50 protein-coding genes, 1 tRNA gene, 1 pseudogene and 2 riboswitches (1 of these 54 running past the window's edge) are annotated in these 57671 nt (G+C 56.0%); of the genes and pseudogenes, 27 read left to right on the top strand and 25 right to left on the bottom strand.

Translation table 11 applies throughout. From position 1 onward, the window contains the following. The 3 genes from KIH86_RS21340 to KIH86_RS21330 form a co-directional block, all read right to left on the bottom strand. Positions 1-3712, bottom strand: partial view of an S-layer homology domain-containing protein gene (locus tag KIH86_RS21340; RefSeq protein ID WP_223084398.1) — the 5' portion only. It extends 275 nt beyond the left edge of the window; the window shows 3712 of its 3987 coding nt (coding positions 1-3712); its start codon is at positions 3710-3712; its stop codon lies beyond the left edge, outside the window. 497 nt (positions 3713-4209) lie between these two features. Then, a complete protein-coding gene (locus KIH86_RS21335; RefSeq protein WP_223084397.1) occupies positions 4210-4716 on the bottom strand; it encodes a CcdC family protein in 507 nt (168 codons plus the stop codon). 197 nt (positions 4717-4913) lie between these two features. Beyond that, positions 4914-5171, bottom strand: coding sequence for a GlsB/YeaQ/YmgE family stress response membrane protein (locus KIH86_RS21330; RefSeq protein ID WP_038693228.1), 258 nt, complete (start codon positions 5169-5171; stop codon positions 4914-4916). Positions 5172-5420: 249 nt separating this feature from the next. Between KIH86_RS21330 and KIH86_RS21325 the strand changes: the two genes are divergently transcribed. From KIH86_RS21325 to comX, 3 genes are all read left to right on the top strand, one after another. Further along, positions 5421-6473 carry a lactonase family protein gene (locus KIH86_RS21325; protein ID WP_223084396.1) on the top strand — a complete coding sequence of 351 codons (1053 nt, stop codon included), beginning with the start codon at positions 5421-5423 and terminating at the stop codon, positions 6471-6473. A gap of 93 nt (positions 6474-6566) precedes the next feature. After that, the gene (locus KIH86_RS21320; protein ID WP_223110658.1) at positions 6567-7526 is read left to right on the top strand and encodes a polyprenyl synthetase family protein; all 960 of its coding nucleotides are present in this window, start codon (positions 6567-6569) and stop codon (positions 7524-7526) included. A 36-nt stretch (positions 7527-7562) separates the two neighbouring features. Further along, positions 7563-7769 (top strand): competence pheromone ComX, encoded by a 207-nt coding sequence (comX, locus tag KIH86_RS21315; protein ID WP_223084394.1) that lies wholly within the window; start codon positions 7563-7565, stop codon positions 7767-7769. Positions 7770-7848: 79 nt separating this feature from the next. On the opposite strand, the gene KIH86_RS21310 is transcribed toward comX, so the two are convergent. Both KIH86_RS21310 and KIH86_RS21305 read right to left on the bottom strand, forming a co-directional pair. Beyond that, positions 7849-10155: an alpha/beta hydrolase family protein gene (locus tag KIH86_RS21310; RefSeq protein WP_223084393.1), complete on the bottom strand. Its 2307-nt coding sequence runs from the start codon at positions 10153-10155 to the stop codon at positions 7849-7851. A gap of 131 nt (positions 10156-10286) precedes the next feature. Beyond that, positions 10287-10688, bottom strand: a complete 402-nt coding sequence (locus tag KIH86_RS21305; RefSeq protein ID WP_223084392.1) for a MerR family transcriptional regulator — start codon at positions 10686-10688, stop codon at positions 10287-10289. A gap of 295 nt (positions 10689-10983) precedes the next feature. Here KIH86_RS21305 and KIH86_RS21300 point away from each other — a divergent pair, with 295 nt between their 5' ends. The 5 genes from KIH86_RS21300 to KIH86_RS21280 all read left to right on the top strand — a co-directional run bounded on the left by KIH86_RS21300 (position 10984) and on the right by KIH86_RS21280 (position 15515). Then, entirely contained in the window at positions 10984-11841 is an 858-nt protein-coding gene (locus KIH86_RS21300; RefSeq protein WP_223084391.1) for a patatin-like phospholipase family protein, read from the top strand. A gap of 268 nt (positions 11842-12109) precedes the next feature. Then, positions 12110-13228 (top strand): sulfate ABC transporter substrate-binding protein, encoded by a 1119-nt coding sequence (locus tag KIH86_RS21295; protein WP_223084390.1) that lies wholly within the window; start codon positions 12110-12112, stop codon positions 13226-13228. Between the two features lie 97 nt (positions 13229-13325). Continuing rightward, positions 13326-14162, top strand: coding sequence for a sulfate ABC transporter permease subunit CysT (cysT, locus tag KIH86_RS21290; RefSeq protein WP_223084389.1), 837 nt, complete (start codon positions 13326-13328; stop codon positions 14160-14162). A 20-nt stretch (positions 14163-14182) separates the two neighbouring features. Then, entirely contained in the window at positions 14183-15046 is an 864-nt protein-coding gene (gene cysW, locus KIH86_RS21285; RefSeq protein WP_223084388.1) for a sulfate ABC transporter permease subunit CysW, read from the top strand. Positions 15047-15299: 253 nt separating this feature from the next. Beyond that, on the top strand, positions 15300-15515 hold the full coding sequence (locus tag KIH86_RS21280) for a YezD family protein (protein ID WP_038693240.1): 216 nt from the start codon (positions 15300-15302) through the stop codon (positions 15513-15515). 179 nt (positions 15516-15694) lie between these two features. Here the strand turns inward: KIH86_RS21280 and KIH86_RS21275 are convergent, their stop codons facing one another. Next, positions 15695-16003, bottom strand: coding sequence for a hypothetical protein (locus KIH86_RS21275; protein WP_223084387.1), 309 nt, complete (start codon positions 16001-16003; stop codon positions 15695-15697). Between the two features lie 179 nt (positions 16004-16182). On the opposite strand from KIH86_RS21275, the gene KIH86_RS21270 reads away from it, so the two are divergent. The 3 genes from KIH86_RS21270 (at position 16183) to KIH86_RS21260 (ending at position 19663) form a co-directional block, all read left to right on the top strand. Then, on the top strand, positions 16183-16905 hold the full coding sequence (locus tag KIH86_RS21270; protein ID WP_223084386.1) for a DUF421 domain-containing protein: 723 nt from the start codon (positions 16183-16185) through the stop codon (positions 16903-16905). Positions 16906-17084: 179 nt separating this feature from the next. After that, positions 17085-17717, top strand: coding sequence for an NAD(P)-dependent oxidoreductase (locus tag KIH86_RS21265; protein WP_223084385.1), 633 nt, complete (start codon positions 17085-17087; stop codon positions 17715-17717). Positions 17718-17848: 131 nt separating this feature from the next. Next, the gene (locus KIH86_RS21260; RefSeq protein ID WP_223084384.1) at positions 17849-19663 is read left to right on the top strand and encodes an NAD(P)H-hydrate dehydratase; all 1815 of its coding nucleotides are present in this window, start codon (positions 17849-17851) and stop codon (positions 19661-19663) included. Positions 19664-20024: 361 nt separating this feature from the next. Here the strand turns inward: KIH86_RS21260 and KIH86_RS21255 are convergent, their stop codons facing one another. Further along, positions 20025-20726, bottom strand: a complete 702-nt coding sequence (locus KIH86_RS21255; protein ID WP_223084383.1) for a metal-dependent hydrolase — start codon at positions 20724-20726, stop codon at positions 20025-20027. Between the two features lie 346 nt (positions 20727-21072). Between KIH86_RS21255 and KIH86_RS21250 the strand changes: the two genes are divergently transcribed. After that, complete coding sequence (locus KIH86_RS21250; RefSeq protein WP_223084382.1) at positions 21073-21723, top strand: L-threonylcarbamoyladenylate synthase; 651 nt, start codon at positions 21073-21075, stop codon at positions 21721-21723. A gap of 159 nt (positions 21724-21882) precedes the next feature. Here the strand turns inward: KIH86_RS21250 and KIH86_RS21245 are convergent, their stop codons facing one another. Next, complete coding sequence (locus KIH86_RS21245) at positions 21883-22347, bottom strand: hypothetical protein (RefSeq protein ID WP_223084381.1); 465 nt, start codon at positions 22345-22347, stop codon at positions 21883-21885. Positions 22348-22782: 435 nt separating this feature from the next. Here KIH86_RS21245 and KIH86_RS21240 point away from each other — a divergent pair, with 435 nt between their 5' ends. The 4 genes from KIH86_RS21240 (at position 22783) to sdaAA (ending at position 25825) form a co-directional block, all read left to right on the top strand. After that, positions 22783-23301: a GNAT family N-acetyltransferase gene (locus KIH86_RS21240; protein ID WP_223084380.1), complete on the top strand. Its 519-nt coding sequence runs from the start codon at positions 22783-22785 to the stop codon at positions 23299-23301. Then, a complete protein-coding gene (locus KIH86_RS21235) occupies positions 23298-23717 on the top strand; it encodes a GNAT family N-acetyltransferase (protein WP_223084379.1) in 420 nt (139 codons plus the stop codon). The genes KIH86_RS21240 and KIH86_RS21235 overlap by 4 nt, the downstream gene beginning before the upstream one ends. 471 nt (positions 23718-24188) lie before the next feature. After that, positions 24189-24929, top strand: coding sequence for an L-serine ammonia-lyase, iron-sulfur-dependent subunit beta (gene sdaAB / locus KIH86_RS21230; RefSeq protein ID WP_223084378.1), 741 nt, complete (start codon positions 24189-24191; stop codon positions 24927-24929). Then, positions 24926-25825 (top strand): L-serine ammonia-lyase, iron-sulfur-dependent, subunit alpha, encoded by a 900-nt coding sequence (gene sdaAA / locus KIH86_RS21225; RefSeq protein WP_223084377.1) that lies wholly within the window; start codon positions 24926-24928, stop codon positions 25823-25825. The genes sdaAB and sdaAA overlap by 4 nt, the downstream gene beginning before the upstream one ends. 153 nt (positions 25826-25978) lie before the next feature. Here the strand turns inward: sdaAA and KIH86_RS21220 are convergent, their stop codons facing one another. After that, entirely contained in the window at positions 25979-26281 is a 303-nt protein-coding gene (locus KIH86_RS21220; RefSeq protein ID WP_223084376.1) for a hypothetical protein, read from the bottom strand. Positions 26282-26334: 53 nt separating this feature from the next. Between KIH86_RS21220 and KIH86_RS21215 the strand changes: the two genes are divergently transcribed. Further along, positions 26335-26535: a YwbE family protein gene (locus KIH86_RS21215; protein WP_223084375.1), complete on the top strand. Its 201-nt coding sequence runs from the start codon at positions 26335-26337 to the stop codon at positions 26533-26535. 102 nt (positions 26536-26637) lie between these two features. Here the strand turns inward: KIH86_RS21215 and KIH86_RS30195 are convergent, their stop codons facing one another. Further along, positions 26638-27705, bottom strand: a complete 1068-nt coding sequence (locus tag KIH86_RS30195) for an HNH endonuclease (protein ID WP_407672330.1) — start codon at positions 27703-27705, stop codon at positions 26638-26640. A 284-nt stretch (positions 27706-27989) separates the two neighbouring features. Here KIH86_RS30195 and KIH86_RS21205 point away from each other — a divergent pair, with 284 nt between their 5' ends. Then, on the top strand, positions 27990-28625 hold the full coding sequence (locus tag KIH86_RS21205; RefSeq protein ID WP_223110657.1) for a hypothetical protein: 636 nt from the start codon (positions 27990-27992) through the stop codon (positions 28623-28625). A gap of 167 nt (positions 28626-28792) precedes the next feature. Then, positions 28793-29596: an aminoglycoside N(3)-acetyltransferase gene (locus tag KIH86_RS21200; RefSeq protein WP_223084373.1), complete on the top strand. Its 804-nt coding sequence runs from the start codon at positions 28793-28795 to the stop codon at positions 29594-29596. A 287-nt stretch (positions 29597-29883) separates the two neighbouring features. Here KIH86_RS21200 and serS read toward each other — a convergent pair whose 3' ends face one another. After that, positions 29884-31182, bottom strand: a complete 1299-nt coding sequence (gene serS, locus KIH86_RS21195; protein WP_223084372.1) for a serine--tRNA ligase — start codon at positions 31180-31182, stop codon at positions 29884-29886. Positions 31183-31564: 382 nt separating this feature from the next. Here serS and ssuE point away from each other — a divergent pair, with 382 nt between their 5' ends. After that, positions 31565-32113, top strand: coding sequence for an NADPH-dependent FMN reductase (gene ssuE / locus KIH86_RS21190; protein ID WP_223084371.1), 549 nt, complete (start codon positions 31565-31567; stop codon positions 32111-32113). Between the two features lie 144 nt (positions 32114-32257). Here ssuE and KIH86_RS21185 read toward each other — a convergent pair whose 3' ends face one another. From KIH86_RS21185 to KIH86_RS21170, 4 genes are all read right to left on the bottom strand, one after another. After that, positions 32258-33289, bottom strand: a complete 1032-nt coding sequence (locus tag KIH86_RS21185; protein WP_223084370.1) for a ribonucleotide-diphosphate reductase subunit beta — start codon at positions 33287-33289, stop codon at positions 32258-32260. A 71-nt stretch (positions 33290-33360) separates the two neighbouring features. After that, the gene (locus tag KIH86_RS21180; RefSeq protein ID WP_223084369.1) at positions 33361-35694 is read right to left on the bottom strand and encodes a ribonucleoside-diphosphate reductase subunit alpha; all 2334 of its coding nucleotides are present in this window, start codon (positions 35692-35694) and stop codon (positions 33361-33363) included. A 259-nt stretch (positions 35695-35953) separates the two neighbouring features. Beyond that, positions 35954-36472: an anaerobic ribonucleoside-triphosphate reductase activating protein gene (gene nrdG / locus KIH86_RS21175; protein WP_223084368.1), complete on the bottom strand. Its 519-nt coding sequence runs from the start codon at positions 36470-36472 to the stop codon at positions 35954-35956. Then, entirely contained in the window at positions 36469-38454 is a 1986-nt protein-coding gene (locus KIH86_RS21170; protein WP_223084367.1) for an anaerobic ribonucleoside triphosphate reductase, read from the bottom strand. The genes nrdG and KIH86_RS21170 overlap by 4 nt, the downstream gene beginning before the upstream one ends. Positions 38455-38640: 186 nt before the next feature. Continuing rightward, positions 38641-38880, bottom strand: a riboswitch (cobalamin riboswitch). 369 nt (positions 38881-39249) lie between these two features. Between KIH86_RS21170 and KIH86_RS21165 the strand changes: the two genes are divergently transcribed. The 5 genes and pseudogenes from KIH86_RS21165 (at position 39250) to KIH86_RS21145 (ending at position 42288) form a co-directional block, all read left to right on the top strand. Next, positions 39250-39558: an MTH1187 family thiamine-binding protein gene (locus tag KIH86_RS21165; protein WP_223084366.1), complete on the top strand. Its 309-nt coding sequence runs from the start codon at positions 39250-39252 to the stop codon at positions 39556-39558. Positions 39559-39731: 173 nt separating this feature from the next. Continuing rightward, positions 39732-39803, top strand: a tRNA-Thr gene (locus KIH86_RS21160). A gap of 240 nt (positions 39804-40043) precedes the next feature. After that, a pseudogene (locus KIH86_RS21155) lies at positions 40044-40163 on the top strand (23S rRNA (pseudouridine(1915)-N(3))-methyltransferase RlmH); the annotation flags it as partial. A 351-nt stretch (positions 40164-40514) separates the two neighbouring features. After that, a complete protein-coding gene (locus tag KIH86_RS21150) occupies positions 40515-41252 on the top strand; it encodes an EAL domain-containing protein (RefSeq protein ID WP_223084557.1) in 738 nt (245 codons plus the stop codon). A gap of 67 nt (positions 41253-41319) precedes the next feature. Continuing rightward, on the top strand, positions 41320-42288 hold the full coding sequence (locus tag KIH86_RS21145; protein WP_223084365.1) for a GGDEF domain-containing protein: 969 nt from the start codon (positions 41320-41322) through the stop codon (positions 42286-42288). A gap of 33 nt (positions 42289-42321) precedes the next feature. Here KIH86_RS21145 and KIH86_RS21140 read toward each other — a convergent pair whose 3' ends face one another. Continuing rightward, positions 42322-43599, bottom strand: a complete 1278-nt coding sequence (locus tag KIH86_RS21140; protein WP_223084364.1) for an MFS transporter — start codon at positions 43597-43599, stop codon at positions 42322-42324. Between the two features lie 154 nt (positions 43600-43753). Between KIH86_RS21140 and KIH86_RS21135 the strand changes: the two genes are divergently transcribed. Then, on the top strand, positions 43754-44650 hold the full coding sequence (locus tag KIH86_RS21135) for an Rgg family transcriptional regulator (protein ID WP_223084363.1): 897 nt from the start codon (positions 43754-43756) through the stop codon (positions 44648-44650). Positions 44651-44901: 251 nt separating this feature from the next. On the opposite strand, the gene KIH86_RS21130 is transcribed toward KIH86_RS21135, so the two are convergent. The 9 genes from KIH86_RS21130 to KIH86_RS21090 all read right to left on the bottom strand — a co-directional run bounded on the left by KIH86_RS21130 (position 44902) and on the right by KIH86_RS21090 (position 55879). Further along, positions 44902-46263, bottom strand: coding sequence for an MATE family efflux transporter (locus KIH86_RS21130; protein ID WP_223084362.1), 1362 nt, complete (start codon positions 46261-46263; stop codon positions 44902-44904). Positions 46264-46278: 15 nt separating this feature from the next. Next, positions 46279-46941 (bottom strand): RibD family protein, encoded by a 663-nt coding sequence (locus KIH86_RS21125; RefSeq protein WP_223084361.1) that lies wholly within the window; start codon positions 46939-46941, stop codon positions 46279-46281. A gap of 25 nt (positions 46942-46966) precedes the next feature. Next, the gene (locus tag KIH86_RS21120) at positions 46967-48133 is read right to left on the bottom strand and encodes a sugar ABC transporter substrate-binding protein (protein ID WP_223084360.1); all 1167 of its coding nucleotides are present in this window, start codon (positions 48131-48133) and stop codon (positions 46967-46969) included. Beyond that, entirely contained in the window at positions 48087-50087 is a 2001-nt protein-coding gene (locus KIH86_RS21115; protein ID WP_223084359.1) for an alpha-amylase family protein, read from the bottom strand. The genes KIH86_RS21120 and KIH86_RS21115 overlap by 47 nt, the downstream gene beginning before the upstream one ends. Before the next feature lie 58 nt (positions 50088-50145). Then, positions 50146-51225 (bottom strand): zinc-dependent alcohol dehydrogenase, encoded by a 1080-nt coding sequence (locus KIH86_RS21110; protein ID WP_235775525.1) that lies wholly within the window; start codon positions 51223-51225, stop codon positions 50146-50148. A gap of 780 nt (positions 51226-52005) precedes the next feature. Then, the gene (locus KIH86_RS21105; RefSeq protein ID WP_223084358.1) at positions 52006-53820 is read right to left on the bottom strand and encodes a prolyl oligopeptidase family serine peptidase; all 1815 of its coding nucleotides are present in this window, start codon (positions 53818-53820) and stop codon (positions 52006-52008) included. Between the two features lie 382 nt (positions 53821-54202). Then, positions 54203-54787, bottom strand: coding sequence for a hypothetical protein (locus KIH86_RS21100; RefSeq protein ID WP_223084357.1), 585 nt, complete (start codon positions 54785-54787; stop codon positions 54203-54205). Next, complete coding sequence (locus KIH86_RS21095; protein WP_223084356.1) at positions 54784-55032, bottom strand: hypothetical protein; 249 nt, start codon at positions 55030-55032, stop codon at positions 54784-54786. The genes KIH86_RS21100 and KIH86_RS21095 overlap by 4 nt, the downstream gene beginning before the upstream one ends. A gap of 439 nt (positions 55033-55471) precedes the next feature. Continuing rightward, positions 55472-55879 (bottom strand): hypothetical protein, encoded by a 408-nt coding sequence (locus KIH86_RS21090; RefSeq protein WP_223084355.1) that lies wholly within the window; start codon positions 55877-55879, stop codon positions 55472-55474. Between the two features lie 503 nt (positions 55880-56382). Further along, positions 56383-56472, top strand: a riboswitch (cyclic di-GMP riboswitch). 96 nt (positions 56473-56568) lie between these two features. On the opposite strand from KIH86_RS21090, the gene KIH86_RS21085 reads away from it, so the two are divergent. After that, on the top strand, positions 56569-57671 hold a 1103-nt coding region (locus KIH86_RS21085; protein WP_223110655.1), incomplete at its 3' end, for a choice-of-anchor A family protein.

The following is a 57671-nucleotide window of genomic DNA, read 5'->3' as shown; positions in this document are numbered from 1 at the left end:
TTCCGTCCGGCTTGCCTTGAACAAGGCCAAGCTTCTGGGCGGATGCGACGGAAGAATAATACCAGGCGCCGGATTTCACATCCGTGAAGCTGCTGACAGCGCCCGCTGTATTCAGATCAAGAGCCTGGGTCAGCATTTGAAGGAATTCAGCTCTTGTGACGCTTCCGTTCGGCTTGAAGCTGCCGTCTCCGTAGCCGGATACGATTCCGCGCGCGGCCATGAAGTCAATGGAGTCCTGCGCCCAGCCGTATGAGCCGGTATCGGTGAACGAGACAGAGGAGGAAGCCGCTGCGTATTTGCTGAAATGCTTCGGCGCAAAGGTCACGGCGCCGTTGTTGTACCGGGAATTCTTGACGGCTTCAAGACCGCCGTTATCATTCAGGTAGTATGCGACCACCTGATTGGCCTTCTCTCCCGCACTCAGGGTGTAGGGCAGACTGATTCTGACCAAGCGGCCTTGCCAGGACACAGGTGCGCCATCTACGGTCAGCGACAGATCATACACCGGGGACGAGCCGATTCTTTCTTTGGCCGCTTGAGACAGACCGGTAGTTCCCGGCAAGCTGTAGGCTAGCTGTAGCACGCTGCCGGAGCTTAGCGTGGAGCCTTTCAGAAGGCCGGTGTCAAGCGTAAAGGTTACGCCGTTCAGATTGAAATGAACGGTAGAGATGGACTTCGCCTGCAGACTGCCAAGGAGACTGGCTGGCAGACTAATTGTTACACCACCCGTAGCGCCGGGGGCTTTGATGTCGACGGTGATCGCCTTGTCGCTGCTGCCTGCGGCCGCCTGGTTCAACAGATCTTCAGACAGGGCTGCAAGAGCTTTGCCGTCCGTGCCGACCGGCGCGGTAATCGTTACCTTGCCGCCCGCCACCTGTGCGGAAGGAGCCGGAGAAGCTGCAGGAGTTGGTGTCGCCGCAGTTCCTGTACCGCTTCCATCAGCCGAAGGGGTCGCCGTGGCTGACGGGGTTGGTGTTGCTGATGGTGCGTCCGATGGCTGAACGGCAGGCTCATTGCTGACGACGGCCAGGGTCTGGCCGAAATATTGGACTCCGCCGCTGGCGTTAATCTCCGCTACGCCGATATGATCGCCGTTAGCTGCCGGAATCAGGCCATCCTCCGGAAGATCGGCATAGCCGCTAAGCGTATCGTTCACACGAGGAACTGTGACGGTGCTGCTGCCGAAATTATGATAGACCAGTTGGTATCCGTCATAAACATCCGGCGTTACGGTAATGCGCGTCTTGCCGTCATTCGCTGCGCCTTCCGGGTCGGCGGAGGTCACGGTCAGACCGCCGGCTTCCGGTTCGACAATGCTGCCTGCAGTATCGCCCATAATGATGCCGAAACCGTTCGCTCCGATGTACACCCGGCCGAAGACGTTGGGGTCTCCGGTAATCGCCTGGGTAGCGTTGGCATATTGATGCTGGTCGTCATTGATGCGAATCCAGCTTGCACCGCCATCGTCAGACCGGTAGAAGCCGAAGATGCCGTTGACGCGGCCGTTGATATAAATCGCATCGTAATCCGATCCTTCGGCAGCCTTGCCGAAGCCGATCATGACAGCTTCCTCCACGCTGTCCAGCTTCGTGAAGCTCTCGCCGGAATCGGTGGAGTGGAACACTCCGTAACCGTATTCAGGATGCTCGTTATTCTTCGTCGCCACGAGCCAAATATCGCCCTCACGGTTCGATACCGCTTTGAATTTGCTGGTGAGGCTGTTCGGCAGGCCGGTTGCGCCTGTCTCGCTGAAGGTCGCGCCGCCATCGGTGCTGACATAGAATTTGCCTTCCGAGAAGCCGTAGAACTTATGCGTGTTCACACGGTCCGAGTAGACGAAGGCTCCCTGCGGAATGCCGGCGGAAGCGGTCCAGGTCTGACCGTTGTCTCTCGAATAGCTGACCGGACGGTCGAGACTCGCGTCAGCGGAAGGCGACCAGACAATGGAATCGCCGTCGGCGGATACCGCGACATGTCCGCCGCCCGTATTGTCGCTGGAATCCGAGGTCCAGGCATTGGCCGCCGGCGTCCAGGTGGCGCCGTTGTCGGTCGACACGCCCATTCGGGCTGCCGTTCCATCCCCGTTGCCGACCCGAACGATGAGATTGGAATCGTCCTGGGCGAAGTCGAGATCCGTACTGGAACCGATGGTCGGGTTGGTGATCATCTCCGGCGCCTTGGTCAGATCCGTATGACGGAAGCCGCCGATGTCGCTGAGCGCACTGATCAGCTTGGCGTCGCCGGAAGGAGGAACGATCAGGCCGTTGACCGCCGTCTCCTCAATGCCCTGGGCATAGACGGAAATACTTACCGTCTCATTCTTGTCCAGGTTGGTCAGATCGTTCGAGCCAAACAGCGTCGCGCCGGTTCCATAGAAGAAGTGATCCGGATTGAACGGGTCGATGTCGAGATCGCCGATCATCCAGCCGAGCTTCGGATTCTGCTCGACATCGGTCGGACCCGACGCTTTTCCCCAATCCAGCCAAGGGGAGAGCGAATAGTCAATCGTGTATTGATTGACCCGGGAGTAGCCTTCTCCCATACGCCAGAAAGACTGCCAGGTTGCGCCGCCGTCGGTGCTGCGGAAGATCTGCTCGTCGGGCCACCATACATTCATCGTAGCGACCATGATCGTATTCGGGTTGGAAGGATCTACCGCCAGCCCGCCGAACGGATACGATGGAACGCTTGAGCCTGCGGTCGGAGCGAGCACAGGAGGCGTAATATCGGTCCATTCTCCGGTTTTGGTATTGTACTTCCAGACGGCTCCTACAGAGGTGCCATCCCACGGAATGCCGTCATATGGGCCGCTGCCTTTGTTATACGTCACGTACAGCATGCCGTCGGAAGAAAGCTCGCCGTGCATCGGCAGAAAGCCCTGCTTCGGCTGGCCCGGAATCGGCTCCCAAGTTGCTCCGCCGTCCAGCGTCTGATAGAGGCTGGTGTCCGTGTCGGCCACGCCTACATAGACGGACTGTGTCACGGAGGCCGCTTCCCCTGTCGAAGAGTTGGCCCGTTTGCCGGTCGAAGGGTCGAACGTTACCCACACCGCCCCAAACTCTCCGCCGTAGTAATCCTTGGCGTCCTGCGGAACATTGAAGGACTCCACCTTATTCCAGGTCACGCCGTAATCCGTGCTTCGCCACAGACCTTCGCCGTTGCGGGCGCCGAAATAAATGACCCGGTTATCGTTAGGGTCGATCACCAGGCGCTCGCCCATATTGCGTCCGGGCATATTGCCGCCGAACTTGATCGGCAGCCGGGTACCCTCCCACGTTTCGCCTTTGTCGGTTGAGCGGAGTATGACGCCGGTTTGATCCGTAAAATAATTGGAGTACGTTCCGGCCGCGATATATACGCGGTTCGGATCAACCGGGTCGGTGGCCAGACTCTCCACTCCGGCCATATTCCAGTTGTCGAATCCGACCCAGTCAAGCAGCTGCTTCCAGGATGACGTGGACTCGTCCCAGCGATAGGCGCCGCCCATGTCGGTGCGGGCGTACACTAGCCCCGGTTCCGTCTGATTGAAGATCACTCCGGGCACATAACCGCCGCCCACGATGGCCGCTCTTCCCCAGCTGTAGGGCTGGGTCTTGACCGCATCCGAATAAGGCGAAGCGGGAGCGGTTGTGTCCGCAGCTGCGTAACCGCTTCCAACAATAGGAAGAGCAAGCGTCGCAGCCAGGCACACATTTAGCATTTTTTTGAACATTCTATACCTCCTTGACTTGGATGATGATTCCCACCGGTCACGGAATCCGCTTACAGTTGCAGACAGGCATGACCTTAGAACAAACAGTCTTCCGGCTTCGGCGCTAGCTCAGGCAGGCGCATCCGCCTTTTATGTAAGCGGTTTCCGTTGACGTAGTTCAAATTATATGGCAATCAGATGTCTGCCAATACCCGGTAAATCACGCTAAAAAACCTATACAATTTTGACTCATTACAGAAGCAATAAGGAAAAATCCTATCCTAATTTGACAATTATCCCTATGAAATTAGACATGTTAGCCTATGCAGTTCATAGCGTTGAAGCGGACACCTTAACGAATGGATGGGAAGGAACAACCGATAGTACGGGGCAGGAGCGGCCGACAGTATAAAAAAGACGGCGATTCCTAACCGTGAAGGTGAGGAACCGCCGTCCTTGAGAGAGATAGCCTGTATAAAGGAAGGCAGCCTGTATGGAGAGGCCTTCCGGCCCGGCGATTATGGAGTCTGCCGGGGAAGAGCCGTGTCTGCCGGGATCATTGTGCGGTAGGCTCTGTACATGAATACCCGCCAATGCACGATCATCCCGAATGCCAGAATAAAGAACAGGCCGCCCGATTGCGGAATCGAGATATACCGGTCGATAAATTCATGCAATAGGGTGCGGACCAGCAGCAGACCGAGCAGCACCAGCGCGAAGCTCTTGGAGCGCTTGGCGTAGATGAGCCCCTCTTTCTGATGAAAGCTTGTCGTCCGGATCAGGGGGTATGCGAAGATAAACCAGCCTGCCACAAAAGCAATCAATGCCCACCAAAGGGGGACGCGGACCTCGGGAACGATAAACATCATGAACCCGGTTGACATGCCCAGAGGGGGGATAATGATTTTTCGGATAGTAACGGGGCGGTCGCTTGCTTTTAATCGGATGAAGATCACCATCAGCGCCATGAACAGAGCGCCAAGTGTAGAGCCGATATGCAGGTACGACGGATTGATGCTGCCCATGACTCACGGTCCTCTCTTAATGGAAGTGAAAGTATATGCGCTGCTTCCATTATATCAGAAAAGCTTTCCGGCACCTAAATGTCCGCCCGCGGGCTGTCCGGGAGAGCGGCGCTTTCGGCTATATGGCAAAAACCGCAGGCTGAAGCCTGCGGTAATACAGCGTGATTTTCTTTTTCAAAACCGAAGTGGTACATTGATTATGAACGGGTTCGTCCGCCCATGGAACGCATGACGAGACTGACGATTGCGATCAGAACGATTGCGCCGATCAGGGATGGCAGAACATAGAAGTCGCTGACACGCGGACCCCAATCACCGAGAAAACCACCCAGCCAAGAACCGAGGATACCGGCGATGATGTTGCCGATAATGCCTCCCGGAATATCTCTGCCCATGATGAGACCGGCCAGCCAACCAATAATTCCGCCAACTATCAGCATCCATATGAAACTCATGTTGCTTCAGCTCCTTTAGGGTTATTGTCTTGGATGCTAACTATTAACCTCAAGTGAAGGGTTTAAATCAGCTCCTGTTTTTCCCAAAAAAGAGGGGGTTATGCACGCTGAAGACTCAAAGTAAAGGACGCTGCGGCTAACCAGAAGAAGAAAAAGCTATCGTATAGCCGCGTTTCCTCCCTGCCTGTCAGGGTAATAAAGAAGAGGGCGGAAGCCCATACATAAGATAACCTAAGGGGGAGCTCTCTCATGAAGCATCCGGATGAAATTCTGTTCTATGTCGGAGCCTACGGTCCCGCCGATAAGCACTCCATCCATCTGTGCGCCTTAAACGTAAAGGATGGAGAGATGAGAAGAATCGGAGGAACTGCGGGCATCGAGAACCCGTCATACATAACCCTGGACAGCCGTCAGCAGGTGCTGTATGCCGTCAGCGAGAAGGGGAGTGGAGAAGCCGCGGCCTATAAGGTGGACGCTGAAACCTTGGAGCTTGCTCCTCTGGGCAGCCGGGCAACCGAAGGGGCAGATCCCTGCTATGTGTCGGTCAGTCTGGACGGCGGGTATGTGCTCGTCTCTAATTATTCCGGCGGCAATATTAACGCATATCCGGTCAATCCGGACGGTTCGCTGGGAGCGATGACCGCGAACGTCAGGCATCAGGGAGCCGGAGTCCGTCCAGACCGTCAGGAGGGGCCGCATCCTCATTCCATTATCCCGGAACCGGGCAGCGGACGGGTAATGGTATGCGATCTTGGGCTTGACCGGATTATGCTGTACCAGCTCGAGAGCGGATCGCTTGTCCTTCAACGCGAAGTGTCTCTGCCGGAAGGAGCGGGGCCGAGGCATCTGGCATTCCATCCGGACGGAAAGCGGGTGTACTGCGTCAGCGAATTGAACAACACGGTCACGGTCTTCGCCCATGACACCGGGGCCGGCACCCTGGAAGCTCTGCAGCATGTGTCTACGCTTCCCGAGCATTATGTGCCCGGCAGTGACGATACGGCGGCTGATATCCATGTCTCTCCCTGCGGCCGCTTTCTGTATGCCTCGAACCGCGGGCATGACAGTATCGTGCTGTTCCATATCGACAGCGAAACCGGCCTGCTGTCTCCTGCCGATTGGCAGCTCACCGGCGGGCGTACGCCGCGCAACTTCGCAATCTGCAAGGGCTGGCTGCTGGCTGCCAATCAGGGCAGCGGCAACATCACTTCCTTCCGGATCGACGCCGAGAACGGACGTCTGATACCGACGGGCAATGAGCTCGGCATCAATTCGCCGGTCTGCATCGTGCCGGTGAATTAGGAGACGGCCTCTCCAGCAGAGCTTATTCAAAAAAAATGGACAAGTCTGCTGTCGCTTAGAAGGAATTGGTAAATAAAGATCGAATATCTAGCAATGACAGGATGGAAACGACAGAAGAAGCGTAAAAGCGAGGGCAGAATGGAGCATTTTGCAGAATTCGTAGGCAGGGAAATCAGGGAAGCCGTACGGGACTATTTCCAGGTACCGTCTTTGCAAGAGCCGGCACTTGCCTGTGCGGAAGAGAAACTGAGAGGAGGGATGCCCTGCGGCAAGCTGACCGTATTGCACTATCGTGCTTTCGGAGGAAGCGATCCGGCTGTGTACCGGGCGGCAGCGGCGGTTGAACTGATGATCCTCAGCGCCGATATTATCGACGATCTGCAGGATCGGGATGATCAGTGCTCGGCTTGGAACATAATCAGTCCCGAACTGGCGCTTAATATCGCCGTGGGAATGACGATTCTGTCCCAGCAGCTCCTGCTTACCTGCAGTTTCCCGCTCGAAAGGGTCCACCTCGCTGTTCGTTTCATGAATGCAAGCACCCTTGCGGCCCTGAATGGGCAGACGACCGATCTTCTGAACGAAATCCGGGACGAAGAGGATTATTTGGCCATGATTCGGGAGAAGTCTGCGGGCTTCGTCGTAGCGGCTTGCATGATCGGCACGGTGCTGGCAACGGGCGAGATCAAGGAAGAGGTAGCCGAATATGCCGAGGAACTGGGCATAGCCGAGCAGATCAAGAACGATGTCAATGATCTGCTGAACCGGCAGAAAGGCGATCTTCTAAGCCGCAAGCGGACGCTGTCCACCCTGTATTTGCTGCAGTATTTACCGGAGAACAACCGCTGGATCGCGGACTATTTTGACGGAACGCTGGAGCCGGCAGAGATGATCGGCCGCATGGATGAGTTTGAACGGGCATTGGAGGAGACGGGGGCTTATCTGTACACCTCGGTCATGATCCGTACCCGGAGCTACCGTTTTGTTGAACTGGTTAACAAGCTGGACATTGACGCTTACTGGAAAAACCGTATTCTCGCTCTGGCCGAATAGGCCAAGGGCGCAACTAATCGATTGGGGGAATTAATCATGTTAAAAGAACTGATCCATAGCTTGATGAAGGATTCTGCCGCAGCCCATCGTGTACAGAACGGCCAGTTGGAGCTTTCCGGAATCAGCGAAATCGAACGGAGAGCGCTGACTGACGCGCTCGCAGCCGACCGCGGTGTCATGAAGGCTGAAGAACTGGGCGTCTGGAACTCCGTTGCGGAAGCATCTGCCGTCAAAGCGCTGTAATTTATCCTTCATATAGAACGAAGCCGAACAGCCCTGATCCGGAATGCCCCGGATCAGGGCTGTTCATGTAAGGGGGCCTCTAGAGGAGGCCGAGAGGAGTTGATCCTTGGCCTCCGTAAAAGCCGATATCATCAAGCATCACCGAATCGCCGCCGCCTCGCAGGTAGAAGGTGACGGCTTTCAGATGCGCCGGGTCGAAGGCGGCGTTCTTCTGACGGAACAACGCGATCGGAATCCGGTAGGTTTGAAAGACATCTTCGGTGGGGCTGACGAATTTGCCGCCAGCGATCTGCTTCTCCAGCCAGGCGCTGCGGGTAAACCGGGTCTGGGGAAGGGGCAGCGGCGTCATGACCGACGACAATGACACCCGGGAGGCAGCGCCGGCGGTATCGGTAAGCTCGATGTCGATCTCCGGAGATTCTGAGCCGGTCGGTCCGTTCAGATTGGACATGGAGAAGGTAAAGCCTTCCGCTTCGGACAGCACTTGATCTATAACAGGCCCCGCTTGAAGCGACAGACGGTAATAGCCTTCTGACTTGGAATCCGGGGCCGTGCTGCGCTCCAGCCGAACGCCATAGGCGTCCTTGCTTCCGCCATCCCGGTCCTTGATGATCTCTTCGGTAATGCGAAGTCCGGCGGAAGCTGCCGAGGCCCCAAGATCAGCCGTATCGGAATCCCTGTCTTCGTCAAAGCCGGCGATCAGAGTCAGCGCGCCGTCCTGGTAGCGATTGAAATAGGACGTCCCGGCAGGAAGCCATGAAAGTCCGCTGCGGTAGTCCTGAAACAGGCCGGAATAGGCGCGGTTGCCGTGCAGCGTCGTCTCCAGAAAGGCGCCAATATACACTTTGGCTATCCGCCGCTGCTCATCTCCTTCCATAATATCGCTCCGGCTTAGAAACAGGCCGGCGGGCGGCGACAGATCATTCAGCCCCCAACCGGTATTGAACTGGCTGTGGTTTGCCCCGCCGATATATAGCGACGACTTGAAGGCGGTGCTGTCCGGCAAGTAGAAGGCCCGGACATATTGCCGATCCCCATAGAAATTATGCACATCTCCGTCATGGGCGCCGTGCAGCGTCAAATAACTTATATTTTGCAGCTCGGCCTGCTCTCCGTCTACCGTCTGGTCGGTCGGGGCCAGAGCGGCTACGGCCGAGATCCGGAAGCGCTCCGATGAGAGCAGCACGGGATCGGAACTGAACCAGCGCTCGGCGTCGGTCGCCATGGCTACAGCTTGGCCACCCCGGCTGTGGCCGATCAGGGCGGTACGGGAATAATCGATTTTGCCGTAGAAAGGGTTGCCTGGCGTATCGCCATACGCCGCAAGCTGCTCCAGATGCTTCAGGATGATCCAGGCCCGCAGCTTGTAGTCGTTCTCCGGAATGCCCGACCAGGCGGAATAGTTCAGAAAATTCTCGTCCACCGATATGGCAATGAAGCCGCGGCTTGCCAGAAGCTCTCCGAGATAGGCATACCCGCTGTCAGAGAATTCCTCCATGCTGTGATTGCCGTGGACGATGAGCACCAGGGGAAAAGGTCCGTCACCCTCCGGCATCCAGACTCTTCCGTTCAGCGGCAGCGCATCCGGGCCAAAGCCCCAGAACCAGGTGCGCAGCCGCGTCCATCCGCTCGTGTAGGAGGAGGCGTCCGCCGTCTCCGAGATCAGCTCGGCCTGCGCGCCAAATTCAGGGCGGTGCCGGTCGGAGCCGCTGCCGTAGGTGAAAGTGCGATAAGCATATGATCCGGGCAATCCGGGGTTGGGCGCCGTCAGCGGGTCTACAGTGCCGGCAGCTGCGATGCTGCCCGCTTCGTCTCTGTCATCTGCGCCGGATTCCGCAGTGAACCCGGCCTGAAAAGCCGGCCCTCCGGGTATCAGGAGGAGGGCGCCGGCAAGCGCGGCCAGAAGCGCCAGGCCCGGCAGCCGCCGGCCGGTGCGGATCAGGCCGCAGGCCCAGCCGCCGATTGCGGCGGCTGCTCCCGCTGCTGCCGCGGTGGCCGCGGCGGCGGGAAGTGCGATATCCGAGCTGAGCAGGATAACGAGAACAGCGCCGGTGCTGGCCAGCACGCAGGCGGCGAACAGGCGGGGCAGCCGCAGGCCCAGCAGCGACAGAAGCGCGGCGGCAGGGTAGCCGGCGGCCGCCAGGAGGATCGCGGCCGCCGCAGCCGCGAGCATCAGGTCGAAGGGCCTGCCGAAGCCTGTCGGCATGCCGAGGAGGACGGCGGTGAACGCTGCGAAGCCGATCAGCCAGGGGCCCAGCAGGGCTCCCCGCCATAAAGGCGTATCATAGCGCGCCGTGTCCCGAAGCCGGCGCGCCAACCATTGCGCCGCGCGTCTGTGCCGCCGTCTCTCCGGCGGCGCGGGCGGCAGCCTGAGTTCAATATTCATGAGTTCTTCTTCCCCCGGTTGGTGTAGGACAACAGTCCCCGTATCTAAGATGTGTCAGCATGTTGCATCATTCGAATATCCGAATCATTCCGTCCACGCTCCACATCCGGATCAAGCATGCCCCTTCGCGGCTAGCGGCCTTGGAAGAGATCGTCCTCAGGCGCTCCGGCACCCGATTTCAGCCGGGCGAGCTTGTTCCGGAGCATCCGGGAGAGCAGCCCCTGAACCTGCTCCTGCTCGGCCTGCTTCCTGCCGATTTCCGAGATTTTCTCCTGAAGAAGCTCGATAACCTTGGGCAGAGACAAGCCGTGGGCATCATTCTCCCGGATCAGCTTCTTAAGCTCGGACAGCGTAAATCCCGCGGATTGAAGCCTCTTGATCAACAGTAGATGCTCTGCGGCTTCTTCCGTATATTCGCGGTAATTATTCGCTTCCCGCCGGACATGACGCTCGTCCAGCAGCCCCTCCTTCTCGTAATAACGGATGGCCGGCGCGCTGAGACCGCTAATTTGGGTTAATGTCTGAATCTTCACCGTACTCTCCTTATACAGAAAAGGATTTGACCTTCAAGTATACTTTATAGTTTATACTGTAACCGCAGCCCGGACCGGTGACAAGAGCTTGGGGAACAGTTAACATTTGCCTCTATCTGCCCTCATTTGCCTTTTGCCGGATCAGAAGATTCCGTTCGGACAACTTAAACCTTAAACGAGGCGAACGGTGCGCGATGTATACGATATACGACACATGATGCACGATGCGCAGAGAGAGACTGCCCGAGCAGCAGCCGGGGCTGACATTCACAATCATATAGGGAGCTGAAGGAATATGCATGAATCCATACAGCCGGAAGCCGGGATGCGCGCAGCGGTCCTGGGCGGCGGCGGGGTAACGGGAATGGCCTGGGAGATCGGCGTACTGCTGGGCCTGTCCGAGGCCGGGGTTGATCTCGGAAAGGCGGAAGCGGTATTCGGAACATCGGCGGGTTCCTTTGTCGGAGCCGCTCTGGCTTCCGGCAGCAGCTTGGGCGAGCTGTTCGCTGCCCAATCGGAGCCGGCGGAAGCGGAGATTTCAGCATCCGCAGGGGCCGAAGTCCGGGAGGCCTGGCGGAACGCGTTCATTACGGGAGGGAGCGACCCCGGGAAAGTTGGACTTGCCTTTGGAGAACTGGCCAAGCGATTTCCCGCTCCGGTGTCTCCCGAGCTTCGCCGCAAGGCGGTGCAGGCCCGGCTGAAGACGGAGGAATGGCCGGAGAAGCTCCGGGTAACCGCCATTGATGCGGATACCGGAGCGCTTCATGTCCTGGGCAAGGAATCAGGCCTGTCCCTGATTGAAGCGGTGAGCGCAAGCGGCGCAGTTCCGGGAGTCTGGCCGGTTGTGCATGCCGGAGGCAGGGCGTGGATTGACGGAGGCATGGTCTCACCGGCCAATGCGCGTCTGGCGGAGGGGTACGAGCGAATCGTGATCCTGGCTCCGATGCCTGGAGGATACGGCTTGATTCCGGGGGCGGCTGAAGATGTGGCGGCCTTGGAGCAAGCCTCGAAGGTGAGCCTGATCGTTCCAGATGCGAATAGCGCTGAAGCAATCGGTCCCAATCCGTACGATCCAAGCCGAAGAGGTCCGGCTGCAACAGCCGGAAGAGCGCAGGGAAGAGGGCTTGCCAAGGCCGTGCGGCGGATGTGGTAAGAAGGTGTCTGCTCCCATTGGCGGAAGCCTATTTTTTGCAAATAAAAGGTTGACAACAAGGGAGAGCGACAGTATTATAAGTCCATAACCCACTAATTGGGTAGGAATAATAAATATTGTTCTTACCGTACCGACGGAGGAACCCATGTTAAGGACGTATAGCGGCTTTTTTAGCCTCCTTGCGCGCCTACGGGGTTCCTCTGTCTTTTTTTGCAACTAAAACGGGGATGTCAGGGAAGAAAACCTAAAAAACGGGGGAGTGTTGAAGATGAAAAAAGGATGGAGAAAAGGATTGCTGACGGGGTTTGCGCTGCTGCTTACGACGGGGCTTGCGGCTTGCGGCGGAAACAATTCGGAGAACGGCGCATCGTCGTCAGCCGGAGCTTCCGCAGGTGCGGGCAGCGCGGCTCCGGCGTCGGCGGCGGCATCGACGGCTCCGGCGTCGAAGGACCCGGTAGAGCTGCTGAACGTATCCTATGACCCGACTCGCGAACTGTACGAAAGCTACAACAAAGCCTTCTCGGCTTATTGGGAGAAAGAACACGGACAAAAAGTAACGATCAAGCAGTCGCATGGCGGTTCCGGCAAGCAGAGCCGTTCCGTTCAGGACGGGCTGGAAGCCGACGTGGTGACGCTGGCGCTTGGATATGATATCGATGCTCTGGAGACGGCCGGACTGATCAATTCGGGCTGGCAGAGCAAATACGATCACAACAGCTCGCCTTACACCTCGACCATCGTGTTCCTGGTCCGCAAGGGAAATCCGAAAGGCATCAAGGATTGGTCGGATCTGCTGAAGGACGACGTGCAGGTCATTACGCCGAATCCGAAGACCTCGGGCGGAGCCCGCTGGAACTTCCTGGCGGCATGGGGCTACGCGCTCGATCACAACAACAATGATGAGGCGAAGGCCCAGGAGTTCGTCAAGAACCTGTATACGCATGTGCCGGTGCTGGACAGCGGGGCGCGCGGATCGACAACAACCTTCGTGGAACGGGGACTTGGTGATGTGCTGATCGCCTGGGAGAACGAGGCTTATCTCTCGGTGAACGAGCTTGGCAAGGATAAATTCGATATCGTCTATCCGTCGGAGAGCATTTTGGCGGAGCCGCCGGTAGCTGTCGTCGATAAGGTAGTCGACAAGAAGGGCACGCGCGAAGTGGCGGAAGCCTATCTGAAATACCTGTACAGCGAAGAAGGCCAGAAGATCGCGGCTGAGAACTACTACCGTCCAACGCTGGACAGCGTGAAGGAAGAATACAAATCCAAGTTCCCGGAGATCAAGCTGTTCACGCTGGCCGACAAATTCGGAACCTGGAAGGAAACGCAGGAGAAATTCTTTAACGACGGCGGTGTCTTCGACAAGATTTACGTTCCCGGCAAGTAAGACGTAAGGACAACCGGGTGCGGAAACGACCGCGGCGGTATGGGATGCTGATCGGCCGACGGATGCCGAAGGCGCAAGGAAAGGATGAACGAATGCCATGAATGTCACTGCCAAAACGGTCCGGCGCGGCACGCTACCGGGATTCGGACTTACAATGGGCTATACGGTTCTGTATTTGAGTCTCGTTGTACTGATCCCGCTGGCGGCGCTGTTGTTCAATTCTACGGGACTGACGCTGTCGAAGCTATGGGACGTGGCGTCAGACCCCCGGGTGCTGGCCTCCTACCGGGTCAGCCTGTCGACGGCCGCCGCTGCGGCCCTGGCCGACGGGGTGCTGGGCCTGCTCCTGGCCTGGGTGCTGGCGCGCTACCGCTTCCCGGGCAAGCGGATCTTCGACGCCCTGATCGACCTGCCGTTCGCGCTGCCGACGGCGGTTGCGGGTGTGTCGCTGACGGCGCTCTATTCCACTAACGGCTGGATCGGCTCTAAGCTTGAGCCGCTTGGTCTCAAGATCGCTTATACGCCGCTCGGCATTACACTGGCATTGATGTTCATCGGCATTCCGTTCGTCGTGCGCACCGTTCAGCCCGTGCTGGAGGATATGGAGCGAGACACGGAAGAGGCGGCGGCCACGCTCGGCGCGGGACGCTGGCGGATCTTCCGCAAAGTAATACTGCCGGAGCTGATCCCGCCGCTGCTCACCGGATTTGCGCTGGCTTTCGCCAGAGGGATCGGTGAATACGGCTCCGTCGTGTTCATCTCGGGGAATATGCCGATGCGCACGGAAATCGCGCCGCTGCTCATCATGTCGAAGCTGGAGCAGTACGATTATGCCGGGGCGACGGCAGTGGCGATGATTCTGCTGCTGATTTCCTTTGCGATGATCCTGGTTATCAATCTGCTGCAGCGCTGGACGCATAACCGCTCGAGATGACGGGGAAGGAGGAGTAAACCATGGCAGGAACTGTACCGCTTCGCGCCTCGCGCGGCGAAGCCCGCGCTGCATCCTCTGCTGCAAGCGAATCAACGGCGGTGAAATGGCTGCTGATCGGGGCGGCTGGCCTTGTGCTGATCTGGCTGATCGTGCTTCCGCTCATTCTGGTGCTTACCGAAGCGCTGAAGCAGGGTTGGAGCGTATACTGGGCGGCTCTGAGAGATCCGGACGCCGCCTCCGCCTTGAAGCTGACGCTGCTCGTCGCCGGCATTACCGTGCCGCTGAACACGGTATTCGGCGTGGCGGCGGCCTGGGCGGTCACCAAATTCAAATTTCGCGGCAAGGGACTGCTCATCACGCTGATCGACCTTCCCTTTGCCGTATCGCCGGTCATCGGCGGCCTGATCTTCGTTCTCGTCTTCGGCGCTCATGGATGGTTCGGTCCGTGGCTTGCCGCCCATGACATTAAAATTGTGTTCGCGCTGCCGGGCATTGTGCTGGCTACGCTGTTCGTGACGTTCCCTTTCGTAGCCAGGGAATTGATTCCTTTGATGGAGGATCAGGGAACGCAGGAGGAGGAAGCCGCGCTGACGCTGGGCGCCAAAGGCTGGCAGGTCTTCTTCCGCGTGACGCTGCCGAATATCAAATGGGGCCTCTTGTACGGCATTATTCTGTGCAACGCCCGGGCCATGGGTGAATTCGGCGCCGTCTCGGTCGTCTCGGGCCATATCCGGGGAGAGACGAATACGCTGCCGCTGCATGTCGAGATTTTGTATAACGAATATCAATTCTCGGCCTCCTTTGCGGTCGCTTCGCTGCTGCTGCTGCTGGCGCTGGCGACGATGCTGATCAAAGGCTGGCTGGAGCGGAAGAATCTCAAATAGGAGTCTTTTGCATCATTCCATGGAGCGGTTTTAAACCGGCAATATAGAGATCAGCATGGCTGTGTCTGTCTCTATATTACACCATGGAGTCTTTATTTTTGTGAATGATGCAAAATGCAGGGAAGAGTATACTTTGATATTGACAGAAAAAAGGCATCGTGCTAATTTAAATCATAGTATACAACTTGGAAATCAAGGTTTTGTAGTGCCGGAAATCATATCCGCTGTGTTAAGAAAGAGGGAGGCTTAAAGCATGGCTAAACCGCTGAAGGTAGACGGGATTTGGCTCGAGAGAATTGCGGGGCTGTTGGACGACATGGAATTCGGTTCTCTGCACATCGTAGTCCATGAGGGTCAGATTGTGCAGATGGAACGTACGGAGCGTAAGCGGTTCGAGAATACCCCTGCTAGGCACAGCGGGGATGCGGGAGGACGGCGTCAGGACGCCCGCGCCGCGGGAAGAGGATAACTTACGAAACGGATTCATCATTCATTACTGCAATCATACCCTGCTTGTAATCCTATCTATGGTATCTTATACCGGACGCAGAAGACCGTCATGCATGCCAACTCGAAAGAAGCGGCCCATTCCGAAACATTCGGAAGGGCCGCTTTTTTCGTTCCTCGTTACAGCCGGAATCCGGCCGTTTAATAACGGGGCGTCCGGCGCGATCCGGACAAGCCTTCGATGAGCAGAACGAGCGCGGTGATCCCGTGCATAATCCAGCCGATAATCGGAATGAAGGCGATAATTGAGGTGATGACGCCGAGGACGTTGCCGGCAACCCGACCGCGCTCGTTGTACAGAACGGCGATGGCGACGACATGCAGCAGAAAAGCGATCCCCAGCGGAACCCAGGCATTGGCGACCACAAAGGCGCCGCCGATGATCGGGAGAGCCAAAAAGGCCTCGTAAGCAAAAGTCCCCCATTTAAACAATTTCCCCAGTGATGACATTATTTCACAACCTTCCTTTTTCTGGTGCCTGCAGGGCACTGTTGTATACTATTCCCATAGAAACCGCCGTGGAACAAGGGCATTGGCGGGCTCGAACCGCAGCGTCCCCTTATTCATCCGTTTGGCGAAATGGGTAATATTTTCGTGTGAACATTACTTCGGTCTTGAGGGGGCGCATTATGGACTATGGTTTAATTACGCTTAAACTGGCGACCGGTTTCATCGGACTGTGGATCTTGACGCGGCTGCTCGGGAAGAAGGAAATATCCCAGCTGACGGCTTTTGACTTCGTATCCTCCCTGATGCTGAGCGAGCTTGTAGGCAACACCGTATACCAGAGAGATGTTAAATACCTTCACCTGCTCTACGCGCTGCTGCTCTGGGGTTTATTATCCTATTTATTTGAGAAAATAACCCAACATGCCAAACGCTTCCGCTCTCCCCTTGAAGGCGCCAGCTCGATTCTGATCTGCAACGGCAAAATCGACATGAAAGAGATGAAACGCAACCGGATCGACTTCGGACAGCTTCGGATGATGCTGCGGCAGAAGGATATTTTTGCGGTGGAGGAAGTGGCTTATGCTATATTTGAAAAGAACGGGTCGCTCAGCGTGATGAAGAAGCCGGAATTTGAAGCTCCTGCCAAGGGCGAGCTCGGCATGGAACGGGAAGAGCCTGACTTCGTCTATTCGCTTGTGGAGGAAGGGGAGATTCTGGAGGACAACCTCCGGAAAATCGGCAAGGACCGGGCCTGGCTCGAGAGCGGTCTGCAGGATGAAGGCCACCGCGACGTGAAGGCGCTGAATTATGTGGAGTGGAGCAGGAAGGACGGCTTCTTTGTGCTCGAAGGCTGGGAGAGCGGGGAGCGGCAGAAGCTGGAAGGAGACGAGACGGGCGATTAAGACTGGTGATTATGCAGGAACCTTGCGGTTCTGTCCGCCATGCCGCCATGTATTGGATAAATCATGTATTAAATAGATCATGGACTGGATAAATTATGAACTGGATAAATTAGGGTAATGGGGCCGGAATGACCCGGCTCAGCAAGATATCGAAACCGACAGAAAGCGGGGATTCTCTAATGAAAATCGTATTGTTCGGCGCATCCGGCACCATCGGCCGCGCCATTCTGGCGGAAGCGCTGAAGCGGAAGCATGAAGTTACGGCGGCGGTCCGCCGCCCCGAAGCGCTGGAGGTTCAGCATAACGGTCTCTTGACGCTGCCAGCCGATCTGTTGAGACCGGAGGAAGTGGCCTCGGCTGCGTCAGGACATGAGGCGGCGATCAGCGCCTACGGTCCGGCGTTCGGAGCGGAAGGGGAACTGCTGGAGGTTGCCCGCTCGCTGACGGAGGGACTGAAGAAAGCCGGGGTCTCCCGGCTCATCGTAGTCGGAGGAGCGGGCAGCCTGAAGAACGATGAGGGTGAGCGACTGATGGATACCGCGGATTTCCCGGAGGAAATCCGCCCCCTGGCCGCGGCCCATGCCGACGCCTTCGAGATTTACACCAGGTCGGGACTGGAGTATACGTATGCCAGTCCGGCGGCCGTTATCTCGCCGGGGCGGCGGACGGGACAATTCCGCATCGGCCTCGACCGGCTTGTCGTAGATGAGAACGGCCGAAGCGAAATCAGCACGGAGGACTATGCGGCGGCCATTATCGACGAGCTGGAAGAGGGCAACTTTATTGGGGCCTGCTTCACGGTAGGCTATTGATACGCGCTGGCTTCGGGATACCTTTAATGGGATGAATATTTCAGGGGATCATCTATTATCAGCGTTAACCGGACCGGCGGCAGATGCGTGTAAAGACTGGACAAGAACAGGCGGGAGGAAGGGGAACGGTTATGCATGTGGTAACAGCGGAGGAGATGCGGCGTCTGGACCGCATCACGATCGAGCGGCTGGGCATTCCGGCGGTCGCTCTGATGGAGAACGCCGGGCGCGCTATCGCGGAGGAAGTTATCGGGCTATGCCGCAGGCGGCGGGACGGCTGGTTCGGGAATGAACGGCGGAGCACCGTCCAAAGCGACGGAATAACCGGGACTGAACCGGGAGCCCCATTCCCGGCGGCGGGAGCTGGTCCAGCTGACGTCCACGGATATGGACAGGCCGCTGCATGGCCCACCGGCGGGATGGCGATATCCGGCTCGGGAGAACGACCGGGGAGCGTACGCTGGAGCGGAGCCTTGGATGGCTGGCCGGCCGGGGCGGGAGTATTCCCGCCGCAGCTTCCCATCAGCGGCGACGCCGCGCTGACGCTGGAGCATGCCGGAGGCGAGCGATGGCTCGTGCTCGTCGGCAAGGGCAACAACGGCGGCGACGGACTGGTCGCCGCCCGGCATCTCAGCGAGGCGGGCATCGCCGTCTCGCTGCTGTACGCGGTCCCGCCGGAGTCGCTGACCGGCGAGGCCGCCTTGCAGCGCGACGCCGCTGCGGCCATGGGGCTGCCCGCCGCCGTGTGCGGCGACGGCTGGCCCGGCATGGCCGGGTACACCGGCATCGTGGACGCGCTGCTCGGCACGGGCTCCGCGGGTGCGCCGCGCGGAGCCTACGCGGAGCTGATCGCGGCCGCGGGCGACAGCGGCCTGCCGATTGTCTCCGCGGATATCCCGAGCGGGCTTGACGCCGACACGGGAGAGACGCATGATCCCTGCATCCGGGCTACGCTCACCGTCTGTCTGGCTTTTCTGAAGCAGGGGCTGCTTCAGTATCCGGGAGCCGGAGCGGCGGGTGAAATCATCGTCCGCTCGATCGGCATCCCCGCCATGCTGGCGCGCGGGGAGGGGCTGTCCGTCTTCTGGCTCACGCCTTCCGTGCTGGAAGGCGAACTGGGCGTCGACGTGAGCCGGCGCCGGGAGCCGGACGGACATAAGGGAACCTATGGCCATGTGCTGGTTGCCGCCGGAAGCCTGCCCATGAGTGGCGCCGGTCTTATCGCGGCCCGGGCGACGCTTCGGGCCGGCTGCGGGCTGACGACCTGGGCGGCTCCGGGCCGGCTGCTGCCGCTTCTCGTCGGAGCCGCGCCCGAGCTGATGCTGGCCGACGCCGGGGGAGAGGCGGACGGCACATGGAATGCCGCATCGGCCGGGGAAGTGGTCACGCTCGCGGCGAAGCGCGACGTGCTGGCCGTCGGTCCCGGCATCGGCCGCTTTGAAGGCGACAAGGAATGGCTGAAGAGAATTTGGGAAGAGACGGATTGTCCGCTGGTGGTGGACGCCGATGGTCTGAATATTTTATCGGAGTGTCTGTTTGGCACCTGGAAGAAGCGCCAGGCCCCTGTTATTCTGACTCCCCACCCCGGCGAGATGGCCAGGCTGGCGGGAATGAAGACCGCCGAGGTCCAGCGGGACCGGATCGGTCTGGCGCGCGCTTACGCCAGGGAGCATGGCGTGACGCTGGTACTGAAGGGAGCGCACACCGTCATCGCCGGTCCGGACGGGCGGATCTTTATTAATACGACCGGGCACCCCGGAATGGCGACCGGCGGCGCGGGCGACGGCCTTACCGGCATTATCGCCGGTCTGCTCGCCCAGGGGCTCGGCAGCCTTCAGGCTGCGGCCTTCGGCGTCTATCTGCACGGCAGGGCGGGCGAACGGGCGGCGCTAATGCGTGGTAATCCATCGGCCGTCACGGCTACCGATATTATTGAAGCCCTCTGAGCCTTGGCGCCGGGAAGACGACTGCTCGGCGCCGTAATCTTGCCAAGAGGATTGAAGAAGTCAGTGATTTGTTGGTGGTACGCAGCGAACAGCGTGAGGGAATGGAACAAGTGATTCTCGGCGACGCAGTGCGTCGCAGTCTTGTGGCTAAGTAGGCGCGAATGGAGCTGGGATGGAGACGGATTAACCAGCCCCACGATTAGTCAACAAAGGCTATAGGGGTGAACAAGGTCGAGGATGGAATGCCCCCCCCCTCGACCTTGTTCACATTTCATCGAGAAACGGCCGCCCTGCTTGAGAGGACGGCCTAGTCGCTTCTTCATATTTATCTTATAGCTGCATTAAACGTAGTAACGGCCTTTTAGGCATAGGTGACGGTGTTGAAGCTTTCTCCTGCTTTCAGCACCTGGCCCTTCAATTGTTGTTTGGCCATACGCTCACTCCATTTGCTCGGGTCCTGAGCAATAAGCGGGAATGTATTGTAGTGCATTGGAATAGTTAATTTGGCGCCAAGCCAGCCGGCTGCAATAACCGAATCCTCAATCCCCATCGTGAAATTATCCCCGATTGGCAGCATAGCAATATCGATTGGGTTCAGTTCGCCGATCAGCTTCATATCTCCGAACAATGCGGTATCCCCCGCATGGTAGATTGTCGTATCCCTCATCGTCAGCAGCATGCCCGCTGCAATACCGCCATAGTTAAATGCGTTGCCCTCCAGCTCGATTCCGGCTCCATGCCAAGCTGGAGTAAGCTTAACCCGGCCCCATTCGAAATCATAGGCTCCGCCGATTCCCATTGGATGCACTTCGGCGCCCTTTTGAGCCAGTTGAACCGCCAGCTCATAGCTTGTGATGATCGGGCAGCGATTCGCAGCTGCGATTTCAATACAGTCTCCGGTATGATCGGCATGTCCGTGGGTAACCAGAACCGCAGTTAGATCAACAATGTCCTCCTTTTTGATGGGGGCGTTGGGGTTGCCGGAAATAAAAGGGTCGATAATTACCCGTACGCCTGCCGATTCGATAAGAAAACAAGAATGGCCTAAATACAAAATGTTCATTTTTGACCTCCAGTCGTTATTTATGGAAAATGTGCTTCTCGATCTGTCACACACCTTTTGTCACGGAATATTCCTTCTCTCCGGCATTATCACTATGCAGCAGACAGGAAAGCTATTCCTCCAAGCAGTCCTCGGACATTGCAGGGGAATTATAAGACTCGAGTTTCTTATAGGAAATTCCTATAGGAGAGATTGATTTTTGATCTTGGAAAAAAATGTGATTCCTGTGGTAACCTGATGGCATCCGGCCAGAGTCAATCCAAATTATAAAGAGGTGGAGCGTTTTGCCCGGTTAAAAAAAGAAGCGTATCGCCGTTTCGGCATACTAAGTCAAGGAGGGTGTCTTGTGTCAGAGAATGAAAAGGTACTGGAAGCGAATGAAGCCAATTTCGCGTTGGCAGCAAAGTGTGTGAAAAATGGTGGGGTCGTTATCGCCCCGAGCGATACCAATCTGGCTTTGACGCTTAATCCCTGGGTCGATGATGCCATTGACCGGGCTTTTGCGATCAAGAACAGACCGGCAACCTCGGCGCTTACTTTGTTCTTCTTGAATCCCGAAGAGTGGACAGAATATGCGACGGCCGCCGATCCCGGGCTTGTTCAAGCCTTTGTTGAAGCTTATTGGCCGGGTCCCCTCAATATCGTGCTGCCCAAAAAGGAAAATGTCCCCGATAAAATGGTTCGCGGAGGCTCCACAATCGCTATGGGCTGCCTCAGTAATCCCGTATGGAGAGGGATGATGCGCCATCTGGATATTCCGGTAACAATGACATCCGCGAACCTGTCGGGACAAGCCGACGGAGTACTGGTCGATATGAGGCTGGCACTGGATCAGGTCGGAGGCAAGGTGGATTATATCTTGAAGGGGGGCGCACAGGGGACGACCCAATCCAGCACTATCATCGATTTATCCGGGGAGCCGCGCGTTCTGCGGTATGGCGATATTACGGTCGATCAATTGAATGAAGTCGCCCCTGTGTTTAAAAAAATCGGTTGATCCCGATATTCTCATTCCTTGCAAGGATATAATTTGGCGGGCTTTGCGTGGTAGCGCAAAGCCCGTCTTTTTGCTTACCCGGCAACTGAGTGCGAAGATTATGTCTTGCCCATCAAGTGGAGAAGCACCCAATTGATGGTCTTTTTACGTTTTGCTACACTAGAACAGAAGCAGGACAAGCAGCGGAACGAACAGGGCGAAGACGGGCAGCAGGCCGGGGATTCGTTCTCCGGCGAGCTGGGCTGCGCGGAACAGCAGCAGCACACCAATTCCGGACAGGGCGGCCACCGCCCAGCCTGTTCCCTGGTCATGGGCGAGCCAGAGTCCGGCAGCGATTCCGCTGATTGCGTAGACTGCCGCAACCGCTCCGGCGGACTGCCCCCGGGACGTCCGCAGGGCGCCCAGCAGCCGCAGCGTCCCGTCCGCCAGCAGGGAGACGGTAAGCGCGTAGGCGTATACATTATAGGCCGGCGTGGCAAGCCAGCCTGTGCCGGGATGTGCGGCAGCCAGGCTGAGCAAGGCGAGCGCCGTGAAGACAAGGCCGGAAGCGGCCAGCTTGGCCAGTGCGTACATGCCCGCCTTCAGGCGGACGGATGGAATATCATCGTTCATGATGGATTTCATGGTACACCCCTCAATTGATCCTCATTTCTCCTCCGCTGACATGATGCAGGCGCCCGTGACAGGGCTGGAATCCGGCATGCAAGATAGAGGCAAGCACCATTCGGGTCAGGGCTTGGACCCCTAGCCGTTTACTGCTGTCATTCGCCGCTGATCAGCGCTGCCTTGCTCTTCGGCTTGCTGCTGACCCCGTTCCTCGGGACTTCGCCGCCGGGCCGGAGGGTCATTGTGATCTGATGCCGGGCTGGCGCGCTTACAAATGGCCTTATAGCTCCCGGCATCCCCGTCGCTGACAAGACACCGCAAGGCGGTTATCCTGGCGTTACGGGGTATGCGGGGTTCATGGGCAAACCTCCTGTAGGGGGAGTTGGATGGTATATGACTATGCATCCGCCCTGTAAAGGGTGATTGGGCTTTGAAATGAAGGGAGGACGAATAATGGAGATGGTGATACGCAGTGCGCTGCAGAGCGACGCGGCGGCGATAGCCGAGCTGATCGGGCAGCTGAACGGCAGGCAGCCGTCGGTGCATGATATGGAGCTTCGTCTTGATTTTATCGACATGAGTCGTGTCGAGGAGCTGATCGTATGCGAGAAAGCGCGGGAGCCGGAAATCGGGGGATTGGAGTCTTCAGGGATCAGGGAGAATGCCGTCTCTGCCGATGGCTCGGAAGAGCGTGTGCTGCTCGGGTGCATGGGATTTCGGCTGCGTGAGAACATCGAAGACCTGACGCGTTACGGCGAGGTCTCGATGCTGGTGACGAACCAGGCTTACCGGAGGCAGGGAGTCGGGCGAAAGCTGATGGAATTTGCGGAGCGGATGGCGAAGGAGCGGGGATGCATCGGCACCTGGCTTGTCAGCGGAACTTCCCGGGAGGAGGCGCATCGTTTCTACCGCGAAATGGGATATGAAATCACCGGATACCGGTTCATCAAACGGGCGGAGGAGAAGCCATGATTTATAGAGGGATGAAAGAGAACGATTATGTAGCGGCCTATGATTTGTGGGCGGGCACCGAAGGAATGGGACTCAGCGGGGCGGACTCGCGCGATGAAATTGTACGGTTTCTGGATCGAAACCCGGGACTAAGCCAGATCTGCGTGACGGAAGAGGGTGAGCTTGCCGGTACGGCGCTGTGCGGGCATGACGGACGCAGAGGATTTCTGTACCATGTGGCGGTAAGCGGTAAACACCGGGGAAAGGGTATTGGAAAAGATATGGTAACGCGCTGTTTGCAGGGCTTGCAGGCGGAAGGAATCGCCAAATGCCATATTATAGTCATCGAGGCCAACGCAGTGGGCCGGCGTTTCTGGGAAAGCACGGGCTGGGAGCTGCGGAACGGACTGGTGCTGTATTCAAGCCACACGGTATGATCATGGTTTCGCACCGGGAAGGGTGGCGAACTGGATGGATGAACACGACGCGGCTTGGCCGCTGCGGGCTTCGCCTAAGTCTATGGCCGTACGATCGCGAACTCATGTTGGCGGGGGCTACGCGTAAACGGAGCATGAGCGAGTCCCGCTGGCTGGACCCACGCATAAATGGAGCATGAACGACTTGTATTGGTGGAGCCGATGTGTAAAGGAGCATGAGCGAGTCGTGTTGGCGGTGCTTGCATGTTAACGAGCATGAGCGAGGACAGCGAACGGCAGGGGTAAGCGGCTTGAGTGGTGGCTGTGCCGTCCGAAATCAATTCGACAAATTTCACGCATGGGCTCGTGCAGGAGTATAATGAAGAGGCCGCTCCAAGTAGAGCGCGGCTTCATATCGCCGCCGGATGTCAGCGGCCGGATTCCGGTCCTGAGGCCCGGGCAGTCTCAACAAGAAAGCGGGGCTGAACAACAATGCGGTTTAAAGATGTATTCTCCATAATCGGACCCGCGATGGTAGGGCCCTCCAGCTCCCATACGGCGGGGGCGGCCCGGATCGGGCGGGCGGCGCGGCAGCTCCTTGGAGAGATGCCGAAGAAGGCGGAAGTGATCTTCTACGGATCGTTCGCGGCCACCTATCAGGGACACGGAACAGACCGGGCGATCGCGGGCGGGCTGCTGGATTTCGCGACAGATGATCTGCGCCTGCCGGATTCTATTGATCTGGCGGAAGCGAACGGGATGGATCTGTCGTTCCGGCAGGGAGCGGGTTTGTTCCCCCATCCCAATACAGTGCGGCTGGAGCTGACCGGGGAGAGCGGCGGACTGTCGCTTACCGGAATCTCCATCGGCGGGGGCAATATCGAGATTGTCGAAATCGACGGCTTCAGCGTCAAGCTGTCAGGCATGTATCCCACTGTTATTATTCACCATATGGATTATCTGGGCGTGCTGGCGGGTGTGACCGACACGATGCGCAAAGGCCGGGTCAATATCGGGCATATGTCGCTGGACCGCAAGAACCGCAGCGGCGCGGCGCTGACCGTGCTGGAGCTGGACGAGAGACTGGCGCCGGAGCTGGCAGCCGAGCTGCTGGCTATGCCTGCGGTTCAATCGGTCAAGCTGATCCATCTGGAAGAAGGCGTGGAGAAGCATGAGGAACCGGCGGGAGATGCGGGCATGAAGGAAGAGAAAGGGAAGGAACAACAGCCATGAATTTTCAAACGTTAAGCCAGCTTGCGGCGCTGGCGGCAGAGCGGAATACAGGAATCGGCGCGCTGATGCTGGAAGAGCAGAGTGTGGAATCGGGACGTCCCGCGGACGCCGAATTCGCCAAAATGAAGGAATATTACGGCGTCATGAAGGAAGCCGTGAGGCGCGGCATGACGGAGAACACGACCTCGCGCAGCGGGCTGACCGGACTTGACGCCCAGCGTGTGGGCGCCTACAATGCCACTGGTGAATCGTCGCTCGGCGGTCCGGCCGGTCAGGCGATGGCCTATGCGCTGGCGGTCTCCGAGGTCAACGCTTCGATGGGACGCATTATCGCCACGCCGACGGCCGGCTCGTGCGGCATTATTCCCGGCGTATTCTTGAGCTGTCAGGAGCGGTTCGGCTGGGATGACGATAAGATGACCTACGGCCTGTTCGCGGCCGGAGCCATCGGGTACGTCATTGCCAACAACTCCTTTGTCTCCGGAGCGGAGGGAGGCTGCCAGGCCGAGGTCGGCTCGGCGATCGGAATGGCAGCCGGTGCGCTTACCGAGCTGCGCGGCGGTTCTCCCGCCCAGGCTGTGCATGCCGTGGGACTGGCGCTGAAGAATACGCTCGGCCTCATCTGCGATCCCGTAGGCGGGCTGGTTGAAATCCCCTGCATCGTCCGGAACGGCTTTGGAGCCGTGACGGCCCTCGCCGCCGCGGATATGGCGCTGGCTGGCGTGCGCAGCGTTATTCCGTCCGACGAGGTGATCAAGGTGATGCTGGAGGTCGGCTCTTCGATGCCCGAGAAGCACCGTGAGACCGCCGGCGGCGGGCTTGCCCAGACGCCGACGGGCCGCAAGATTATGGAGGATCTGCGGGGAAGCCGCCGCGAACGTACGCAGGAGTCCTGAGCGGAACGGATAACGGGCGCTCGGCGTCCCGGCTGGAGCCCTGATTCACGGACAGATGCGTAGATGCTTAAGCTTAGCGATCTCTGCTGCGGAAGATGATGGATCAGCGAGAGCACGGCCGGACCCGGACAGGCACTGAGGCCTTCACGGCACTTACAGCAGCCTGAATCGGCGGAGCTGCTCCCACTGCCCTTCGCGTCTTAGAATCTCCGGCTGCTTCTCGCCGATCAGGTCGAAGTGCGGGAAGGGCGTACGATTGTGGATATACTGAGGGGGCAGCCCATTGTCCCTGCACCAGGCTGCGAGGCGATCCAGGTCGCTGCACCCCACCTTGGTCACCGTTGTAATCCCGGGGAATCGCGGGTCCAGCCAGTAATGGGTCAGGAAGGCGATCTCCCCGCTAAGGACCGCCTGTTTCCAGCGGTTCAGTTCTTCTTTTTTCACACCAAAAGCCATGGCCTTCTCATCCTTTATTCGCTATGATGTACATCCGGGAAGGAGGGGATTTCATGAACGGACAGAACCGGGCGGACATTCGTCCCGGCCTCGAAGTGGACATCGTGCTGAAGCAGGATCAGCCTACCGGCAAGCTGACCCGAGGCACGGTCAAGGATATTTTGACGAATTCGCCCCGTCACCCTCATGGCATCAAAGTGAGGCTGACGAGCGGCCAGGTCGGCCGGGTCAAGCATATTGTAAGCTCGTCCTAAATCGATGGCAGCCCCGCCTGGCCAGATGCGGCAGCGCCCCATCCTTTACGCACCGCTCCTTCACGGAACGCGGCGTAAGGGATGGGGCGTTTTGGCGCCGCGCTATTTTCCCATAAATTCATCGACCAGTTGGTCGGCTTTGGCCTGATTGCACAGATTGCAGGCACAGACGCAGTTCAGCGGCGTCGTATGGCCGCCCTTGGCCCGGGGAAGCAGATGGTCGATCGTATCGCCATACTGTCCGCAGAAGTGGCAGGTATACCGGTCCCGTGTCAGGATAAACTTGCGGAAGTCCTTGTTGCTGTACAGCCGGCGGATCGTCCTCCGGCCGACGACAATGGCCGCCTGCTCGCGGACGAGCGTAACGGCGAGCTCCAGGTCAATCTCCTGGTGCCACCGCCGGCCCTTGTCGCTGTGCCCGCGCATCAGAATCATGCCCTGCTTCGAAGGCATGAGCGCCGAAATATCGTCCGGCGCAGGCTTCGGCCCGCGCGGGCGCTGAAGCGGCGGAGTTGGCTCCGCCCTCGGCAGCGGCTTCGGTGCAGCCTCGGCTGCGGAAGCATGCAGCTTCCGCTCGGCAGCGGCTTTCCGGCGGGACCGTTTACGTTTCCGCCGGACCGGCGCAGCGGGAGCCTGCGGCTGGGCGGAGTCCGGCGGCCCCGCGCTCTCCGGCTCGGGCGCCGCAGGAGCCGCGCCGCTGCCGGGCAAGCCCTCGGGCGCGGCAGCTGCACGGCCGCGCTTCCGCCGGCCGCGTCGCCGCTTGCGGCGGGGAGCGTCGCCCCCGCCCGCTTCCGCCGGGAGCCCGGGCGATGCGGCGGGCTCCCGCTCTGTGGAGCCGCCCGGCTCGGCGGCTCCTGCTTCTGCTTGCTGCGCCGGAGAACTCGGCGCAGCCTGCGAAGCCTCGCCGGGCTTCGCGGCGAGCGCTGTCTGCCGGCGGGATGCCGCCGGCTCGGAGACCGGCGCAGCCTGGGCTTGCTGCGCCGCCGCTGCCGGGACGCTCTTGTCAGGCGTCCCGGATTCGCGGTGCTTCCGGCATTCCCGGCAAGCTCCGCGACGGGAGTCGCCTTTGGAGCGCCGGCCGGTTCTTTTGCGGAATTCCGAGAGCGGTTTGTCCTGAAGGCAGTAGGCGCATCGTTTCGTTGCGGATTGATCTATGGATACTATAGGCATCGTTCAGAGCGGCGGCTTGGCCGCGCCCGGTCACCTCGTTTTTGGTAATATGAAATCCAGCTTCATCCAGTATAACGCAAAGTGCGGATAATCACACCGATTTGCCCTTTCTTTTCGAAAATGTGAGTGTATTGCATCATCTGATTTTGAACGCTTGATGGTCCAAGATGCAGACAAATAGCATCATTCTGATCTATATATTGTTGTTTTGAAATCACTCCATGGATTAATGCAAAATGCGAATGTAATCGAGGTCTCAGAGACTTGAGCCGGAATCCGGTATAATGGTAGCAGAACCGATGACCGCTCATCTTAAGGGCCGCCCATTTCAAGAGCGAAAGCGAGGACACGATCAGATGAACGAGAACGCAAGAGCAGGTGGAGACAGGACGAACTCAATCCGCACAGGCGGAAAAAGACCGAAGGCTGTGACGTTTTTGTATGTGCTGCTTGTATTTCTGGGAGTAGGGGCCATAGGCGGAGGGGTGGCGCTCATTATTGCCCCGTCTGGAAAACAGTTGGGCATGCCGATGGATGAGATGCTGAAACGGTCACCATTTGACGACTTTCTGATCCCCGGCATTCTGCTGCTCGTTGTATTCGGTCTGCTGCCGCTTCTGGTGGTGTACGGGCTTGTCCGCAGACCTCAGTGGTCCTGGGCGGATGCAATCAATCCGTTCAAAGAGCTGCATGCCACCTGGACGCTGGCCCTGTATGTTGGTTTCGGACAGATTATCTGGATTATGGTGGAGACGTATATTATGGACGCCGTGGCGGTGATCCATGTCCTGTATATGACGATCGGGCTGCTGATTCAGATCGCTGCGCTTCTTCCGTCGTGTCAGCGGTACTTCCGGGTGACGCCGGATGTCTCGCATACGGCGGGCGGGGTAACCGGGCCGCGCTCGGCTTCCAGATAGTTGCCTCTTACGGGACTGTTAACTGAACTGGTAAAGTGGTAAAGGCACAGATCCGGTCTGGAGGACTGCCCAGACGGTCGGCGGCTTATGCCGATTGGCAGATCGAACAATTGAAAATTAAGGCGAGAGGGCAACCGGGATCTTATACATCGATTGGAGTGTGAACCATGAACGAAATCTCGGGAACCTTGATTACGGTATCGACTTTGGCGGAGGATTTCCGCGAGCTTGGCGTCCAGGAGGGAATGACGGTGCTGCTGCATTCCTCCTTCAAATTGCTCGGAGAATGGGTGGCGGGCGGTCCCGCCGCCGTCATCCTGGCCCTGGAGGAGGCGCTCGGGGCGGACGGAACGCTGGTGATGCCGACGCATACGACCGACCTCACCGATCCGTCAGGCTGGAGCAGACCGCCCGTTCCGGAAGCGTGGTGGGAGACGATCCGGGCGGAAATGCCGCCTTATGATCCGGATTTGACCATGCCCCGCGCGATGGGCGTCATCCCGGAATGCTTCCGCAAGCAGTCAGGCGTGAAGCGCAGCGCCCACCCGCTGTACTCCTTCGCCGCACGGGGCAGACATGCCGAGGCGGTCACCGCCGGCCATGAACTGGCCTACGGCCTGGGCGAGCATTCGCCGCTTGGACGACTGTACGAGCTGGACGCCATGGTGCTGCTGCTCGGCGTCGGCCACGGCAATAACACCTCCATGCATCTGTCCGAGCACCGCGCTGCTTATCCCGGCCGGAAAGAAATAACAGCCGGCGCGCCGGTCTCCGAAGACGGGGTCCGCCGCTGGGCGCTTTTCCCGGATCTGGAGTGGAACTCGGACGACTTTCCCGGGATCGGCGAAGACTATGAGCGCGAGACCGGCGGGGTGAAGCACGGCAGCGTCGCCGCGGCGCCCGCCCGGCTGATGTCCCAGCGGGGAATCGTGGACTATGCCGTCCGCTGGATGGAGCGGCAGCGGAATTAGCGATTTAATGATTTAGAAAGTGCGAGCCTGGCAGCTGCATCAATCGAGATCGTTGAACCAGCGAGTTAAATGAGCCGAGGTACTGGTTCTAGTTCGGCGTAAAAAGGCGGATTTCCCCGCTGGCTACGCATATTCAAATCGCTCATACTCACATAAACAAGCCCGTATCTCATGAAATGCGAGATACGGGCTTTTAGGATTAAGCCGAATGCGTCGCGGCCATTACGCCTCCGTAGTCGCAGTCGTCGATTGCAGCCGCGGCTGTCACGCCTCCGCAGCCGGAGCCATCATGCCTCCGCGGGCGGAGCCGGAGCGGGGAGAAGCTCCCGGCCGTCCAGGTATTTCCGCAGCGCCTGCGGAATGTAGATCGAGCCGTCTTCCCGCTGATGGTTCTCCAGCAGCGGGATCAGGAGGCGCGGCGTCGCGGCCGCCGTGTTGTTGAGCGTATGGCAGTAGCGCAGCTTGCCGTCCGCTCCCTGGTAGCGGATGTTCGAGCGCCGCGCCTGGAAATCCAGCAGGTTCGACGCCGAATGCGTCTCGCCGTACGCGCTTCTTCCCGGCATCCAGGTCTCGATGTCGTACTGCTTGTGCGTCTTCAGCGACATATCGCCGGTGCAGACCGCCACGACCCGGTAGGGCAGCTCCAGCAGCTGCAAAATGTGCTCCGCGTTCGCGAGAATCTCCTGCAGCATCGCCTCCGACACTTGCGGGTCGCCCTCGCAGAGCACGACCTGCTCGATCTTCGAGAACTGATGGACGCGGTATAGTCCGCGCACATCCCGTCCGGCCGAGCCGACCTCGCGCCGGAAGCAGACCGACATTCCCCCGAGCCGCACCGGCTCGGTCACATCGATCACCTCGTCGCTGTACAGCGACACGAGCGGCACCTCCGAGGTGCCCGCCAGCCAGCGGTTCTCTCCGGCCAACTCATACGTCTGATCCATTCCGCCGGGGAAGAAGCCGGTCCGCTCCAGCGTCTCCGGCCGCACGATCGACGGAACGTCCATGACCGTGAAGCCCCGCTCCGTCAGCACATCAATCGCCAGCCGCTGAACGGCGAGGTGGAGGTACAGCCCGTCACCCTTCAGCGTGTAGCTGCGGGCTCCGCCCGCTTTGACGCCCCGGGGAATGTCGATCATGCCGTGCAGTTCCCCAAGCTCCACATGATCCCGGACCGCAAAATCAAACACCGCCGGCTCCCCGCACCGGCGCAGCCCCACATTGTCCTTGTCGCTTGCTCCGATGGGCGTATCCGCCGACACGGGATTCGGCGCCAGCAGCAGCAGTTCCTTTACCCGCGACTCGGCTTCCGCCAGCCCCGTCTCCGTCTCCGCCAGTCTGCCGCCGATTGCCCGCACCTGTGCCTTGAACTCCTCAGCCTCCGCCCGGTTCCCGCGCCGCAGCTGCGATTCCACTTCCCGGGTCAGCGTATTGCGCTGCGCTCTAAGCTCCTCCGTTTCACGGAGCAGTTTCCGGCGTTCATTATCTTTCTTCAGCAGCTCCTCCAGGGGGAAATCCACTCTTTTGCGCTCCGCTGTCACTCTCACCAGTTCCTGATTGTCCCGAATAAACCCCATGTCCAGCATAACCGCTCGCTCCTTTTTGTTAAAAAAATGCAAAAAACGCCCTCATCCATGGGACGAGGAGCGTCAGCTCGCGGTGCCACCCAGGTTGACCGAATCGTTCACTTCTTAACTTGCAAGCGCCGGTTCGATCCTCTTTGGTCTTCGCGGTAACGGGCGAAACCCGGTTAACTTAGAGAGCGGATCAACTGCCGCCCTGGTCGAGAACGCCTCGCGGTTGGATGCCGGTCATGGGCCTAATCGGGATGTGATGTTGCCGTTTAGTATAACGCGAAGAGGACGGCAAGGCAAGGGGCCTTCATTGACAGCGGGGAAACGCTTTGTTAGGATTTATTTAAAATTTGATTCAAAAGAGCTGGAATGCCAGAGAAGAAGAGGTGCGAACATGCCCAAGGTTGTGCTCATTAACGGAACCCCGTCCCTGGTGTCGCGGATCAATGCGGTGATCGAGTACGCGAAGACCACGCTTGCCGGCAAAGGCTTTGAAGTCGATGTCATCAACGTGGCGGAGCTTCCGCCAGAGGATCTGATTCATACGAAGTTCGAAAGCGAGTCTATTGTGAAGGCGAACGGCCTTGTGGCCGAAGCGGATGCGCTGATCGTGGTCAGCCCTGTCTACAAAGCCTCCTATACCGGGGTGCTGAAGACGTTCCTCGACCTGATTCCCCAGAAGGGGCTTGCCGGCAAGATCGTGCTTCCCCTCTTTATGGGCGGCAGCCTCGCGCATCTGCTCACGATCGATTATGCGCTGAAGCCGGTGCTGTCCGTGCTGGGCGCCCGCCATATTCTCGGCGGCGTGTACGCCGTCGATTCGCAGGTGGTGCGGACCGACCAGGGTACGGTCGAAATCGCGGAGGAACTGAAGCTGCGTCTGGATAATGCGCTCGGCGAATTTACAGAGGAGACGGAGCTTAAGGCTGCGCGGAAGAAGTGAATTTATAAGCAATGAACCTGCAACTGGTGATAAGCAATGAACCGCAACTATTGAAAAAACGGATGCACTCCCTGCAAAAGGGCGCATCCGTTTTATTTTTTCTCGAATATTACGTGGTGCTACGGTTTGCTATCCTATTTCAGCTTACAGATCGTCAAAGCCGTTGTCGTCGCCGACCTTGCCGTAATTGCGGGATTTGGCCTCGAAGAAGTCGGTCTTCGTCGCGTTCAGCGCCTCATCGGAGAAAGGCTTGATCCACGGCATGCAGTTGACGTCCACACCCTGGTACGCCTTGTCGAGCCCCATCAGGGTCAGGCGCTTGTTAGCGATGAATTTGATGTAGTCCGAAAGCTCGCCGAGATCGATGCCGCGCACATTTCCCAGCGTATAGTAGGCCCAGTTCGTCTCAAGCTCCACCGCGCGGTCGATTGTCCGGTACACGTAGTCCATGTTCTCTTTCGTATCGAGCTCCGGGAAATCCTTGAGCAGCTGCTTGAACACTTCGGCGAAGAAGTAGCAGTGCTGGTTCTCGTCGCGCTGGATGTAGGAGATCATCTGGCTGGTCGCCATCATTTTCTGGTCGCGGGCCAGGTTGTAGAAGAAGGCGAACGTGCTGTAGAAGAAAATCCCTTCCAGAATCAGGTCGGCCACCAGCGCCTGGAAAAAGCTCTGCCGCGACGGATTGTCGCGGAACACCTGGTAAATCTCCGAAATAAACTGGTTGCGCTCCAGCAGAACCGGATCATGCTTCCAGTATTCGAAGATGTCCTTCTGCTCCTGTTCGGACACGATAGAGGAGAGAACATAGGAGTAGGACTGGTTGTGCACGACCTCCTGCTGCCCGATGATCGCCGAGATGGCTTCCAGCGAGGAGTCGGTAAAATACCGCTTCACATCGCCCACGAACATGGTCTGCATGGAATCCAGCACGGCGAGCAGGGAGATGTTGATCTTGAACACGCGCTGTTCCTCGGCCTCCAGCAGCGGGAACTGCTGTGCGTCCTTGGACATCGGGATTTCGTCCGCGATCCAGTGGTTCAGGAGCAGTACCTTGTAGAGCTTATACATATGCGGCATCCGGATGTCGTTCCAGTTCAGGATGCCGGAGCATTCGCCTTCGATAATGCGGGTCGATTGGTTGGGCGCTTCGGTGTTGAATATTTTTTGCAGCTGCATGATGGTTCACTCCTTGGTTCTATTGGGAAAAATGATCGGATATCAGGCGGCAGGCGCAATTCCGCAACCGATCAGCTCGCGCAGGACTCGCACTCTTCAATGGTAAGCGCGCGGCTGCGCACGTAATAGGTCGATTTCAGACCGCCCTTCCAGGCGTTCAGATGCAGATTCAGGAATTCGGTCGCCTTGATGTCCGGGCGCACGTACAGATTGAAGCTCTGCCCCTGGTCGACATGGCGCTGGCGGGCCGAAGCCATGCGGATGGACCAGTTCTGGTCGATCAGGAACGCCGTCTTGTAGTACCAGATCGTCTTCTCGGACAAGTCCGGCGCCGGGTTGGCGATCTTGTAGGTCGTCTTCTCTTCATAGGAGAGCAGATCGTACAGCGGGTCGATGCTGGCCGTCGAGCCGGCGATGATCGATGTCGAGCCGTTCGGCGCAATCGCGAACATCCAGGCGTTGCGGACGCCGTCACGCGCAACTTCTTCCTTCAGCTCGCGCCACTGTGCGGTTGTGACGTATTTGCCCTCGCGCTCGCCGCTCGTATAACCGCGATGGTCGAAGTAGGCGCCTGTCTCCCAGTCGGAGCCGGCGAACTTCGGATAGCGGCCCTTCTCGCGGGCCAGCTCCATGCTGGAACGGACGAGCAGGTAGTTGATCTTCTCATAGAGATGATCGTTGTATTCCACGGCCTCTTCGGACTCCCAGCGGATGCCTTCGAGCGCCAGCAGGTGATGCAGGCCGAAGGTGCCGAGGCCCACGGCGCGGTACTGGCTGTTCGTGTACTGCGCCTGCAGCACTTCGATATTGTTGATGTCGATCACGTTGTCCAGCATGCGCACCTGAATCGGAATGAGGCGCTCCAGCACACCGGCTGGAACCGCGCGGGCAAGATGGATCGAGTTCAGGTTGCAGACGACGAAGTCGCCCGGGATTTTGGAGACGACGATCCGGGTCTGGCCGTCCTTGGTTACGAGTTCCTCCTGCTCCACCACGGTAGCCGACTGGTTCTGCATAATTTCCGTGCACAGGTTGGAGGAGAAGACCATGCCCTTGTGGCGGTTCGGGTTCGACCGGTTCACCGTGTCGCGGTAGAACATGTACGGCGTTCCCGTCTCAAGCTGCGATTTCATGATCCGTTTCATAATGTCGATAGCCGGAACGGTAATGCGGGACAGCTCCGGATGAGCGGAGGCCTCGGCATATTTCTCGCGGAAAGCTCCGTTTCCGAATTCTTCGTCGTAGAAATCCTCCAGGCCGAGCGCGCGGCCGTTCTCGTCCTTCCAGCCCATGACCTTCTTGACTTCATGCGGGCAGAACAGGTTCCATTGACCGCGCGCCTCGACGGCTTCCATGAACAGGTCGGGCAGGCAGACGCCGTGGAAGACGTCATGGGCGCGCATGCGCTCGTCGCCGTTGTTCAGCTTGAGGTCGAGGAAGGCGAGAATATCTTTATGGAAGACGTCCAGGTATACGGCGATCGCGCCTTTGCGGGTACCGAGCTGATCGACGCTGACGGCGGTATTGTTCAGCTGGCGAATCCAGGGGATGACGCCGGAGCTGGTGTTCTTGTGGCCGCGGATATCCGATCCGCGAGCGCGCACCTTGCCGAGGTAGACGCCGATGCCGCCGCCCATTTTGCTGAGACGGGCCACGTCGGTGTTGGAATCGAAGATGCCTTCCAGGGAGTCATCAACCGTGTCGATGAAGCAGCTGGAGAGCTGGCCGGCGACCTTTTTACCCGCGTTGGACATGGTTGGAGTGGCTGCGGTCATATAAATGTTGCTCATCGCCCAGTAGGCTTCCTTCGCAAGCTCCAGCCGCTTCTCGGCCGGTTCCTGGTGCATGAGATACATGGCGATGACCATATAGCGCTCCTGCGGCAGCTCCATGACGCGCCCTTCGAAGTCGCGGGCCAGATAGCGGTCGGAGAGAGTAAGAAGGCCGATATAGTCGAACAGCAGGTCGCGGGAAGGATCGATGCAGAATGCCAACTCGTCAATCTGCTCCTTGGTATAGGCGGTCAGCAGTTCCTCGCGGTACACGCCTTTGGAGACAAGAGCCTCGATCAGCGGATACAGCGCACCGTAGGGCTCATCCGGGTAAGCCTTGTAGCGGCGGTTCACTGCGGCCTTTTTGTACAGGGAGGTCAGCAGGGAGCGGGCGGCGGCGAACTTCCAGTTCGGCTCTTCCTTCGAGACCAGCTCCAGCGCGCTCATCGTGAATGCACTGCTGATCTCCTCGCCGCTGACTTCGTCACGGCGGAGCTTTGCGTTCACGCCGCGCAGCAGCGTGTCCTTGTTCAGACCCTCCAGGTCTTTCAAAATCCGGTCGGCGTATACGGACAGACGCATTTCATCAAAAGCAAGCTGACGGTTGTCGGGTTTCACTACGAGTTGAGGCATAGGGATCGCTTCCTTTCATGGAATGAGTGATTTATGGGATGAATAAATAACAAGTTTTCAATATCAAAAATTAAGGTATCGGGTCTGAAAAGAACTTGAGAACATGTTTCCGCGCCTCCTGGTCCTGGAAAGATCGGCTGCCCGGCTGCCTTCATATCGGCAAATTCTTTAGTTCTCAAGTTCTTAAGCTCAGTGTATCAGTTTGTATGGAGCGCGGAGGGCGCTCTCGGCCGGATCATCTCCGGCAGGATTCATGGTGCTATGTCCATAGGGCGGGCGCCCAAAGCACGGGCTCCGCCTTTCCGAGACTGGCCTGTACGTCGATAATCCGCTGGTTCGAGCTTCCTCTATAGCGGAGTGTGGTGTCCTTGAGGGCCTCCACGAAGCGCCCGTCGATCACGACCTGGCAGAGCGACAGCAGTTCGTACTCCGGCGAGTCAGGCGACGCCGTCAGTTCCTCATAGGTGTAGCCGGTGTAGATCCACACCGGGTAATCCGGCAGAGCGGCACGCAGCTCGCGGATGAAGTCAGACACTTCAGCAGCCGAGAAGAAGGGATCTCCGCCCGCCAGCGTCAGTCCGTCGAGCAGCGGATTTGCGGCGATCTCCGCGATGATCTCCGCCTGCCGCTCTCTGGTGAAAGGCTCGCCGTACTTGAAGTTCCACGTCTCGGGATTGAAGCAGCCCGGGCAGCGGTGACGGCAGCCGCTGATGAAGAGAACGGCCCGTAGGCCGTCGCCTTCATTGATCGATTCCGAATAGTAGCCGCACAGATTCACAGATGCTTCACCCGGTCCCGCACCTCGGCCTGCTTGGCCGCGTTGAAGCGGGTCTGGTAATCACCAGTGAGGTAGCCTGTCACACGGCGGAGGCGGCGGATATGCACCTCTTCTTCATGCGTTCCGCAAGAGGGGCAGTTCGTGCCGATTACACCCTCGTAGCCGCAGCCTGAGCAGCGGTCTACGGGATGGTTGATGCTGAAATAGCTGATGTCCTGGTCCAGCGCGTAACGGATGATTTTGACAAAAGCCGCCGGATTGCTCCGCGCATTCCCGTCCAGCTCCACATAGGAGATGGCCCCGGCGTTGCAGAGATCATGGAACCGCGCTTCCAGCTGAATCTTGTTCGCCGCACCCGTCTGGTAGTAGACCGGTACGTGGAACGAGTTCGTGTAATACTCGCGGTCCGTTACGCCCGCGATCGCGCCGTACTCGCGGCGGTCAATCTTGGTGAACTTGCCCGACAGCCCTTCCGCCGGGGTGGCGAACAGGGTGATGTTCAGGTCCAGCTCTTCACTCTTGCGGTCGCAGAACTCGCGCATATGCCGGATGATTTCAAATCCCTTGGCATATACGTCGTCGTCCTCGGCATGATGTTTGCCATACATGGCCTTCATGCACTCCGCGAGGCCGATGAAGCCGATGGACAAGCTGCCGTGCTTCAGCAGGTCGCCGACGGCATCATCTGGCGCCAGATGCTCGCCGCCTTCCCATACGCCTTCACGCATCATGAAGTCCGAGGCCTTGGCCTTCTGCTTGATTTGAATGCGGAACCGGTGAAGCAGGCCCTCCAGCGCGATTTCCATATAATGATCGAGGTCGGTGTAGAAGCCCTGCTCGTCCGCCGCAAGCCGGCGGCCTGTCACGATGCCGTGGCGGATGCCAAGACGCACCAGATTCAGCGTGTTGAAGGACAGATTGCCTTTGCCGGAGCAGCGATTGCGCCCGAAGCGGTCGCCGAGTACCCGGGTGCGGCAGCCCATTGTGGCAAATTCGGTATCCGGGTCTGCCGGATCGTAATACATGAGATTCAGCGGAGCATCGAGGTTTGCGAAGTTCGGGTACAGCCGCCGGGCCGAGCATTCCGCAGCCTTCAGGAACAGCTCGTAGTTCGGATCGCCGAGCTGCTGGTTAACGCCTTTTTTACATTTAAAAATCTGGATCGGGAACACCGGCGTCTCGCCGCTGCCGAGTCCGTTCATCGTTGCCGTCAGCAGGGAGTCGATCACCATCTGTCCTTCCGGCGTCGTGCAGGTGCCGTAGTTGATGCTCGTGAACGGAATCTGGCCGCCTGCCCGGGAGGACATCGTGTTGAGATTATGTATGAGGCTCTCGGCGGCTTGCAGCGTCTCGGCTTGCGTTTCTTTCATGGCGAAGCGGAAGACTTTCGGATAGCGTTCCTGAAGATCGGTCCGGCTCATAGTGATTTCCCCAAGCTCCGCGATATCAGCCGCTTCTTCAAAATAATTCAGACCCTTGCGGAACAACTTGGCAAAGGACTTGGCAACATAAGGGGCGAGATCGTGATCGAGCTTGCTTCCCGACACTCCGCCGTACTGCGCGTTCTGCTGGGATTGAAAAATAATCGCCGTCAGCGCCATCGCTGTCATAATGGAATTCGGCGGGCGGACGCTGCCGTTGCCCGTATTGAAGCCTTCACGCAGCAGCTTGTCGAACGGGATGAAAATGCAGTTGGTCGTGCCGATGACGTATTGGTCCAGATCATGGACGTATACGACGTTCTCCTTGATCGCTTTGACGAGATGAGGAGGCATCGTGAAGCTGCGGGCGTACCACTTCGAGTACTCGCTGCCGAATTTGCTCATTTTGCCGGAGAAGCTCTCCCCGTTCAGGTTGGCGTTCTCACGCAGCAGGTCCATGTCCCGGCTGTCGATGATATCGCGCCCCAGTCCGATCACTTCCTCCAAAAGCTCTTCGTTCATGCTATGCCCGTTAGTCTGCCATTTCTCCAGCAGCGTCATGATGCAGCTCTCCTCTCCGTAATGTCCAGCAGTTCTTATCCTTGATTATGTAAAAAAATATAAAAGGCATTCCCCGCGCAGGAAGCCGCAGAAAATGCCACTATGTCAATTGGACCGCCCATGGCAGGGCGCACCCTCAAGAAGGCGCATAGCGGACACCTCTCCTGTTCCTCGCAGGACTTCAATTGGCGTCACTAGATGCAGGCAGGTCTCCTGGCTTCCGTTCCATCTTCCGGCGCCTTCCCGAAGGCGCGAATGGCGGCTTTCAGTGGCATGTGCCGGAAGATGCCGTCTTCCTTCTCAGTTGCTCTTGAAGGGGACGGACATCCGGTTACAGTGGCGGGACCGCAGCGGTTTCGCACCGCTTTCCCTTTTAAGCCCGGGCTCCCATTTTGGAGCTCGGACACCCGAATCTACTATATTTTGTTGTTGCTTATTAAAAATAACCCAATATGTTGTATCTGTAAACATATTTTTTGTGAACTTAATATCCACAGCGCATCCACAACAGACCCCGGGAAATCCACATCTCGTCCACAAACCATCCACAGACTTATCCCCAGAATGGGGGGATATGGGGAAAACTCCGGGAACGGTGCGGCTGTTTCGCCTATTGATTTCTGCACAATCTGGCAGCTGCCAGGATACAAAATACAGATTTTCAGGAGAGGAAGGCGGGAACAGACGCCCTATCGGATTTGTGGCTCTGGCGTTCAATTGCTACAATGGAAGAAGAGCCGCGCCAAGCGGATATTCGCGTCAAATCCCGTCAGGGGAAATAAAGGAGGTATACCGATGGCAATCGCTGAAATTACCGTCATTCCGATCGGAACGGGCAGCACGAGCCTCAGCAGCTATGTCGCCGACATGCAGCGCGCGCTGGAGAGCGTGGAGGGTATCACCTATGAGCTGACTTCAATGGGCACGATAATCGAGGGCCCGATTTCCCGCATCTTCGCGGCGGTGGAGGTGCTGCATGAATCGCCGTTCAACGGCGGAGCGCAGCGCGTGTCCACATCGCTCAAGATTGACGACCGCCGCGACAAGGCGGGCAGCAGCCGGCAGAAGCTGGAGTCCGTGGAACGGAAGCTGCAGAGCGAGTAGAGGCGACGGGCCTTGAACGCTGCTCCCGGTGAGCCGCCGTTTCCCTGCGCAGTTGTCCGGTGTAGGGCGGGGGAGCGGCGGATAAGGGAGATGGAAGGCCTCTATAAAAAACATTTGCATTTCTCGTCAGAAGCGGTATAATAGTTTCTGTTGTGACGCAAATTAAATGTTATGCTGGTGTAGCTCAGGGGTAGAGCAACGCACTCGTAATGCGTAGGTCGGGGGTTCAATTCCCTTCACCAGCATCCCAAGAAAGTCAATAACGGCGCGGTTTCCGAGGTTTCGGGAACCGCGCCGTTTGCTTTGAAACAGCTCTTGGTCTACCATTCATCTACCCTGTACTTGACTAAAGGGTTTGCGTTGGGAAGTTATCAGTAGACCAATCACTTTTTGCCCTCAACATCTTTACTTTTCTTTCCAGTGGAGATGTTTCTGTATCTTGATCTTCACAAAAGCATGAATTGTTTCTGTAAAAGAAAAATAATGCGCAGCAGCGGCCCAGCTTCAGGCGCATGACGCTGCCCCGTCAGCTCATGCGCCTGGTTCTGGTGGAGCAGATATATCGGGCGGTGAAGATTAATCGAGGGGAACCGTATCATAAGTAGGGCGAAATTAATTCTTTGACTAGCATGCTTCCGGAACATTGTATCGATCGTTGCTTCTCAGTAAAACTATGTTTTTACGTTGGCAACTAGAGTAAGTTATCCCGTAGAAATCAAGAGAAAAGGGAACAAGAAACGCCGAAGTGACTGGCTTCCGGCAACATTTAACATACTTTCACGCGCATTTTAACAAAGGAGCTACAGCGCGGTGGTACGATGGAACTATTGGTATGATCTAATGAGTTGATTCCTTACTCACTACATAGTTATAAAGGATGAATTGGATTGAAGATTTATAGTACTCTCCAGAAATCTTTTCGATTACATAAGCAATTCTCTGAACTGCAAAAGATTATGCAGCAGCATCTGTTAACGACATATTTTCAGCCGATTCTGAATTTACAGGATGGACGTGCGCTTGGATATGAAATTCTGAACCGGCCCCCAGAATCCAAACTTTTTCCGAGTACCGAGTCTTTTTATGATTTTATCGGGCACACCGACCATGTCTTCGCGTTTGAGCATTTTTGCCGTGAGCTTTCGATTGAACGCTTCAGAACAGCATGCTTGACACGGGAGCATAATCCGCAGGATACCGTTATTTTTCTCAATATACATCCCCGGGTTTTGGCGGACTCCAACTATCGAAGCGGTGAGACCATCAGCCTCCTTAACCGTAACGGTTTAACTCCTGAACAGGTGGTCTTTGAACTTACGGAGAAGCAAGCGGTCCATGATTATGTGGAATTCGAACGGGTTCTCTCCCATTACCGGTCACAGGGATTTCGTATTGCCGTTGACGATGCAGGGTCCGGATATAACAGTCTGAAAGCGATCGTAAGTTTAAAGCCGGATTTCATTAAATTGGACCGATTCCTGATCCGTCATGTGGATGCCCACCCTGAACAACAGCATATTATCAGAATATTGAAGCAGTACGCGGCCAGCTCAGGCACGAATATCATAGCGGAGGGGATTGAGCGCCACGAGGAAATTCAGTTTTTGCAGAGTGAAGGGATCGACTACGGTCAGGGATATGCGCTTGGCAGACCGGACACTGAGCTGCAACAACCCCTGTTACCGTTTTTCTGATCAAGAGGACAAGCTGTCGCTGGCCCCTGATGCAGCATAAATGGAGAAAAAAAAGAAGGTGAAGGGTATGTCTATGCACATAGGCGAAATCGCCGAGACCATTCCTGTAGTCACCCCTGAAACCAAATGCGATGAGGTTTATCATCTTTTTAAAACACATCCCAATTTGGAAGGTCTGGCAATTGCAGGGGAGGACGGAAGGCCTTCGTTGATCATGCGTGCTCTTTTTTTTCAAAAGATTGGTACACGATACGGCTATCCGGTGTATATGGATCGCCCGGTCAAGCTCATTATGAACGCTCAGCCGTTGGTAGTGGATTACATGGAACAGATTACAGAGGTAAGCATCCAGGCGATGAATCGGGCCGAGGGAGAATTATATGATCTGGTTCTGATCACCCTGGAAGGCAGCTTGTTTGGAGCTGTCAGCATCCGGCGCCTGCTGCTGACTGTTGCTGACGTTCGCGCGGAGATGGGGATTTTTATGAATCCGCTGACAGGTCTCCCGGGCAATCGGATCATCGATGAATGGTTATACCAATTCATTCAGCTGGAGCAATTCAGTGTGCTGTACATCGATCTGGATTATTTCAAGTCTTACAACGACAGCTATGGCTTCAAAAAAGGGGATCAGTTGATTCAGGCTACGGCGGGCCTGCTTCGCAAGTATTTTGCCGTTACTCCGAAAGCATTTCTCGGGCATATTGGAGGAGATGATTTTATTGCCATTTTGGATCATCATGACTTCAAGCCGGTCTGCGAAGAGGCGATCGCGGATTTTGAACAGATGAAGAGGGACTTTTACACTCCTGAAGACTTACATAACAATCATGTCTTTGGAGAAGGACGCTCGGGTCAGAACCACCTCATCCCGCTTGTGTCCATGTCGATTGCGGTTGTCTCCAACCGCCACCAGAAATATACCAGTGTCGATCATATTGTTACTGACGCAACCCGTATCAAAAAAGTGTGTAAATCCGTGCCCGGAAGCGTGTGCGTAGCCGATCAGGAAGACGTTGTTATCCCTGCCGAATAGGCTCATACCAGGCAGCGTCACTCCATGCTCCTGCTACTTACTGACCGATTCATTGACCAGCGAAGCTTCACGGCTCTTCCTAAATCCCGCAACGAGCAAACCGAATCCCATGATCACGAGCCCTGCCAATGCCGCTGTTCCTCCCGTCAAGGACAGGCTTGACGCAGCTCCTCCGACTATAACCTGGCTGAGCGGTCCCCCGATGTTACCAAGAGTATTCGATACTCCCAAGATTGAGGCGAGATGCTCCCGCTCGACCTCGCGGGCTAACATGGCGCCGTACTTGGGGGACAACGTTCCTACGTAGGCGCAAGCGAGTAAGTACATAAGCAAGGTCAAAACCAACTGCTTGGTCCATAATCCCAAGCAAAATCCGAACACCATGACATAATTGCAGGCGATGATTCCAGCAAGCGGGACGGAACGGAGCCATCTTCCTGTCAGCACATTCCCCAGGACGACTCCAGCTGAGCCCACACTCGAAAAAAGAGCGAGCGTAAAAGAGAAGCTCCGGACGATAAGCCCGTCGCCTGCGGCAGCATACATGGTAAAGAGAGCAGTGAGCGGAAAAAGGGCCGCGTTGATCAGGGTGACTTGAATTACGATGAAAAACATAGGTCTGTTCCGGTACAACAGCTTTATAGACTCCCTCAGATCCCTCCAATAGGAGGGAGGATTCTCCGCTTTCTTCGGCACTTTTCCTTTCTTCAGCTTTGAATCTTCGATGCGAATGAGCCTTTTGGAAATACTTAGAAGAAGGAGCCCGGCGATGGCGAAAGTCGCGCCGTTAAACCAGGCTAATAAGCGATAACTGAACCAAAGCACCAGGAAGGTTCCCACAAATTGAGCGGAGATGCCCATGATTCTTTCAATGGCAGACTTCCAGCCATTTGCTTCTTCCAATTCCTCGTCGCGAACGATCTGGACGAAGAACGGCATCATCAAGCTCGAAGTAAGCTTGCCGAGTAAGTCTGATCCAAAATTGAGCAGCGCAATGACCGCGAGCAAGGATAGCGACGGATGGAAGCCGATGAGGATACCAATGAATAAGTAACAGAGGGTTCGATATCCGTAAGTCTGAAGCAGCCTTTTGGTTTTATTCCTCGTCCGGTCCGCAAGGACCCCGAAAAAGGCATAAAGTATGCCCGGCAGCGTCTCTGAAAGTGAGATCCACCAGATCGCTTGAGAGCTGTTAGGAAGCCGACTCGCATAAGTCATTAAGACGATGTAATAAATAGCATCTCCTGCCACCGATACGGCATCGGCTATAAGCACACTGCGGTAAAGCCGATTTTTGCGAAATAAATTCATAGAATCCGTCCTTTTCAATAGCCTGAACCTTCTCTTCTTTTGATTACCAAGTATAAAATTGAATCATTGGGATATGGCAAAAAGTATAGTATCGTTGACCAAAATGAAGACGGCTGTCCGACGAGAAAGGTTGATTGGAGATAGGAGGTGCAGGATGGACCATCCGGGAGTAACAGCTCGCGCCATTCGCTTGTCCAAAGGTTTTTCACAAAAAGAAATCTATACCGGAATCATCTCCAAAAGCTTCGCCATTTCGTTTGAGCAGGGCAAGGTGATGCTGAATCATTTCGACTTCGTACAGGTTCTGGATCGGCTTAGCCTGAGTTGGAGTGAGTTTGAATTCATTCACGGGGGTTATCAGAATTCGGAGAATGTTTCTCTGTGGCGACAGTTTGCGGAAGCAGCCAATACCAAAGACCGGGTACAGTTGGAGGTTATTTATCACGTTCATCAAGACGACAAATCCGATTTCGGCAAGGTGGTCGCGTATCTGTCCCGTGCGTTCCTTAACAATATGACGGCTGATTCCGATCAGCCTTCCGAGCCTTGTACAGATAAAGAAACCCGGTTCCTCATTCGCTATTTGATGGATAAAGAATCCTGGATGCTGGATGAGACGAACCTGTTTACCTCCTTTTATTACTTGTTTGAGGAACAGACTCAGGAGACATTGATACGAAACTGTTATCGCAGCCTGCAGCGTTATCGGAAGTACCCGGGTTATCCAGAGAGAATGTTCAACCTGCTCACGAATTATATTGCGCATTGTTATGCGACTTTCAGAAGGGATGAGGGGGACGAATGGCTGAATCGGCTGCGTGAAATGCCGCGTTCGAAAACTTATCTTCATCAAGTGGTGAATGCCCGTTTTTGCGAGGCCATTCACTGCGCAGCACATGGGCAGGAGAAAGCTGGACGGGAAACGGCCGAAGAGTGCTCCACTGTATTCCGGGTGCTTGGGTTTTTGCAGGAGGCGACAGCTATTCTAGACGAGTTTGAGGCGTTTCTCGCACTTTACCGAGGGGACGGACGCGGGGAGAGGCACGGATGAGAGCGTGAGTTGGCGGGTGATCACGAAATCCATAGGAAAAAGAGATCAAACGGCTGTATGGCTTCCGCTTGCCCACAAACTTTGATAGCAAGCCACTGCGGATCAAAAACGCCAAGCCGCGATCCTCCACTAACGGGAGAATCGCAGCTCGGTTTAATTCTTCTTGCGGTCTTCGCATGGTTTGGCTGCCACAGGCTTTATAGGCCAGCCTCTTTTTTGCTGCGAATCGTCCTCTGTGCTTCCATGCCCGCTTAAGCGGAAATATCGGCGACCAGATTCTTCAGCCACTTTTTGGAGCGGATTCGATACAGACCAACACCAAATCGGACGACTTCCTCCAGAGAAAGAATCATGTACACCAGATAGATAGGCTGCTTCCAGACAAATGAAACCAGCAGCCCGGATGGAACTCCGATCAGCCAGGTGGCGGTGGATTCCATGGCGAATACAAATTTGCTGTCTCCTCCGCTTTGGAGAATGCCGCCGGCCAGAATCATATTGGATACTTTTACCCAGAGGAATCCCGCAAACACCCAGACGAGACGGATACCCATTCGGTGCGCTTCGTCGGAGATTTGAAAGATGGACACATACAATGGTGCCGCTGCAGCAATCAGCCCTCCCGCGACCAGCGATATGACAATCCCGAGCAGAATGAATCTTCGGGAGAAATCCAGTGCAGTCTCTTCCTCGTCCGCTCCGAGCTTGTTGCCAATCAGAATGCCGGCAGCGCTCGAAAGGCCGGACAATAGTCCGATGCTGAGCCCCTGAAGCGGGAAGGTTATCGTCATGGCCGTCATTTCCGCGGTACCCATGCGGCTGTAAATAATGGCGTAGACCGTTTCCCCCAGCACCCAGATCAGCTCGGTCAGCACAATGGGGTACGTGGTCCGGAAAAATTTACTTGCAAGCTGTCCGGATGCCCCGAACCAGTTGCTTCTGTCCGCGATGCCGGGGAGGCGAAGCTTGTACGAGGCTCCGATAATAAACAGACACTCCAAAATCCGGGCGGTCAAGGTCGCTACCGCGGCGCCCTTCAGTCCCAATTCGGGGAATCCGAAATTCCCGTAGATCAGAAGGTAGTTGAGCACGATGTTAATGCCTACCGTACACATACTGACGATCATCGGCAGCTTGACGCGCCCGGTCGAGCGCAAAATGGCCGAATAGATCATCGTCAGCATGGCCGGAATATAGCTTAAGGAGATGATTCGGAGAAAAATCGCCCCTTCCGTGATAACACGCTGGTCTGTCGTAAATAATCCGAGATTAAATCTCGGAGCGAAATGCACCGGCACGGTAAAAAGAATCGCAAAGACCAGCCCGACCGTCACACCCATCCCCATTAATTGAGCGATGCTCTTCTCATCCTGCTTGCCCCAGAACTGGGCCGCATAAATGGAAATGCCGGTTGCGAGACCTGCCAGCACAACGGATATAATGCCGTAAATCTTGGTGGAGATGCCCACCGATGCGATCGCCACGTCGCCAAGCTGGCCGACCATCAGTTGGTCGGTCAGCGTTAGCAGAGCCATTATCAGACTCTGCAGGGTTACAGGGACCGCAATTTTCACCACATTGTTGTAAAAATCACTTTTTAAATGACTGTTCACCTATCGATTCTCCTTCTATACCGCCTTCAGATAACGGAGCAGCGTATAATTTTTGGTCGGGACGACCTCGGCCACCTTGAATTTTTTGGCTAAATCGAGATCTCGATAGCCCTCGCCGTCGGCAAGAGTAATGTTCGTGGCGCCTCCGATAATGATAGGCAGCTGCATCAAAATAATCTCATCCACCAAATCCTGGTCGAACACATGCCAATTCAGAAAACCCCCGCCCTCAATCATCAGACTGGATACGCCATAGACTGTTTCAAGCTGCCGGTACAGCTTCGTGAAGTCCACCTTGTCTTCTCCGCAGATCAGCACTTCTTTATTACTGCGTCCGCGCAGCAGCTCGATTTTCTCCGAATCCTTGCCGTTCTCGGTCGTAACCACCAGCGTCTTGCCATTGTCGGTCAATACATGGCTGTCCATCGGAATATCCATATGCGAAGTTGGAATAATCCGTAGAGGGTCGTTATTCTTCTCATACCGGTTCGTAAGCATGGGGTTGTCGGTCAGGATCGTATTTTTTCCTACCATAATACCTTGTACCTGGCCGCGAAAGCTGTGAATATACTCGATATCCTGGTTCTCCAGCAGGCTGAAGAGCGGCTTGCTGGACTGACCGGCTCCCATGGTAATCTTGCCGTCTATTGAGATTTGGCTGAAAATACTGGTTTTCATTTTATCGGCCCACTTTCTACTAGGATTATTTGGTATTGCCATTTACCAGCCGTTCTTCTGATTGGGTAAGCAGAAGCTCTTCCATTGTATGGAGCAGCCGTTTGGGGTCTTCTTCCTCAAGTCTGGACAGCCCGGCTTTCATTGCGTTCCATACCGTCAGCATGACGGGCTCGATCGGCATGCTGCGGGTGTTCGCCAACTGTTCGATCAGCTTGGCCCGGGCAGGCGAGGAGGAGGCCTTTACCTCCGACAGTATGCCGGAATGAACCGGAATCCGCTGCACCCGCTCAGCCCATTCCCGCTGGCCTTCTTCTCCCACCAGGTAAGCGGCGAAGGACAATAGATGATCCCGCTGCTCCGACTCCAGGGTATGGTTGGGGAAGACAAGACCGATGGCCGAGGTCATCGAAAGGGAAGGCTTGCCTAGAATGGAGGGAAGCGCACCGACACCCAACCGGTCGCCCATGTTCTGGTCCAGATAATTGAAGATCCATTCACCGCAGATGATCGCTCCCACCTCACCTGCGATGAAGCGGTCAAGCAGCGAGGTCGGTCCGTCCAGACTGGCCAGCAGCCCCCGCTCGCATTGCAGTCGGGTAAAGCGAAGAGCCTCCTCCATTTCGCTTGATCCCAGATCAGGACTTCCGTCCTTCAACGGCCAGCCGCCCATGGCGGTCAAAAAAGGAATGAAATAATAGGGGTCCCGCAAATCCGCCCCAACCGGTACGATTCCTCGTTCCAGCAGCGGTCCCCCAAGTTTGTCAATGACTTCCCATGAAGAGGGGGCTTCGTCATAGATCGACTGATTATAGTACAGAACCAGATGGTTGCCTGTGAGAACGGGGATGCCGTACTGGACTCCGCCAACCTGCATGGCGGATCGAATCTTGGGATCAAGCCCCTCCGCGCTAGACCAGAATGCCTCGGGAATCTCCGAATAGAGAGCCTCTTGGGCATAGCCGGCCATATCCGCCGGTGTCAAGGCCATATGGGGACCGGAACCACTGCTGCCGACCCGCCGCAATCTCGCGACCAGATCCGTAATATTCATAACCTCCGGATTGACGGATACACCGGTGCTGCTTGAGAACGACCGGCAGAGGCCCTCCAGCACCTGAATGGAGGTATCTCCTTTACCGTCAAATTCATGCCACACTACCAGTGAGTCTGCCGTATTTGCCCGATAGCTCATTGTGCTTCTCCTCTCTGAATGAGTAGATTTGCGTCATCGACAGTGCGATAGCCTGATGCGGCTGCAAACGGTACACGCCGTCTTCATTACGGGGGTTCCCCCTGCCCGGATAGCTGTTGATCAGCAGCTCGGTCTGTTTGGATGAAGGAAGAATAAGCTCGGTGTTTAATTGCTGTTCCTTGTCCGGACTCAAATTAAAGCAGAAGGCAAGCAGCCGGTTCCGATAATAATAGGCATACAGAATAATATCTCCCTGCGGGTCCGGTATGAAAAAATACTCCGGCTTCAGCAGATCCGCATGTTCCTTTCTGAACCGGTTCAGCTCTTCGAGCAGCGGCAGCATGGTCTGTCCGGCCGTCCAGTTAATCGCCATATTGTTGAAAAAGGCTTTGGGGATATCCGCTCCTCCGGTATTGTCTCCAAGGCCGCAATTGAGCGGCTGCTCTTCGAACATCTCCATACCTGTGGTCAGGTAAGGAATTCCGTTCGGGAGAAAAAAATTGAACAGCGTCATTAGCCGGGACAGCTTCTTGCCCCCACGGCTTGTAATCCGGGGAGTATCCGCTGTCTCCGAGCAGGCAAATACATGAATCTGCAGCTCAGGCAATTCTTTCAGATAGCCAAGCATATTCTCGGCGCTGATATCCGTCATGATATTCCAGCCGCTGCCCAGCATGATATTGTAGCCGGTCTGCGCCGCCTTGCGGTGATTGCGGTTGAACAGATCCTCGCTGATCAGAATGGCGGAAGGCTTGATTTCCTTGATGGTCCGGAACATCGAATCCAGCAGAGGAACCGGCAGCACATGCCCGATGTCGATTCTAAAGCCGTCAATCCCATAGGTGTTCAGTTGGAAACGGGCGGCTTCGATCAGCAGCTCCCATAATTCCGCATTCGGCTCTTCCCCGGGGTACAGATTGCATTTAATCGTATCAAACAGCACATACGGCGCTTGATCCGGGGGCAGAAACGGACGAACCTGCGGGGAAAAGTCCTTGTACAGCCGGTAAAACGCAATGTCCGTCCAGATCGGCTGCACATCGTTGATCCAATCCGAATGCGCCGGGGCCGGAGTGATGCCCATCTCGCTTTCCACCAGCTCAAGCAATGGCGCTCCGGTCACGCGCGCCCGCTCCTTCAGTTCTTCCCAGAGCGCAGGCTGCAGCTCGTTCGGCGGCAGACGGAATTTTTGAAGGAAGCCAATGGTTTCCCCGCTTCGATACACCGTCTCCAGCTTGTCCGGCGTGCATTCGGTGAAGAAATCCAGCTCCGGAATGGCCGGCGGACGAAAGTCCGCGAACGCTTCTTTATCGATCCAGTACATCCAGTCGGGATGCTCCTCCAGCAGCGCGTTGTCCCGTGCGATTACCCTCGGAATCAGATCAAGCACCACCTTGATGTCCAGCAGATGGCAGGCTTCCACAAGGGCTGCAAGCTCGTCGTTCAAGGTCAGATGCTCCATTCCGTCAAGCAAAGGATCATGCAGATGCTCGTCCAGCGCGAACAGAGAGTAGACGGCGTACGGAGAACCAAGATCGCCCTTGCGGTACATGTCGCTGTACCGGGTTAGCGGGAGCAGGTACAGAATATTGGTGCCCATGCGTTTCAGCAGCGGGAGCAGGAAAGTGAATCTGAGAAAGGTGCCGGACTGAATCACACCGGTATGCTGATAATCCCATGCACAGGAATAGCGGAGCAGGGAGCAGTAAATGACACTGTTGTCCAAGTCCGTATGGTCTGTGTAAAGGTATCCGGCGGACAGGTCATACAAATACTGCAAATGACGGGCGATGAATCCATTCGGCTCGACAAGGATTTCACCGTTGCTTGCTTCAAGCACCTTCTCGTAGCCGCACTCGTTCCATAGCGCCGGTATCCAGATCGGCTCCGCTTCATGCTGCCGGTCGGCAAAGTACCGGAGCATCTGCTTCAAAATACGGTTGGAACTGCTCATGAATACAAAGCCTCCTTATGATGTTTGTACAAATGCTTTTTCAGAAAACGAACACGTTTCAGAAAACAAACACGGTTTTCATCATTGGAGTCGACAAATTATCCCCGCCACCGTCAGCCTGTCCAAGCAATTGCTGAATAGCCTCGGCATATCCGTCCAAAGGGAACCGGTGAGTAACCAATGAAGCAACCTCCGGCACGTCCGTGACAAACCGCAGCGCCGCTTCAAAGGTATCCAGATACTCGCCTGCTCCAAGCATGCGGATTGCATTCTGCACATAAAAGGTGGGGGCAAGCGTATGCCGGTAGCGATTGTTGATACCGAAGGGAATGATGGTTCCCCCGCGTTCCACCCATAGCTCAGCCGTGAGCATCTGCGTGCCCGTTGTGTCGATGACCACATCGAATTTCTCATCGTTCAGCAGCAGTTCTATCCGTTCCTTGTCAAGCTCGTCGGGCCGGCAGGCATAGTCGCTGATCGAGCGGGCGATCGTAAGCCTTTCGGCGCTTACCTCTGTAGCTACCGTGATGCAGCCTGTCCGCTTGCCGACATACTGGCATAGCAGTCCCATCGGGCCTGATCCGAGGACGAGCAGACGGTCACCGGCCCGGATTCCCGCTTCACGGAAATTGTGGAGGACGCAAGCCAGCGGTTCCGTAAGGACAGCAGCTTCCCAGCTCACGGATTCAGGCAGCTTGTGTACGAACGATTCCTGCGTCACGAACCAGGGGGCGAAAGTTCCGTCTTTGTTAAGTCCCGCGATCGGCATGCCGCGGCCGTCCGGTCCGACACAGAGATTACGCTTGCCCCGCAAGCAGAACCGGCATTTCCCGCAGCTTTCGTTGGGATCAATCACGACCCGGTCGCCGGGCTTGAGATGCGAGACTTCCGGTCCCGTCTCCGTCACGATACCAACGGCTTCATGCCCCCGGATCACACCCCCGATTCCTGGCTCCTTGCCGGAGATGACCGCGAGGTCAGTTCCGCAAATACCGGTCATGTGGATCTTGATTTTGACATCGGAAGGATGCTGAATCTGCGGAATTTCACGGCTCGACAGCTCCAGCCTGCCCGCCTGGCTCCAGATTAAAACGGGCATTTTTTGTGTTTGGGTGACTTCAGCAACATCGGTGTTCATCTCTACAAAAGACTCCTTTCCATTCCCAATTTCAGTCATCAGGCGACATGGCATTACAAGATAAAACAGGTCAGTACAAACGTTTGCGCAACCTACGGGATTAATCCTAGCATAATAAAATCGTAAAGTAAGGGGAATATTGTCGGTACTTACACAATTTTCATTGGAAATATCATAAGTGTTTTCTGTAATAATCATTATTTTCATTTCTTTCCAATAACGGCGCGCCATCAGCCCCATTTTGACATTGGCGGATGACGAAAAGAAACGGCTCTTTTATTGCAAAGTTATGTAATTTATTGCTATAAGAGGATGGTGATTCCTTAAAAAATCCCCAAAAAAACGACACGAAAATATATTTTTTTCTAAATATAGTCAATTTAATATAAAAAAGAGACCATTTCTTGAAGCCTCTTGATCCAATGCGAAAAACGGATGCCCTCCCCCATACGAGGGTGACATCCGTTTCTCCAAGCCGGCGTTGCTCATTGCACCTCCTCTTTCGTTGGCTATACAGGCATAGACTCCTTCAGACACTGCTTCTACAATTGAAATGCCTTGATTCAAGCACACTTGTCACCTCACGGATACTCTGAATTAATTACATGTTTTTCTAGTATCCATAGATTATATTTGCTTATGGTTAATAAGCTTATGAAGTTTTACATTGAAGAATACAGCCGCAAAAGGGGGCAAAAGTGACTGTCCTAGGCCTGCACTATATAGAGAAACACAACGCATCTTTAATCCAAAGACCGGGGGGCGTACGGAAAGGCGGCGCTACTCTTTTTTAGAAATCGTGATGGCGTCAAGATCCGCATTTTTCTGGCTGTTATAGCTGAATTTGATCGTGTTCATCCCCTGGTTCAGCCGGATACCGACCTTCGCAAGGCCCATCGTACCCCAACTCGCCGTTGGCGGATACACGATTTCCTGTTCACCGTCCCCGTTCACCGACACAGACTGTCCGGCCGCCTCGCCCCAGCCATTGGAGTATGTGACGGCAAGTGTATAGGCGCCGGCAGCTTCGGCATAAACCTCGTCGAATTCGACGCTGCTGCCCAAGGCATCCAGATGTCCGACGTGATACCCTCCGGAGTCGGCCGGATAGACGCCAAGCTGTGCGTTCGTCAATTGGCCTTTTTCGGCTTCATAATGGTGAATGTCCACTTGATTTAAAAGACTAAAACGTACGCCGTTCATAAGACTGGCTTCGCACTTAATCGTGCCTTCGGCAAAAGGCGTCTCAAAGGATGAGACCGCTCCCGGCTGCAAATCCTTCAGAACGATGGATTCCGCGGGTCCGCTGCTGCCCGTTAGCGACAAAGTTCCGCTGTAGGCGATACCGGAACGATTTTTGACCGACAGAATGTTAACCAGCTTCTTCTGCCCATCGGTTGAAATTCCCGGCTTTATGATCAGCTCCAGCGGATTCTTCAGATTCACATAGAGAGTTGTGTCGGCGGTGACTTTTCCCTTCTTGTCGGATAGCTGGAAGCTGACCGGATAATAGTCCCGGGAGGTCTCTGACGGTACGGATATCTCATATTTCACCGTCCCATCCTTATCATCCTTCTCCTGTACCTCCCAGGAGTCGGGCGCCTTGACCCGGATTTCCCCGGACTTCTCCGCTTTCCGTTCCAGCGTGATGCGGAAGCGGTCGCCCCGGGAGCTGACGAATACCGGACCTTCTTTGATCGTGAGGTCGGGGCTCCAGTGCTTCAGCAGCGTTTTATGTAAAAATTGCGTCATTTCAAAAAGAACGTCGGTCCAGTACTTATCCGTTCCGTGGCCCTCGCCTTCCATTGTGTACAGCTCCGTGTATACACCCTGAGCCTGGTGCTGTTTGACCATCTTCAGAGTCTCTCCATAATCGGCGGTCCGATCCTCGGTTCCATGGATGAACAGAACGGGTGGGTCTTTCGGGTCAATTTCATGCGAAGTGGACATGGGGCCATACAGATTAATCACGGCAAAAATACGGCTCTTGTCGCGATTCTTCCAAATCCGGTCCCCTGCGTTCATGAAGGTCAGCGTCAGTTCCCCTCCGGCTGATTCACCACTGACCGCGATTTTTCCCGGGTCTATGCCGTAGTCCGCGCCATTCTGTTCAATCCAGTCATAGAGACTGCCCATATCGTCAACGGCATCGCTGACCGCACCGGCCCAATCCTCGTTGGCGTTGTCGCGCAGCCGATAATCGGCGGAAATCACCACGTAGCCCATTTTGGCGAACACATCGGCGAACTTGGCCATATCGCTCTTGCTGCCATAGCTGAAGCTGCCCCCATGTGCCATAAGCAGCACCGGTCTGGCCTTCAATGAATCCTGGGCGGGTTCATATAGATCCAGCAGGAGTTTTTCCATGCTTCCTTTCGCATTAAGCTTGTTCGCGTATACGATATTTTCATGCTTTTCTATCTGCGTAAATACGGGATACAAATAGCGGTTTGGGTCCAAATCGGCTTGCGCCTGTGAACTTGCCTGCGGCTCCTGCCCCTTGCCGGTATTCGTACGGAGGCTGCAGCTGGGCAACAGTATTACTAAGCAGGCGAGAATCAAACCGAACTTGAGGATTGCCTTGTGATTTGGCATAGTCACTTCTCCTTCATTCTTACGTGATATTGTTGCATCTCCGCAATCGTCCCGTTCCATCAACCAGTGGCTGGAGGCACAGGCCCAAAGAAAATAATCCGCTCAACATGAGTGCAAACGATTGCAATTTAGTGTAAGCGAATACAAGCTGATTCAAAGTTTAGGCTGTAATCCTTAAAATGCCGCTCTTCGTAGAGTTCGCCTTCTATCTCGAATTTCCTCTAACGGACAAAATATTTTACTGCTTTCACATGGATAACATAACTATTCACTTCTTAATACTCCGTGCTGTCCGCGTAAAAGAGGCAGAAAGCCAAGGGACTAACCTGCCTATCTATATTGAGGAGTAAAAGTCCTGTCCTGATCGTCAAACTGACTGCATTCACTCTCCGGGTGAACTGTTCAGGTAGGTAAGTAAGTCTGCGGAAGGCTCGGCATTCAACCGGACATAATCCGTGACCTGTGAGTCTGAGCTGGAGTAGGAAATCTTCACGTACATCTCCCGAAAAATAGAGAGCATGGACCTGTCGATCAGAGAGGGGTCCAGCACAAATCCCCGGTCCAGACTAATGCCATTGGTGGAGCTGCCGGGGGCATAACTGATAGGTTCTCCGTTCAAGGCGTTGCTTGTAAACACATCGCTTGTCTTGAGTCTGGATGTCATTTCCGGGTTCAGGGAGAAGCTCATCCTCAAGTTTTCCATCCGGACCTTGGGACGGCGTACGAAGATTTCGTAGACGATCCGGTCTGCGTCTTCGCCGTGGGAGAGGGTGACTGATGCCGTCAGATCATACTCCTTAGGCAGAGCGGCCGCAAAAGCTTTTCCCTGCCGAATCTTGTCCGCGACATCCTGGTGCTCTGCCTCGTACTGCCGCGCATGTCCGGAAGTCTGGAAGCCATCGGCGCAGCCAGTGAGGAGGATGGTGAATCCGAGCAGCAGTAGGCAAAGCAGCGGTATCCCCTTCATGGCTTATCCTCTCGGGTTATGCATCCATAAAAAAAGGTAAGCAGGACCAGGCCGACAACCGCCAACTTGAGCGGAAGCTTGATTTCGATGTTTAAACTCAGCAAAATACTAGTCAGGAGCAGTCCGGTTTCTTCCACCAGGAATGGCTTAAATGTAAATGTTCGCTTTCGCGCGCGGAATACAAAAATGCCTGCTATCAGCATTAAGATAAGCACATAGCCTATGGCAATCCATGTCTTTAACATTATTCCTCCAGGTCTGCCTGCTGCGGGCAGAGGGATTTCATCAATCTTTTATCCGATCTTCATGCAAATTTAAGCTTGGCCCCTTATAGTAAGGACATACCCCCTTACGACATATATATTGGCCCCGCCGGATAACGGCGGGGTCCTTTTTTTGGGGGAAGTCCGGCTGATTATTGTCTGGCATAAAATGGATGTTATCAATAGAATAGCGCATTGCGGCCTTATTTTCATCCTCTGTGCGCTTCTTTCGTCTTTTCTCAAGATTTAAGCTGCCATAACTTAAAAAAAGGAGATTCCGGCCAAAATTTAAGGAATTTTTCAGGTTGTGATCAGGTTTTTTTCAGGTTTGAGGGGTATATTAAAGATACCAAACACCCCCCAGTGTTTTGTGTATATATAGTTCAAGGCTCTGTCGACTCCCACGGCAGAGCCGCTTTTTTTAGTGGGGCTGCTGAATGCCAAGCTGGTACTGGTCTTCATAACTCTGGTAAGACGAGATGTCGAGGCCCAGGTATTTGCGCATATGTATGGCAGCCTGCGCGGCAATCATGTCGTTAAGCAGCAGCATCGTTTCATGAAAGCCGCGGCACACATATTTGGCTTCAATGCCGTCCGGTCTTCGCTGCTGCTCGTAGATTTTGACTCCGCGTCGTCTCATCTCACTCCGCACATCCCGCAGATCGCAGGTTGCGAAGCGGGCGGCGGTCTGCAGCACATCCAGATAGGGGGCGGGCGTCCGGAGGTGAGCGGAGATCAGTTTGGCATCCCGCTCAAAGGCCGACAGAATCAGCGGCAGCATCACGCAGGACTTGACGAGCATATGGTCTTCGCGCTGGGATCTGTGCATGCTGATATCACCTCATAATGGGAACGTATATTCGTATTCTAACTCCAATCAGCAAAAATAATCAATGGAATTTCTAAACAGGCTTGCACACTGTGATTTAATTCACAACCTTACGGCTGTACTTGCGCTATATTAAATTCAGGTAATTAAAATTCAAAATATTAATTCAGGAAAGAGGAATTATCATGAGAATGGAAAGCAGTTTCCTCCGCGGCTTGATGTTTGGTGTTATGTTCAGCGTTCCGCTGTGGATGTCTCTAATTGGCTGGCTGCGCGTGCTGTGACCGTTCTTGTTAATAGGTATATAGATCGAATAGGGGGCCGCCGGTCTGAAGGCGGTCCTTTTTACTATGCGCAAAGACGGTTTGTTCTATTTACTATGTTATGAGTAAAAAGGCTGAATATTCTCCCGAAAATAGGATTGACGGATCAGGTGTGAGGTGCTAGAATTCCATAATATGAGAGACAAAAGTCATAGACTTTATTAAGCTAATAAACTTTTCATGTAATAAACGCAAAACGGTCGAAAGGCTGTGACGCAAAGCCAGGAGTCTACAGCGTGCCATGCACGCCATGATCGTCCGGCCGCCATGAAAGCCAGTCAAGGCTAGCGTGGCGGCCTTTTTGCTGTTGATTTAAGCCGCTAAGCCATTGACCTTAATCCACATTTTTAGAGGTGATGGGCATTGATGAAGAATTTGAAATCATGGGTATCCTTGATGCTGACCGGGATGATCTTGGTATGGTGCACTATTGGGGTTGCTGGCAGGGCTGACGGAGCGTCGGCCGGTTTCTTAGGGACGGCAGGATCTTATAATGCTTTCATACTAGGCAATTTTACGCAGTCCTTCACGGATACGGAAGGAAGATTGGCGGCCGGAGGAGACGTTACGCTGAACGGCTACTCTGTCGGGTTTAAACTTAGCAGCAGCGAGCGCGAAAAGCCCGCCGTTCTTGTGGCTGGCGGAAACTTGACGTTCAATGGCGGCGAGATTCTTGGGAACGTGGCATATGGAGGAACGGGCCAAATCGGGTCCGAAGTGAATGTCACCGGAACGAAGAGCCAGGGCACGCCTATCGACTTCCCGGCGGAATTTCGTTATTTGACAGAGACATCGCAGCGATTGGCGGCGTTGGAAGCAAATGGGGTGACCGAGTACCAATGGGGGCGGCTGACACTGACCGGTACCGATAAGCGGATGAATATCTTCTCCGTCTCGGGCAGCGATCTGTCCCAGGCCAATACGCTGGTGATCGATGCTCCAGCCGAGTCGACGGTAATCGTCAATGTTGACGGCGCCTCGAATCAGCTTCAGTATTTTGGTTTCTCGTTGCAGGGTATTTCACGCGAGCATGTTCTGCTCAATTTCAGCCAGACTTCCGAGCTTGTCATTAGAGGAATCGCGGTGGAAGGAAGCGTGCTGGCTCCGGGAGCGGCCGTCAATTTCGACAATGGCCAATTCAACGGCACGCTCATCGCGGCTTCGCTGGTTGGTGGCGGACAGCTCAATCATCATCCGTTCACGGGAAGCGATGAGACGCCTGAGCCGAGTCCAAGCCCGAGCCCCAGCGTAAGTCCAAGTCCGACGCCAACACCGTCGGAGGAAGCAAGTCCGACGCCAACACCGTCGGAGGAAGCAAGTCCGACGCCAACGCCGTCGGAGGAAGCAAGTCCGACGCCAACGCCGTCGGAGGAAGCAAGCCCGACTCCAACACCGTCGGAGGAAGCAAGCCCGACGCCAACGCCGTCGGAGGAAGCAAGCCCGACGCCAACACCGTCGGAGGAAGCAAG

Source organism: Paenibacillus sinensis (genome assembly GCF_019904155.1).
GTDB classification, from domain to species: Bacteria; Bacillota; Bacilli; order Paenibacillales; family Paenibacillaceae; genus Paenibacillus_AQ; species Paenibacillus_AQ sinensis.
This window is presented reverse-complemented; position numbering and strand designations above follow the sequence as displayed.

Coding starts and splice junctions, on each gene's coding strand:
- KIH86_RS21335 (WP_223084397.1), bottom strand. CDS start 4,716: ATGGGCAGCATCAATCCGTCGTACCTGCATATCGGCTCTACACTTGGC.
- KIH86_RS21330 (WP_038693228.1), bottom strand. CDS start 5,171: ATGAGTTTCATATGGATGCTGATAGTTGGCGGAATTATTGGTTGGCTG.
- KIH86_RS21325 (WP_223084396.1), top strand. CDS start 5,421: ATGAAGCATCCGGATGAAATTCTGTTCTATGTCGGAGCCTACGGTCCC.
- KIH86_RS21320 (WP_223110658.1), top strand. CDS start 6,567: ATGACAGGATGGAAACGACAGAAGAAGCGTAAAAGCGAGGGCAGAATG.
- comX (WP_223084394.1), top strand. CDS start 7,563: ATGTTAAAAGAACTGATCCATAGCTTGATGAAGGATTCTGCCGCAGCC.
- KIH86_RS21310 (WP_223084393.1), bottom strand. CDS start 10,155: ATGAATATTGAACTCAGGCTGCCGCCCGCGCCGCCGGAGAGACGGCGG.
- KIH86_RS21300 (WP_223084391.1), top strand. CDS start 10,984: ATGCATGAATCCATACAGCCGGAAGCCGGGATGCGCGCAGCGGTCCTG.
- KIH86_RS21295 (WP_223084390.1), top strand. CDS start 12,110: ATGAAAAAAGGATGGAGAAAAGGATTGCTGACGGGGTTTGCGCTGCTG.
- cysT (WP_223084389.1), top strand. CDS start 13,326: ATGAATGTCACTGCCAAAACGGTCCGGCGCGGCACGCTACCGGGATTC.
- cysW (WP_223084388.1), top strand. CDS start 14,183: ATGGCAGGAACTGTACCGCTTCGCGCCTCGCGCGGCGAAGCCCGCGCT.
- KIH86_RS21280 (WP_038693240.1), top strand. CDS start 15,300: ATGGCTAAACCGCTGAAGGTAGACGGGATTTGGCTCGAGAGAATTGCG.
- KIH86_RS21275 (WP_223084387.1), bottom strand. CDS start 16,003: ATGTCATCACTGGGGAAATTGTTTAAATGGGGGACTTTTGCTTACGAG.
- KIH86_RS21270 (WP_223084386.1), top strand. CDS start 16,183: ATGGACTATGGTTTAATTACGCTTAAACTGGCGACCGGTTTCATCGGA.
- KIH86_RS21265 (WP_223084385.1), top strand. CDS start 17,085: ATGAAAATCGTATTGTTCGGCGCATCCGGCACCATCGGCCGCGCCATT.
- KIH86_RS21260 (WP_223084384.1), top strand. CDS start 17,849: ATGCATGTGGTAACAGCGGAGGAGATGCGGCGTCTGGACCGCATCACG.
- KIH86_RS21255 (WP_223084383.1), bottom strand. CDS start 20,726: ATGAACATTTTGTATTTAGGCCATTCTTGTTTTCTTATCGAATCGGCA.
- KIH86_RS21245 (WP_223084381.1), bottom strand. CDS start 22,347: ATGAAATCCATCATGAACGATGATATTCCATCCGTCCGCCTGAAGGCG.
- KIH86_RS21240 (WP_223084380.1), top strand. CDS start 22,783: ATGGAGATGGTGATACGCAGTGCGCTGCAGAGCGACGCGGCGGCGATA.
- KIH86_RS21235 (WP_223084379.1), top strand. CDS start 23,298: ATGATTTATAGAGGGATGAAAGAGAACGATTATGTAGCGGCCTATGAT.
- sdaAB (WP_223084378.1), top strand. CDS start 24,189: ATGCGGTTTAAAGATGTATTCTCCATAATCGGACCCGCGATGGTAGGG.
- sdaAA (WP_223084377.1), top strand. CDS start 24,926: ATGAATTTTCAAACGTTAAGCCAGCTTGCGGCGCTGGCGGCAGAGCGG.
- KIH86_RS21220 (WP_223084376.1), bottom strand. CDS start 26,281: ATGGCTTTTGGTGTGAAAAAAGAAGAACTGAACCGCTGGAAACAGGCG.
- KIH86_RS21215 (WP_223084375.1), top strand. CDS start 26,335: ATGAACGGACAGAACCGGGCGGACATTCGTCCCGGCCTCGAAGTGGAC.
- KIH86_RS30195 (WP_407672330.1), bottom strand. CDS start 27,705: ATGCCTATAGTATCCATAGATCAATCCGCAACGAAACGATGCGCCTAC.
- KIH86_RS21205 (WP_223110657.1), top strand. CDS start 27,990: ATGGTAGCAGAACCGATGACCGCTCATCTTAAGGGCCGCCCATTTCAA.
- KIH86_RS21200 (WP_223084373.1), top strand. CDS start 28,793: ATGAACGAAATCTCGGGAACCTTGATTACGGTATCGACTTTGGCGGAG.
- serS (WP_223084372.1), bottom strand. CDS start 31,182: ATGCTGGACATGGGGTTTATTCGGGACAATCAGGAACTGGTGAGAGTG.
- ssuE (WP_223084371.1), top strand. CDS start 31,565: ATGCCCAAGGTTGTGCTCATTAACGGAACCCCGTCCCTGGTGTCGCGG.
- KIH86_RS21185 (WP_223084370.1), bottom strand. CDS start 33,289: ATGCAGCTGCAAAAAATATTCAACACCGAAGCGCCCAACCAATCGACC.
- KIH86_RS21180 (WP_223084369.1), bottom strand. CDS start 35,694: ATGCCTCAACTCGTAGTGAAACCCGACAACCGTCAGCTTGCTTTTGAT.
- KIH86_RS21170 (WP_223084367.1), bottom strand. CDS start 38,454: ATGACGCTGCTGGAGAAATGGCAGACTAACGGGCATAGCATGAACGAA.
- KIH86_RS21165 (WP_223084366.1), top strand. CDS start 39,250: ATGGCAATCGCTGAAATTACCGTCATTCCGATCGGAACGGGCAGCACG.
- KIH86_RS21150 (WP_223084557.1), top strand. CDS start 40,515: ATGCAGCAGCATCTGTTAACGACATATTTTCAGCCGATTCTGAATTTA.
- KIH86_RS21145 (WP_223084365.1), top strand. CDS start 41,320: ATGTCTATGCACATAGGCGAAATCGCCGAGACCATTCCTGTAGTCACC.
- KIH86_RS21140 (WP_223084364.1), bottom strand. CDS start 43,599: ATGAATTTATTTCGCAAAAATCGGCTTTACCGCAGTGTGCTTATAGCC.
- KIH86_RS21135 (WP_223084363.1), top strand. CDS start 43,754: ATGGACCATCCGGGAGTAACAGCTCGCGCCATTCGCTTGTCCAAAGGT.
- KIH86_RS21125 (WP_223084361.1), bottom strand. CDS start 46,941: ATGAAAACCAGTATTTTCAGCCAAATCTCAATAGACGGCAAGATTACC.
- KIH86_RS21120 (WP_223084360.1), bottom strand. CDS start 48,133: ATGAGCTATCGGGCAAATACGGCAGACTCACTGGTAGTGTGGCATGAA.
- KIH86_RS21115 (WP_223084359.1), bottom strand. CDS start 50,087: ATGAGCAGTTCCAACCGTATTTTGAAGCAGATGCTCCGGTACTTTGCC.
- KIH86_RS21110 (WP_235775525.1), bottom strand. CDS start 51,225: ATGAACACCGATGTTGCTGAAGTCACCCAAACACAAAAAATGCCCGTT.
- KIH86_RS21105 (WP_223084358.1), bottom strand. CDS start 53,820: ATGCCAAATCACAAGGCAATCCTCAAGTTCGGTTTGATTCTCGCCTGC.
- KIH86_RS21100 (WP_223084357.1), bottom strand. CDS start 54,787: ATGAAGGGGATACCGCTGCTTTGCCTACTGCTGCTCGGATTCACCATC.
- KIH86_RS21095 (WP_223084356.1), bottom strand. CDS start 55,032: ATGTTAAAGACATGGATTGCCATAGGCTATGTGCTTATCTTAATGCTG.
- KIH86_RS21090 (WP_223084355.1), bottom strand. CDS start 55,879: ATGCACAGATCCCAGCGCGAAGACCATATGCTCGTCAAGTCCTGCGTG.